At 66.4% G+C, this 50,259-nt stretch carries 50 protein-coding genes (1 of these 50 running past the window's edge); 22 read left to right on the forward strand and 28 right to left on the reverse strand.

Translation table 11 applies throughout. From position 1 onward, the window contains the following. Together AC27VL_RS04780 and AC27VL_RS04785 are read right to left on the reverse strand one after the other, a co-directional pair. Positions 1-195 carry the start of a peptide MFS transporter gene (locus AC27VL_RS04780; RefSeq protein WP_488765678.1) on the reverse strand. Its footprint begins 1,560 nt before the window's first position, so only the first 195 of its 1,755 coding nucleotides appear in the window; it begins with the start codon at positions 193-195; the stop codon falls past the left edge of the window. Positions 196-267: 72 nt separating this feature from the next. Beyond that, positions 268-1,416 (reverse strand): acetyltransferase domain-containing protein, encoded by a 1,149-nt coding sequence (locus tag AC27VL_RS04785; RefSeq protein WP_100551835.1) that lies wholly within the window; start codon positions 1,414-1,416, stop codon positions 268-270. Positions 1,417-1,616: 200 nt separating this feature from the next. Between AC27VL_RS04785 and AC27VL_RS04790 the strand changes: the two genes are divergently transcribed. The 3 genes from AC27VL_RS04790 to AC27VL_RS04800 all read left to right on the forward strand — a co-directional run bounded on the left by AC27VL_RS04790 (position 1,617) and on the right by AC27VL_RS04800 (position 7,280). After that, a complete protein-coding gene (locus AC27VL_RS04790) occupies positions 1,617-3,581 on the forward strand; it encodes an OPT family oligopeptide transporter (RefSeq protein WP_089239520.1) in 1,965 nt (654 codons plus the stop codon). A 234-nt stretch (positions 3,582-3,815) separates the two neighbouring features. Continuing rightward, positions 3,816-5,894: a S9 family peptidase gene (locus AC27VL_RS04795; RefSeq protein ID WP_488765679.1), complete on the forward strand. Its 2,079-nt coding sequence runs from the start codon at positions 3,816-3,818 to the stop codon at positions 5,892-5,894. A gap of 141 nt (positions 5,895-6,035) precedes the next feature. After that, complete coding sequence (locus AC27VL_RS04800; protein WP_488765680.1) at positions 6,036-7,280, forward strand: DUF819 family protein; 1,245 nt, start codon at positions 6,036-6,038, stop codon at positions 7,278-7,280. Positions 7,281-7,374: 94 nt separating this feature from the next. Here the strand turns inward: AC27VL_RS04800 and AC27VL_RS04805 are convergent, their stop codons facing one another. From AC27VL_RS04805 to AC27VL_RS04825, 5 genes are read right to left on the reverse strand one after another with little or no spacing between them, the layout of a single operon-like run. Then, positions 7,375-7,854 (reverse strand): hypothetical protein, encoded by a 480-nt coding sequence (locus tag AC27VL_RS04805; protein WP_032975950.1) that lies wholly within the window; start codon positions 7,852-7,854, stop codon positions 7,375-7,377. A gap of 46 nt (positions 7,855-7,900) precedes the next feature. Then, complete coding sequence (gene minE, locus AC27VL_RS04810; protein WP_005408532.1) at positions 7,901-8,161, reverse strand: cell division topological specificity factor MinE; 261 nt, start codon at positions 8,159-8,161, stop codon at positions 7,901-7,903. A gap of 2 nt (positions 8,162-8,163) precedes the next feature. Further along, positions 8,164-8,973, reverse strand: a complete 810-nt coding sequence (gene minD / locus AC27VL_RS04815; RefSeq protein WP_089239526.1) for a septum site-determining protein MinD — start codon at positions 8,971-8,973, stop codon at positions 8,164-8,166. 36 nt (positions 8,974-9,009) lie between these two features. Beyond that, entirely contained in the window at positions 9,010-9,813 is an 804-nt protein-coding gene (minC, locus tag AC27VL_RS04820) for a septum site-determining protein MinC (RefSeq protein ID WP_488765704.1), read from the reverse strand. 2 nt (positions 9,814-9,815) lie between these two features. Then, positions 9,816-10,412: a GNAT family N-acetyltransferase gene (locus AC27VL_RS04825; protein WP_108265313.1), complete on the reverse strand. Its 597-nt coding sequence runs from the start codon at positions 10,410-10,412 to the stop codon at positions 9,816-9,818. A 150-nt stretch (positions 10,413-10,562) separates the two neighbouring features. Here AC27VL_RS04825 and AC27VL_RS04830 point away from each other — a divergent pair, with 150 nt between their 5' ends. From AC27VL_RS04830 to AC27VL_RS04845, 4 genes are all read left to right on the forward strand, one after another. Beyond that, positions 10,563-11,768 (forward strand): sensor histidine kinase, encoded by a 1,206-nt coding sequence (locus AC27VL_RS04830; protein ID WP_025873874.1) that lies wholly within the window; start codon positions 10,563-10,565, stop codon positions 11,766-11,768. After that, the gene (locus AC27VL_RS04835) at positions 11,768-12,409 is read left to right on the forward strand and encodes a response regulator (protein ID WP_025873873.1); all 642 of its coding nucleotides are present in this window, start codon (positions 11,768-11,770) and stop codon (positions 12,407-12,409) included. Before AC27VL_RS04830 ends, AC27VL_RS04835 begins: the two co-directional genes overlap by 1 nt. 245 nt (positions 12,410-12,654) lie before the next feature. Continuing rightward, positions 12,655-13,728, forward strand: a complete 1,074-nt coding sequence (locus AC27VL_RS04840; RefSeq protein ID WP_488765681.1) for a polyketide cyclase — start codon at positions 12,655-12,657, stop codon at positions 13,726-13,728. Positions 13,729-13,833: 105 nt separating this feature from the next. Then, entirely contained in the window at positions 13,834-14,205 is a 372-nt protein-coding gene (locus AC27VL_RS04845) for a DUF423 domain-containing protein (RefSeq protein ID WP_100551842.1), read from the forward strand. 257 nt (positions 14,206-14,462) lie between these two features. Here the strand turns inward: AC27VL_RS04845 and AC27VL_RS04850 are convergent, their stop codons facing one another. Genes AC27VL_RS04850 through AC27VL_RS04875 form a run of 6 tightly spaced genes read right to left on the reverse strand, consistent with a single transcriptional unit; the run spans position 14,463 to position 18,446 of the window. Next, positions 14,463-15,272, reverse strand: a complete 810-nt coding sequence (locus AC27VL_RS04850) for a M15 family metallopeptidase (protein WP_191077497.1) — start codon at positions 15,270-15,272, stop codon at positions 14,463-14,465. Positions 15,273-15,281: 9 nt separating this feature from the next. After that, positions 15,282-15,875, reverse strand: coding sequence for a PH domain-containing protein (locus AC27VL_RS04855; protein WP_180163931.1), 594 nt, complete (start codon positions 15,873-15,875; stop codon positions 15,282-15,284). Continuing rightward, complete coding sequence (locus AC27VL_RS04860) at positions 15,872-17,161, reverse strand: alpha/beta hydrolase (protein WP_488765682.1); 1,290 nt, start codon at positions 17,159-17,161, stop codon at positions 15,872-15,874. Before AC27VL_RS04860 ends, AC27VL_RS04855 begins: the two co-directional genes overlap by 4 nt. 2 nt (positions 17,162-17,163) lie before the next feature. Next, on the reverse strand, positions 17,164-17,343 hold the full coding sequence (locus AC27VL_RS04865) for a DUF4177 domain-containing protein (protein ID WP_089239544.1): 180 nt from the start codon (positions 17,341-17,343) through the stop codon (positions 17,164-17,166). Then, a complete protein-coding gene (locus tag AC27VL_RS04870) occupies positions 17,340-17,519 on the reverse strand; it encodes a type II toxin-antitoxin system antitoxin (protein WP_205404963.1) in 180 nt (59 codons plus the stop codon). The genes AC27VL_RS04865 and AC27VL_RS04870 overlap by 4 nt, the downstream gene beginning before the upstream one ends. A gap of 45 nt (positions 17,520-17,564) precedes the next feature. Further along, positions 17,565-18,446, reverse strand: coding sequence for an SPFH domain-containing protein (locus AC27VL_RS04875; RefSeq protein ID WP_100551844.1), 882 nt, complete (start codon positions 18,444-18,446; stop codon positions 17,565-17,567). Positions 18,447-18,591: 145 nt separating this feature from the next. Between AC27VL_RS04875 and purT the strand changes: the two genes are divergently transcribed. Continuing rightward, positions 18,592-19,779, forward strand: a complete 1,188-nt coding sequence (gene purT / locus AC27VL_RS04880; protein WP_488765683.1) for a formate-dependent phosphoribosylglycinamide formyltransferase — start codon at positions 18,592-18,594, stop codon at positions 19,777-19,779. 114 nt (positions 19,780-19,893) lie between these two features. Here purT and AC27VL_RS04885 read toward each other — a convergent pair whose 3' ends face one another. Beyond that, positions 19,894-21,102 carry an endonuclease/exonuclease/phosphatase family protein gene (locus AC27VL_RS04885; RefSeq protein ID WP_488765684.1) on the reverse strand — a complete coding sequence of 403 codons (1,209 nt, stop codon included), beginning with the start codon at positions 21,100-21,102 and terminating at the stop codon, positions 19,894-19,896. A 38-nt stretch (positions 21,103-21,140) separates the two neighbouring features. Next, on the reverse strand, positions 21,141-21,896 hold the full coding sequence (locus AC27VL_RS04890) for an arginyltransferase (RefSeq protein ID WP_049467687.1): 756 nt from the start codon (positions 21,894-21,896) through the stop codon (positions 21,141-21,143). Between the two features lie 156 nt (positions 21,897-22,052). Here AC27VL_RS04890 and AC27VL_RS04895 point away from each other — a divergent pair, with 156 nt between their 5' ends. Further along, complete coding sequence (locus tag AC27VL_RS04895) at positions 22,053-22,616, forward strand: EF-hand domain-containing protein (RefSeq protein WP_100551847.1); 564 nt, start codon at positions 22,053-22,055, stop codon at positions 22,614-22,616. A gap of 51 nt (positions 22,617-22,667) precedes the next feature. Here the strand turns inward: AC27VL_RS04895 and AC27VL_RS04900 are convergent, their stop codons facing one another. From AC27VL_RS04900 to AC27VL_RS04915, 4 genes are all read right to left on the reverse strand, one after another. Further along, positions 22,668-23,885, reverse strand: coding sequence for an RNA polymerase sigma factor (locus tag AC27VL_RS04900; RefSeq protein WP_488765685.1), 1,218 nt, complete (start codon positions 23,883-23,885; stop codon positions 22,668-22,670). Between the two features lie 153 nt (positions 23,886-24,038). Beyond that, a complete protein-coding gene (locus tag AC27VL_RS04905; protein ID WP_100551849.1) occupies positions 24,039-24,563 on the reverse strand; it encodes a pathogenicity-like protein in 525 nt (174 codons plus the stop codon). Between the two features lie 4 nt (positions 24,564-24,567). Then, positions 24,568-25,488 (reverse strand): acyl-CoA thioesterase II, encoded by a 921-nt coding sequence (tesB, locus tag AC27VL_RS04910; RefSeq protein WP_406779147.1) that lies wholly within the window; start codon positions 25,486-25,488, stop codon positions 24,568-24,570. A gap of 132 nt (positions 25,489-25,620) precedes the next feature. Continuing rightward, positions 25,621-26,397: an enoyl-CoA hydratase/isomerase family protein gene (locus AC27VL_RS04915; RefSeq protein ID WP_488765686.1), complete on the reverse strand. Its 777-nt coding sequence runs from the start codon at positions 26,395-26,397 to the stop codon at positions 25,621-25,623. A gap of 35 nt (positions 26,398-26,432) precedes the next feature. Between AC27VL_RS04915 and AC27VL_RS04920 the strand changes: the two genes are divergently transcribed. Beyond that, on the forward strand, positions 26,433-26,879 hold the full coding sequence (locus AC27VL_RS04920; RefSeq protein WP_100551851.1) for a copper chaperone PCu(A)C: 447 nt from the start codon (positions 26,433-26,435) through the stop codon (positions 26,877-26,879). Between the two features lie 107 nt (positions 26,880-26,986). On the opposite strand, the gene AC27VL_RS04925 is transcribed toward AC27VL_RS04920, so the two are convergent. Together AC27VL_RS04925 and gstA are read right to left on the reverse strand one after the other, a co-directional pair. Further along, positions 26,987-27,712 carry an enolase gene (locus AC27VL_RS04925; RefSeq protein WP_488765687.1) on the reverse strand — a complete coding sequence of 242 codons (726 nt, stop codon included), beginning with the start codon at positions 27,710-27,712 and terminating at the stop codon, positions 26,987-26,989. 141 nt (positions 27,713-27,853) lie between these two features. Next, positions 27,854-28,456 (reverse strand): glutathione transferase GstA, encoded by a 603-nt coding sequence (gene gstA, locus AC27VL_RS04930; protein ID WP_488765688.1) that lies wholly within the window; start codon positions 28,454-28,456, stop codon positions 27,854-27,856. A gap of 192 nt (positions 28,457-28,648) precedes the next feature. On the opposite strand from gstA, the gene AC27VL_RS04935 reads away from it, so the two are divergent. Then, positions 28,649-28,939: a winged helix-turn-helix transcriptional regulator gene (locus AC27VL_RS04935; RefSeq protein ID WP_229980365.1), complete on the forward strand. Its 291-nt coding sequence runs from the start codon at positions 28,649-28,651 to the stop codon at positions 28,937-28,939. Positions 28,940-29,007: 68 nt separating this feature from the next. On the opposite strand, the gene AC27VL_RS04940 is transcribed toward AC27VL_RS04935, so the two are convergent. Further along, a complete protein-coding gene (locus tag AC27VL_RS04940; RefSeq protein ID WP_089239570.1) occupies positions 29,008-29,415 on the reverse strand; it encodes an acyl-CoA thioesterase in 408 nt (135 codons plus the stop codon). After that, positions 29,415-32,414, reverse strand: coding sequence for an excinuclease ABC subunit UvrA (gene uvrA / locus AC27VL_RS04945; RefSeq protein WP_488765689.1), 3,000 nt, complete (start codon positions 32,412-32,414; stop codon positions 29,415-29,417). The genes AC27VL_RS04940 and uvrA overlap by 1 nt, the downstream gene beginning before the upstream one ends. 343 nt (positions 32,415-32,757) lie before the next feature. Between uvrA and rplU the strand changes: the two genes are divergently transcribed. From rplU to obgE, 4 genes are read left to right on the forward strand one after another with little or no spacing between them, the layout of a single operon-like run. After that, positions 32,758-33,075: a 50S ribosomal protein L21 gene (rplU, locus tag AC27VL_RS04950; RefSeq protein WP_004148331.1), complete on the forward strand. Its 318-nt coding sequence runs from the start codon at positions 32,758-32,760 to the stop codon at positions 33,073-33,075. 11 nt (positions 33,076-33,086) lie between these two features. Next, on the forward strand, positions 33,087-33,350 hold the full coding sequence (rpmA, locus tag AC27VL_RS04955; RefSeq protein WP_089239574.1) for a 50S ribosomal protein L27: 264 nt from the start codon (positions 33,087-33,089) through the stop codon (positions 33,348-33,350). Positions 33,351-33,393: 43 nt separating this feature from the next. Next, positions 33,394-33,531, forward strand: a complete 138-nt coding sequence (locus tag AC27VL_RS04960; protein WP_157804331.1) for a hypothetical protein — start codon at positions 33,394-33,396, stop codon at positions 33,529-33,531. After that, positions 33,528-34,583 carry a GTPase ObgE gene (gene obgE / locus AC27VL_RS04965; protein WP_025873852.1) on the forward strand — a complete coding sequence of 352 codons (1,056 nt, stop codon included), beginning with the start codon at positions 33,528-33,530 and terminating at the stop codon, positions 34,581-34,583. Before AC27VL_RS04960 ends, obgE begins: the two co-directional genes overlap by 4 nt. A 216-nt stretch (positions 34,584-34,799) precedes the next feature. On the opposite strand, the gene rpsT is transcribed toward obgE, so the two are convergent. Further along, complete coding sequence (rpsT, locus tag AC27VL_RS04970; RefSeq protein ID WP_025873851.1) at positions 34,800-35,069, reverse strand: 30S ribosomal protein S20; 270 nt, start codon at positions 35,067-35,069, stop codon at positions 34,800-34,802. Positions 35,070-35,185: 116 nt separating this feature from the next. Between rpsT and murJ the strand changes: the two genes are divergently transcribed. The 7 genes from murJ (at position 35,186) to AC27VL_RS05005 (ending at position 44,949) form a co-directional block, all read left to right on the forward strand. Next, positions 35,186-36,790 carry a murein biosynthesis integral membrane protein MurJ gene (gene murJ / locus AC27VL_RS04975; protein WP_488765705.1) on the forward strand — a complete coding sequence of 535 codons (1,605 nt, stop codon included), beginning with the start codon at positions 35,186-35,188 and terminating at the stop codon, positions 36,788-36,790. Positions 36,791-36,865: 75 nt separating this feature from the next. Then, positions 36,866-37,813, forward strand: a complete 948-nt coding sequence (locus AC27VL_RS04980) for a bifunctional riboflavin kinase/FAD synthetase (protein WP_488765691.1) — start codon at positions 36,866-36,868, stop codon at positions 37,811-37,813. After that, complete coding sequence (gene ileS, locus AC27VL_RS04985; protein ID WP_488765692.1) at positions 37,810-40,641, forward strand: isoleucine--tRNA ligase; 2,832 nt, start codon at positions 37,810-37,812, stop codon at positions 40,639-40,641. The genes AC27VL_RS04980 and ileS overlap by 4 nt, the downstream gene beginning before the upstream one ends. After that, positions 40,641-41,165, forward strand: a complete 525-nt coding sequence (gene lspA, locus AC27VL_RS04990; protein ID WP_100551860.1) for a signal peptidase II — start codon at positions 40,641-40,643, stop codon at positions 41,163-41,165. The genes ileS and lspA overlap by 1 nt, the downstream gene beginning before the upstream one ends. 27 nt (positions 41,166-41,192) lie before the next feature. Beyond that, complete coding sequence (gene ispH, locus AC27VL_RS04995) at positions 41,193-42,143, forward strand: 4-hydroxy-3-methylbut-2-enyl diphosphate reductase (RefSeq protein WP_089239586.1); 951 nt, start codon at positions 41,193-41,195, stop codon at positions 42,141-42,143. A 260-nt stretch (positions 42,144-42,403) separates the two neighbouring features. Then, positions 42,404-44,287, forward strand: coding sequence for a M61 family metallopeptidase (locus tag AC27VL_RS05000; protein ID WP_100551861.1), 1,884 nt, complete (start codon positions 42,404-42,406; stop codon positions 44,285-44,287). Continuing rightward, positions 44,284-44,949: a lysoplasmalogenase gene (locus AC27VL_RS05005; RefSeq protein WP_100551862.1), complete on the forward strand. Its 666-nt coding sequence runs from the start codon at positions 44,284-44,286 to the stop codon at positions 44,947-44,949. Before AC27VL_RS05000 ends, AC27VL_RS05005 begins: the two co-directional genes overlap by 4 nt. Before the next feature lie 80 nt (positions 44,950-45,029). On the opposite strand, the gene AC27VL_RS05010 is transcribed toward AC27VL_RS05005, so the two are convergent. The 4 genes from AC27VL_RS05010 to AC27VL_RS05025 all read right to left on the reverse strand — a co-directional run. Beyond that, a complete protein-coding gene (locus tag AC27VL_RS05010; protein ID WP_100551863.1) occupies positions 45,030-45,734 on the reverse strand; it encodes a hypothetical protein in 705 nt (234 codons plus the stop codon). Next, entirely contained in the window at positions 45,731-46,699 is a 969-nt protein-coding gene (locus tag AC27VL_RS05015; protein WP_100551864.1) for a hypothetical protein, read from the reverse strand. Before AC27VL_RS05015 ends, AC27VL_RS05010 begins: the two co-directional genes overlap by 4 nt. 45 nt (positions 46,700-46,744) lie before the next feature. After that, entirely contained in the window at positions 46,745-49,543 is a 2,799-nt protein-coding gene (locus AC27VL_RS05020) for a TonB-dependent receptor (protein WP_243381686.1), read from the reverse strand. Between the two features lie 11 nt (positions 49,544-49,554). Next, positions 49,555-50,259, reverse strand: a 705-nt coding sequence (locus AC27VL_RS05025) for a FecR family protein (protein ID WP_488765694.1), incomplete at its 5' end; no start/stop codon positions are given.

Genomic DNA, 50,259 nt, shown 5'->3' on the forward strand with positions numbered 1-50,259 from the left:
CACCAGGCCGCCATAGGCACCGAGCAGGTCCAGCCCGGCCTTGTCGCCGAACAGGTGGTATTTGGTGAGGTACAGCAGCAGCAGCGCCTTCATGCCGTAGAAGGAGAAGCGCTCCCACATTTCGGTGAAGAAGCAGACGTAGACGCCCTTGGGATGACCCAGGAAGTCGTCGGAAGCGATAGCAGTGGAATTCATCGCGGAATTATAGGCCCGCGCCCGCTTTCAGTAGATCCACGCCATGCGTGGATGGCCGCCCCGGTACATGGCCTACAGATACCGCAACCAGGCCAGGTCGCGTCGCCGTGCCTTGAACCGCGCGAACGCCCGCGTTGGTGGATACAGCACCACCGCCAGCGCGCAGGCCACCAGCAGCAGGCCGGCCACCGAGTCCAGTGCATACAGGCAACCGTGGGTCGGGCCCCAGGCCTTCAGCGCGGCCAGGTACAGCAGCTTCAGCACGTACAGGTGCAGCAGGTAGAAGAACATCGGCGCTGCACCGATATCGGCCAGCGGCCGCAGCGCACGCGCCAGCGGCGGCCACTCATACAGCCGCAACAGCAGCAGGCCCGCGCCAAGGGTCAGCAGCAGGAACTGCAGCGAGGGCGGGTACTTGGTGATGTTGAACACGCTCATCCACGTGCGCAGCGTGGTCTGCTGGTACTGCCAGGGCGCGTCGCCATAGTCGTTGGCGAAGCGCAGCAGGGCGAAGGCGGCCAGCGCGCCCAGCCCGGCCCACAGCAATCGCTGTCGGCGCTGTTCCGGGTCGCTGCTGGCAGCGAACCACGGCGCCATCAGGTAGCCCAGCGCGATCACCCCGATCCACGGCAGCACCGGGTAGGAGGTACGCAGGCTCAACGGCCCCGCCTCGATCCAGTCACGCTGGTGCAGCACCTTCCACAGCACCGCCAGGGCGCCGTCGCCCTGCACGCGTACGCCATCCAGCAGGTTGTGGCCAACCACCAGCGCCACCGCCAGCATCGCCAGCACCGGCCGCGGCAGCCACAGCAGGCCAGCCAGCGCGATCATGCTCAGGCCGATCGCCCAGATCACCTGCAGGTACACCGTGTCCGGCGGGAACTGGAAGGTCCAGGCGAAGTTGACCAGGGTCAGTTCCAGCACCACGAGGAACAGGCCGCGCTTGAGCAGGAAGGCGGCGATGGCGCGGCGCGGGTCGGCCTGGCGTTGACCATACAGCCACGCCGACAGGCCGGTCAGCAGCACGAACACCGGTGCGCACAGGTGCGCCAGCAGGCGGCAGGCGAACAGGGCAGGGGACACGGTCGCCGCGTCCATCGGGTCGCTCACCTGGTACTGCAGGAAGAACGTCTCGCGGACGTGGTCGAGCAGCATCAGCAGCATCACGGTGCCGCGCAGCTGGTCGATGGAGGCCAGCCGGGGGGAGGCAGAGGAGGGCATGCGGTGGGGGCGTATGGGGCGGCGGAAAGTTATAACATAGCGTTTGCGGCATGCCCACTCGGGCTTTGCCGCATCGGTTCGCTGGCCGTGCCGCTGCGGGTCTGTGTCTGTTCCGTGCTCGGCCCCCATCCTTTGGCACGCTGGACTTGCTGGCCCCTGAACGCTAGCGTGCAAGGGATTTTTTGCCAGCAGGGGCTTTCATGAACCATGACGCTGCGCCCAAGCAGCTCACTTTCCGCGCGGTGGTCCTTGCCATCGTGCTGGCGGTGGTGCTGTCGGCCGCAAACGCCTATCTCGGTCTGTTCGCAGGCCTGACCATCGCCACCGCGATTCCCGCCGCGGTCATTTCCATGGGCGTGCTGCGCCTGCTGGGTGGCGGTTCCATCCTTGAGAACAACATCGTGCAGACCGGCGCTTCGGCCGGTTCGTCGATCGCCGCCGGTGTGATCTTCACCATCCCCGCGCTGGTGATCATGGGCTACTGGCCGGACTTCAAGTACTGGTGGGTGCTGGGCATCGCCGGTCTCGGTGGCCTGCTGGGCGTGCTGTTCTCGGTGCCGCTGCGGCGTTCGATGATCGTCGAAGACCCGCTTCCGTTCCCGGAAGGCAAGGCGGCGGCCGAAGTGCTCAAGGCCGGTGAAAACCCCGGCCCGGGCCTGAAGATCCTCGGCCTGTCGGCAGTGATCGGTGCCTTCGTGAAGCTGGCCGCGGAAAGCGGCATGCGCCTGATCCCCGATGCCTGGGCCACCTCGGCCTATGTCGGCAGTTCCAAGATCACCGCGTTCATCGGTACCAACCTGTCGCCGGCGCTGCTGGGCGTGGGCTACATCGTCGGCCTCAACGTCGGCATCGTGGTGGTGTCCGGCTCGATCCTGACCTGGCACATCGCCATTCCGATCTACCAGGCGTTCTTCATGAACACCGATCCGGCGCTGGCCGCCTCGATCGCCACCGCCTCGTCCACCGAAGCGGCGTTCGCCATCTGGGGCGCGAAGATGCGTTACCTGGGCGTCGGCGCGATGCTGATCGGTGGCATCTGGACCCTGATCTCGCTGCGCAAGTCGCTGCTCAACGGCGTCAAGAGCGGCTTTGCGGCCGCGCGCAAGAGCGGTGGCCCGGTACTGGCGCACACCGAGCGCGACCTGCCGATGAAGTGGATGCTGGTGGCCCTGGTGGTGTTCACCCTGCCGCTGCTGGCGCTGTACCAGGCCATCGTCGGCCAGTGGCACGTATCGATCCCGATGACCCTCATCATGATCGTCGCCGGCTTCCTGTTCGTTTCGGTATCGGCCTACCTGGCCGGTCTGATCGGCTCGTCCAACAATCCGGTCTCGGGCATCACCATCTCCACCATCCTGTTCGCTTCGGCGGTGCTGGTGCTGCTGCTGGGCAAGGATGGCCTGCAGCCGGTCGGTGCCTTCGGTGCGCCGCTGGGCGCGGTGGCCGCGATCATGATCGGCGCGGTGGTGTGCTGTGCCGCCGCCGTGGGTGGCGACAACCTGCAGGACCTCAAGGCCGGCTACATCGTCGGTGCCACCCCGTGGAAGCAGCAGCTGATGCTGGGCATCGGCGCGTTCTCGTGCGCGCTGATCATGGCCCCGGTGCTGAACCTGCTGGCCACCGCCTACGGCATCGGCGTCAAGTCGGAGCTGCATCCGAATGCGCTGGCCGCACCGCAGGCGAACCTGATGGCGTCGGTGGCCAAGGGCCTGTTCGGCGGCGAGCTGCCGTGGACCTTCATCGGCATCGGTGCCGTGGTCGGTGCCGCCATCATCGCGTTCGACAGCTGGCTGAAGTCGCGCAACTCGCGTTTCCGCGTGCCGGTGCTGGCCGCGGCGATCGGCATCTACCTGCCGCTGGAACTGATGGTGCCGATCTTCCTCGGTGGCCTGATCTCCTACCTGGTCGAGCGCTTCCACAAGGTGCGCGCCGATGACGAAGAGGGCCGCGACCGCGTGCACAAGCCGGGCGTGCTGTTCGCTGCCGGCCTGATCACCGGTGAGGCGCTGATGGGTATCGCCATCGCCGTGCCGATCGTGGTCAGCAGCCGCGCCGACGTGCTCGCCGTGCCGTTCCACCTGCCGGCCGCGCAGTGGATCGGCCTTGCCGTGCTGTTCCTGGTCGGCTGGCTGATCTACCGCACCGGCAAGCGCGCCGTGGCATGACGCCCACGGGGTCGGATCCCTTCCCGCAGGGAAGGGCTCTGACCCCATGCTGGCAGCGTTTGGGGTCAGAGCCGATTCCTGCGGAATCGGATCCGACCCCGACCTCCGACAAACCGCGCTTCGGCGCGGTTTGCTTTTTCTGGCGGCAGCTCAGCCCGGGCCATGACCGATGGCCTTGGCAGGCCCGGCCGCGCAGGCCTACCATCGGTTTTTTGCCGTCCTGCGGAGACCCCGATGAAACTGCGTCATGCCCTGCTGCCACTGAGCCTGCTGGCTGCCCTGCCCAGCGTCGCCGCTGCCCGTGGCCTGGAAATCCGCGACATGGTGGCCATGGACCGCGTCTCCGCGCCGGTACTGACCGCTGACGGCGGCACCGTGGTGTTCGCCAAGCGCAGCACCGATGCCAACCTCAAGGCCAGCACCGCCCTGTTCGCGCGTAACCTGCGCACCCGCGATGCGGCACCGCCGAAGCAGATCACCCCGGCCGGCTGGAACGTCAACTCGGCCTCGTTGTCGGCCAATGGCCAGACCGTGTACTTCCTGAGCGCCAAGAACGGCAGCCAGCAGCTGTACTCGCTGCCGATCACTGGCGGTGCTCCGCACCAGCTGACCGATTTCCCGGTGGACGTGGACAGCTACCACGTGTCGCCGCAGGACGACCGCGTGCTGTTCAGCGCCGGCGTGTTCCAGGCCTGTGCCTCGGACCTGGCCTGCACCGAAAAGAAGCTGAAGGACGTGGCCGGCGCCAAGGCCAGCGGCAAGGTCTTCGATTCGCTGTTCGTGCGCCACTGGGATACCTGGAACGACGGCCGTCGCAACACCTTGTTCGTCGCCCCGCTGCCGGCGGCCAAGGCCGGTGCGGTCAAGGGCGCTTCGGCGCTGAGCGCGACCATCGATGGTGACGCTCCGTCCAAGCCGTTCGGTGGCAATGATGATTTCGCGTGGTCGCCGGATGGCAGCAGCGTGGTCGCCAGCATCCGCGTGGCCGGCAAGCAGGAGTCGTGGTCGACCAACTTCGACCTGTACCGCTTCGATGCCGCCGGCAAGCAGGCGCCGGTCAACCTGACCGCCTCCAACCCGGCCTGGGATGCCGGCCCGGTGTTCAGCGCCGACGGCAAGACCCTGTTCTACCGCGCGATGAAGCGCCCGGGCTTCGAGGCCGATCGCTTCGGCCTGATGGCGATGGACCTGGCCAGCGGCAAGACCCGCGAGATCGCTCCGCAGTGGGACCGTTCGGCTGGTGGCATCGCCCTGTCCGCCGACGGCACCAGCATCTACACCACTGCCGATGACCTCGGCGAACACCCGCTGTTCCAGATCGATGTGGCCAGCGGCAAGGCCACCAAGCTGATCGGCGACGGCAGCGTTACCGCTGTCGACGTGGCCGGCAACAGCGTGGCGATCACCCGCAACAGCCTGAAGAGCAACGACCAGCTGCTGGTCGGCCTGCTGCCGGCCGCTGGCGAGCCGATCGGTGCGCTGCGTGCGCTGACCCCCGCCGCTGGCGAGGTGCTGAAGGACGTGTCGTTCGGCGACTACGAGCAGTTCGAGTTCAAGGGCTGGAACAACGACACCGTCCATGGCTATGTGGTCAAGCCGCACAACTACCAGGAAGGCAAGTCCTACCCGGTCGCGTTCCTGATCCATGGCGGCCCGCAGGGCAGCTTCGGCAACGGCTGGAGCTACCGCTGGAACCCGCAGACCTACGCAGGCCAGGGCTACGCGGTGGTGATGATCGACTTCCATGGCTCCACCGGTTACGGCCAGGCCTTCACCGATGCGATCAGCCAGCACTGGGGCGACCGTCCGCTGGAAGACCTGCAGAAGGGCTGGAGCGCGGCGCTGAAGAAGTACGACTTCCTCAACGGTGACAAGGCCTGCGCGCTGGGCGCCAGCTACGGCGGCTTCATGGTCAATTGGATCGCCGGCAACTGGAACAGCCCGTTCAAGTGCCTGGTCAACCATGACGGCGTGTTCGACCAGCGCATGATGGGTTACGCCACCGAAGAACTGTGGTTCACCGAGTGGGAGCAGGGCGGTACCCCGTACCAGAAGGCGGCGAACTATGAGAAGTTCAATCCGGTCAACCACGTGGCTGACTGGAAGAAGCCGATCCTGGTGATCCACGGCCAGCAGGACTTCCGCATTCCGGTCGAGCAGGGCCTGGCCGCGTTCACCGCTGCCCAGCGCCAGGGCATCGAATCGAAGTTCCTGTACTTCCCGGATGAGAACCACTGGGTGCTGAAGCCGAACAACAGCATCCTGTGGCATGACACCGTCAACGCCTGGCTGAAGCAGCACATCGGCGAATAAGCGATACCGGTGCCGCCCTTCGGGGCGGCGCTTTTGTTTCGCCATCTGCTTCACCGGTGGGTGCCGACCGTTGGTCGGCACACCTCCCTGAGCTTCCGCCAACAGCAGCCGAGCACGGCTCGGCTCTACAAGAGCGCCTGCATGCCTTCGACTGCCCTGATCCAGAACGACATCGTCGTCTTCGGTTTGATCGCCGCCACCCTTGGCGCCGTGTTCTGGACCGCTTCGCGCGAGCAGGGCCTGTGGAAGCGCTTCTATACCTTCGTGCCGGCGCTGCTGCTGTGTTACCTGCTGCCGGGCATCTACAACACGTTCGGCCTGATCGACGGGCAGAACACCAAACTGTACAACCCGGTCGCGCGTGACATCCTGCTGCCGGCGGCGCTGATCCTGTTGACCCTGGCGGTGGACATCAAGGGCATCCTGCGGCTGGGGCCGAAACTGGTGCTGATGTACCTGGGTGCCTCGGCCAGCATCATGCTGGGTGCGGTGGTGGCGTTCCTGGTGATGCGTGCGATCCATCCCGATACCGTCGCCGGCGATACCTGGGCCGGCATGGCCGCACTGGCCGGCAGCTGGATCGGCGGTGGTGCCAACATGCTGGCCATGCGCGAAGTGTTCGACGTCAACGCGACCACCTTCGGCCAGTTCGCGGTGGTCGATGTGGGGGTTGGCTACGTGTGGATGGCGGCGCTGATCTTCCTCGCCGGGCGCGCGGCGAAGATCGATGCACGCAGTGGAGCCGACACGTCGGCAATTGATGAGCTGAAAGAGCGCATCACCCGCTTCCAGGCCGAACACGAGCGCATCCCCAGCCTGACCGACCTGATGCTGATCGTGGCCGTGGCCTTCGGTGGCGTCGGCCTGGCCCACGCCATCGGCGCGCCGCTGGCGGCATGGTTCAAGGTCAATGTCAGCTGGGCATCGCAGTTCAGCCTGGATGCGCCGTTCGTGTGGGTAGTGGTGCTGTCGACCACGCTCGGCCTGGGCCTGAGCTTTACCCGGGCTCGCAACCTGGAAGGTGCGGGCGCCTCTCGACTGGGCTCGCTGCTGCTGTACTTCCTGATTGCCTGCATCGGCATGCAGATGGATCTGCTGGCGCTGCTGGATCGCCCGTGGCTGTTCCTGCTCGGCATCATCTGGATCAGCGTGCACATCACGCTGCTGTGGTGCCTGGGCAAGCTGCTGAAGGTGCCGTTCTTCTACTTCGCCATCGGCTCGCAGTCGAACATCGGCGGCCCGGCCTCGGCGCCGGTGGTGGCCGCTGCGTTCCATCCGGCGCTGGCGCCGGTGGGCGTGCTGCTGGGCACGATGGGGTATGCCACCGGCACCTATCTGGCGTATGTGGTCGGCATCACCCTGCGCGCGCTGGCAGGGCAGGGTTGATCATTCAACGGTAGCGCCGGGCCATGCCCGGCGGGGCAATGGGGTCAGATCCCTTTTGCTGTGCAAAAGGGATCTGACCCCGGTTCACGGGGGATCACGCCACCGGCAAACCGCGTTCAATCAGCCACGCTTTCGCGTCTTCCGCATCCTGCTCGAACCACGCCTTCGTCGACCCCAAGCGATACGTGTAGCCCCAGGCATCCATGTCGGCCATCAGCCGTTCGCTGCCGACGCCGGGCAGGTGCCCGGCCAGCACAATCTGCAGGTAGCAGGTGGCGTCTTCTTCGGGTACCGAATCGGTGGCGTCGGTATGCACCTGCGCGCGCCGCTCCGGCGGCAGCACGATCAGGTGGCAGGCCTCGTGCAGCATCGAGTGCACCGGCGTGTCATCGCGCACGTACACGTCGCTGGCGATGATGCCGGCCTCGGGCTCGCCCCAGTAACTGCCCGGGATCGGTTCGCCGGCCGCAACGTGGTGCAGCCGCAGCTCATGTGCAGCGAGCAGGCGCTGGGCATCGGCGAAGGCGATGTCGCCGACGCGGGTAACGTTCGGTTCGGGCGTGGTATCAGTCATGCGGGTCAGGCAGCCCCGCCCATGCAGGCACGGGCGGGGCAGGGGGTCAGGGTTTGTCCGGGCCTTCAGGCAGCGCCACGGAAATGTCCAGCACGTCGTGCTGGCCATCCTTGACCAGATCCACCTTCACTGCATCGACGTCGATGTTGACGTACTTCTTGATCACTTCCAGCAGCTCGCGCTGCAGCAGCGGCAGGTAGTCGGGACCGCCACGGTGGCTGCGCTCCTGCGCGATGATGATCTGCAGGCGGTTCTTGGCGGTTTCGGCGGTGGTCTTCTTCGCTTTGAGGAAATCAAACAGGCCCATGCTTACCCTCCGAACAGCTTGCTGAAGAAGCCCTTCTTCTCGACGTTGGTGAAGCGCATCGGGCGTTCTTCGCCGAGGATGCGTGCGACGGCGTCGTCATAGGCCTGGCCGGCAGCGGATTCGCCATCCAGGATGACCGGTTCGCCCTTGTTGGAGGCATTGAGGACGTCACCCGATTCGGGGATCACGCCGATCGCCTTCAGGCCGAGGACCTCCTCGACGTCGGTGATGCTGAGCATCTCGCCGCTTTCCACGCGCACCGGGGTGTAGCGGGTCAGCAGCAGGAAGGCCGGCACGTCCTGGCCGGATTCGGCCTTGTGGGTCTTCGAATCGAGCAGGCCGATGATGCGGTCCGAGTCGCGTACCGAAGACACTTCCGGGTTCACCACCACCACTGCGCGGTCGGCGAAGTACATCGCCAGGAAGGCGCCTTTCTCGATGCCTGCCGGGGAGTCGCAGATGATGTACTCGAAGCCGTCGGCGGCCAGGTCCTTCAGGACCTTGCCCACGCCTTCCTGGGTCAGCGCATCCTTGTCGCGGGTCTGCGAGGCAGCCAGCACGAACAGGTTGTCGAAGCGCTTGTCCTTGATCAGGGCCTGCTTGAGGGTGGCTTCGCCGTGCACGACATTCACGAAGTCGTACACCACGCGGCGTTCGCAGCCCATGATCAGGTCGAGGTTGCGCAGGCCGACGTCGAAGTCGATCACCGCCACCTTCTTGCCACGCTTTGCCAGGCCGCACGCAAGGCTGGCGCTGGAAGTGGTCTTGCCGACGCCGCCTTTGCCGGAGGTGACTACGATGATTTCAGCCAAAGGACTTCTCCTGATGATTCTGTTTGAGGTGCTGCGTCAGTCCAGCGCAGCGATCTTGATCTGGTCCTGTTCCAGCCACACCTGCACGGCCTTGCCGCGCAGGGTTTCCGGGACATCGTCCAGCACCTTGTAATGGCCTGCAATGGCGACCAGTTCCGCATGGAAATCACGGCAGAAAATGCGTGCCGCGGTGTTGCCCTGGGCCCCTGCCAGCGCACGGCCGCGCAGGGTTCCGTAGATATGGATGCTGCCATCGGCGATGACCTCGGCGCCGGCGCCGACGGTGGCCATCACGGTCAGGTCGCAGTTTTCCGCATACAGCTGCTGGCCCGAGCGCACGTTGCCCAGCTGCATGCGCCCCGGCTGTGGCGCGGCGGCATCGGCCGCCTTGCCCATCGGCGTGGCCGGAGCCGCTGCCGGTGCGGCCTTCGCTTCGGCCCGCGCGGCACGCCGCGGTTCCGGTGCGGGTGCCGGCGGCGGGGCAGACTCTGCTTCGGCGCGCTCGTACTGGGCACGGAACTTGGCCAGCAGTGGCAGGCCGAGCTGCTGCGAGAGCAGGTCGACCGCGCTGGTGCCATAGGCCAGTGCCACCGGCAGTACGCCGGCACCGCGCAGGCCATCCACCAGCGCCTGTGCCGTCGCCACGTCGGGCACCTGGCTGAGGCCGCCGAAGTCCAGGATCACCGCCGCCCGGCCGAACAGCTTCGGCGCGCGACTCACCCGCTCCTGCATTTCCTGCACGAGGCGTTCAACATCGAGGGTGCGGATGCGCAGGTTGGCGATGCCCACCTGGCCGATCTTCAGTTCACCGGCCTGTTCGTAATCGAAATTCACCGCCACGCTCAGGTCCCCGTCGGCCGCTGTGCCTGCGCCGGCAACTGCCGGTCGCGTGCCCACGCCACATCGGGCAGCTTGCCGCCATAGGTTTCGTTCACCCACGGGAAGCTGCACAGTTCCTTGGCCAGCATGCTGGCCCGCACGTCCACCTGCGGCATGGTGTTCTGGCCCAGCTCGCGGAAGCCGAAGCTGCCGTGGAAGAGCAGGGCGGCATCGGCGCCGTGGTCCAGGAACACTTCGCAGGTCATCTGCGGGTAGCGCAGTTCGGCAAAGCTCTGCGCATCGGCGTAGAACGCACGGCCGACGCCACCGCCGCGGCGGCGGCTGGCGACCACGATGCGGTCGATATAGAAGAAGGGGGTGTTCAGCTGCTGCTTGAACCAGGCGAAATTGCTGCTGTCGTGCTGGCTGTCGCTGCCGAAGCCGATCAAAAAACCGGCCAGGTTGCCGTCGCGCTCGGCGACGCGGAAATACTCAGCGGTTGCATAGAACAGGCGCAGGCGCTCGGCATCCAGGGGAAGGATGGCCAGGCCAGCATTGTTGTTCAAAGCCAGGACGGAATCGAGCTCGTGCTCGCGCACGTCGCGGATGACAATCGACATTGTGACTCCGTGGGGTAACGCGGTTGGTCCATTACAAGACCCTGCGCACGATTATTGCATGCCCGGGGTGGGCTGCGGCATGAACAGGGGGATATGCCCAAGCATGACTTTCGGCGCTTGGGAGCAGCCACACACAGGCTACGATGGGTGATGCTGGCCCGACTCAACCACAATGCGATGCTGCGCTACTCCGGGTTGTTCACCTGGGGCACCGTCGGCCTTTGGCTTGCGATCTACCTGATCGACCCGGTGTCGCTGACGCTGGAGAGCCTGGACGGCGAGGCCGGCTTCCGGATCATTCCCTGGGCCTCGGCCTACCTGGCCTTCGGCTTCGTGTACTGGGTGCTGACCCGCTCGCTGGGCGAAAGCCGGCCCGGCTTCTTCGACCATGCCGCGCTGATCCTGCTGACCGCCTGTGCGATCGGCGTGAGCTATTTCTCCGGCACCGCGCTGGGCAGCATCCTGCTGATGGTGGTGGCTGGCCTGCTGCCCTGGCTGCTGGGCCCGCGCATCGGCGTGGTGTGGCTGGTGGCCAGCAACCTGGCCGTGCTGCCGGTCTACATCCAGCCACTGGGCTTCCCGCCGGTCATCGCCGTGCTGCAGGCCGTCGGCTACATGGGCTTCTCCAGCTTCGTGTTCGTGATCGCGCTGGTGGCCCGCCGCCAGGCCGAGGCGCGCGAGGAGCAGCGCCGGCTCAATGCCGAGCTGCGCGCCACCCGTGCGCTGCTGGCCGAAAGCGCGCGGGTGAACGAGCGCACCCGCATTTCGCGCGAACTGCATGACCTGCTGGGTCATCAGCTGACCGCGCTGACCCTGAACCTGGAAGTGGCCGGCCATCTGGCCGAGGGCCAGGCGCTGGAGCACGTGAAGCGCTCACATGCCCTGGCCAAGCTGCTGCTGGGCAACGTGCGCGAGGTGGTCAGCCAGCTGCGCGAGACCGGCGCCATCGACCTGGCCGCTGCCCTGCGTCCGCTGACCGAGCACGTGCCTTCGCTGGACATCCAGCTGGAGATCGAGGAGCCGCTGAACGTGGAAGACCCGCAGCGGGCCCACGTGCTGCTGCGCTGCACCCAGGAGATCATCACCAACACGGTGCGCCATGCCGGCGCCCGCCACCTGTGGCTGCGGGTGTACCGTGAGGTCCCGGACCAGGTCGTAGTGGAAGCCCGCGACGACGGTGTCGGGGCGGAAACGGTCAATGTGGGCAATGGTTTGCGCGGCATGCGCGAACGCCTGCAACAATGTGGAGGCCAGCTGCAGGTGGAGACCCGCCCCGGCGAAGGCTTCCGGCTGCGGGCGACGGTACCGGCAACGGTGCTGGCGGCCCTTACCCAGGTTCCTGAAGGAGTGCGTTGATGATTCGCGTCTGCCTGGTCGACGACCAAACCCTGGTGCGGCAGGGGATCCGCTCGCTGCTGGCGCTCGACGACGGCATCGAAGTGGTGGCCGAGGCCGCCGATGGCCGCCAGGCCGTCGAGCTGATCCCGCAGATCCGTCCGGACGTGGTCCTGATGGACATGCGCATGCCGGTGATGTCCGGGCTGGAGGCGCTGCAGGTGCTGTCACGGCAGGAACAGCTGCCGCCGACCATCATCCTGACCACCTTCGACGATGACCAGCTGGTGCTGGCCGGGCTCAAGGCCGGTGCCAAGGGCTACCTGCTCAAGGATGTGACCCTGGCGCAGCTGGTCGGCGCGATCCGCACGGTGGCCGATGGCGGTTCGCTGGTGCAGCCGGCGGTGACCCAGCGCCTGCTGTCCGGGCTGGAGCACATGCGCAACGACTTCGTCAGTCTGGATCGCCCCGACCCGCTGACCGACCGTGAGACGGAGATCCTGCGGCTGATGGCCAGCGGTTTCTCCAACAAGGAGATCGCCAATTCGCTGGGGGTCGCCGAGGGCACGATCAAGAACCATGTGTCCAACATCCTCTCCAAGCTGGGCGTACGTGACCGTACGCGTGCGGTACTGAAAGCGTTTGAACTCCAGTTGGTGTGAGGAAAATCCTTTAACGACAAAGACTTGGCATGCAGTCCGGGCCCGGATTCAGGGTTGCCCCCTGTTTGCCCCCTACTTGCCGGGTACGCGGATGCGTTACCCTTCGAATTCTTTGTCCATACAAATGCGCAGCCGGCACGGAAACCGGTGCGCCAATCCCGATAACCAATGCCCGCGAAGCCTGCTAGGATTGGCGCTTCGCTTCAATCAACCCGGCCGTGGGATCGGCCCCGGAGACTCTCTGAATGACCCGTATTATCGAGTTCCTGATCGCCTTGGGGATCGTGGCTGGCCTGTTCGTCATCATTGGCGTCTGTCTGCCGGGCGAGCGTCACATCACCGAAAGCATCGAGACCAACCGCAAGATGACGATCGTGTACGACACGGTCAGCAGTCTGCGCCGCTTCAAGGACTGGAACCCGCTGGTACTGCGCGATCCCGCCGTTGAACTGAAGCTGTCCGGCCCGGTCTCCGGCGTCGGTGCCACTCTCGACTTCACTTCCAAGGACCTGGGCACCGGTTCCTGGAAGGTGACCGAAGCCGAAGAGAACAAGCGTGTTGTTATCGCCATCGACGACGCCACCAAGGGTCACGACAAGGTCAGCACCTTCACCCTGGAGCCGACCGGCAAGGGCGGTCGCAACGTCAAGATCACCCAGGACTACTCGGTGAAGTATGGCTTCGACCTGTTCGGCCGCTACGCAGGCCTGTATGTCAGCCGCCAGATCGGCGATGACATCAAGATGGGTCTGTCGCGCATGGCGAACATGCTGGCCACCGTGCCGAATGTCGACTACCGCACTTCCGAAGCTCCGCTGACCGATCTGGGTATCGTCGATGTCCCGGCCGAGGACCTGCTGGTCGTCACCGCCGGCAACGTCGATCGTGGCCAGGACTCCATCAGCAAGTCCATCAAGGACAACCAGGAGTGGATCAAGCGCGTGATCGAGGCCAATGGCCTGGAAGCCGCAGGTCCGCTGCGTATCATCACCACCGATTTCGGTGCTGAGAAGTACGCCTTCGACATCGCCCAGCCGGTGAAGAAGAAGGGTACCGAAGGCGTGCCGGCCGAACAGCTGACCGTCAAGATCGACGGTGGCGCTCCGGTCAAGTACGTCCGCGTTGCTCCGCACCGTTCGGCGCATGCGGCCTACACCGGCCACATGGCAGGTCTGGACGTTGCCCGCAGCGCCCTGCGCGCCTGGGCCGTGACCTCGGGTAACGAAGTCATCGACCGTCCGTACGAAACCTGGAAGGACGGCGTGGACAAGTCGTTCACCCCGGAAGCGACGTACGACATCTACTGGGCCGTCAAGTAAGCCTCGGCTGACCCATGTAGTGTTGGACACGAAAACGCGCCGCTTCCTGCGGCGCGTTTTTTTTTCATCCCGAGCCCGGTGTCGGGCATTGCGCAAGGAGCTGTCATGTTCAATACCGAACGACGCGCGCGTAAACCGTCGTTGCTGGCCTGCCTGGGGGCGCTGCTGGCGGCCGCCTCGATCGGTCTGTCCGCCTATGCCGCGCATGGCGTGTCCGATCCGCTGGCGCAGCAGCACCTGAACATGGCGGCGTTGTACGCGTTTGCCCACGGTGCGGTACTGGCGGCCCTCGGCCCCCGCGCGCAGGGCGCGATCGCGCATCTGGCGTTGTACGTGTTGCTGCTGGGCGTGCTGCTGTTCTCCGGCAGCCTGCTGGGCGGTGCGCTGTGGCAGTTGCCGACGCGGCTGGCGCCGGTAGGCGGCACCACGCTGATGGCAGGATGGGTACTGCTGGCGATCAATGCACTGAGGCGGTGACCGCAGCGTCCAAGCATCGGTAGTGCCGGGCCATGCCCGGCTTCGAGCGCAGCGACCCGCGTCTGCCTTTGCTCTCTTGTTCCATTCCGTGGCGAACGCACGCGGAAACTGTCCGCGGCCGGGAGGGTGGGCGGCGCAGGGGCGTAAGCGCCATGGATGGCGCGCCCGAGCTTACATGGACGTACTTGCAGCGGCCCCTGCGCCGCCCACCCTCCCGGCCAACCCTGGATCGCAGTCAAGCAGCCGCCACGAGGGGCTCAGCCGTTGGCCGGTTTCCAGCACCAGTGCCACGGTTCGTAGACGATCCCATGCGGGTTGTCGCGCGGATAGCTCAGATGGAACCCGTGCGTTCCCGCATTGGCCTGCAGCCACGCAAACGCGGCCGTCGCCTCGAAGGTCTCTTCTGCCGGCGCGTCCCCCGGCGTGCCGATGTCCAGTGCGTGACCACTGTGGTGTTCGCTGAAGCCGGGCGCTGCATTGACCTGCAGAATCTGCGGCACACTCTGCCCGCGCGCCAGCTTCCGTTCGAAAATGCCTAGCTGATACGCATGGCTGCGGAAGCCGGAGATCGCGTCCAGTGCAATGCCATCCCGCGCGGCATGCAGGCGCATCCGTCGCCAACCCTGCGCGGCACCGCGACGCAGCCACAACGGGCGCGCGAAGCGGTCACGTCCGGCGAAGTGCAGCAGGCAGGGCTCGGCCTCCAGCGCCAGCCCACTGTCCTGCGCATAGCGCTGCACATCCAGGCCCAATTGCTGCAAGCGCTGTTGCAGGCCGGCCAGCGGCAGCCACTGCTCTTCCAGTGCAGCGCCAAACGGCCGTGACCACGCGCCATCCAGCAACGCCAGCGCTTCCTCCACACCCGGTTCGCGTGGCAGGCGCGGCACAAGCGAGTGCACGCCGTGTGCCAGTACCGCCGCCAGGTAGCGGCCATCCTGTTTGCGCCGCAATACCCATTGCGCACGCGCCAGCAGGCGGGCGTCGAGATTGCTGCGCGCGCGCAGCAGCGGCGCTGGCCACAGTTCGACGGTCTCGGTGTTGATCAACAGTGGAGTGGTGCGGTGCATCGATCCAGCTTACTGCCGTGGCGCCGTGGCGGCCACCTTGCGCAGCGCTTCCAGCAGCGCCTGCGGGCGCTCCAGGCTGAGCAGCAGGGTGCTGCCGCCGCGCACCGGAATCACCAGCGTGCGCGCGCGGTCGGTGACCAGGGCAAAGCCCTTGCCGCCGCCCTGCAGGCGGAAGTGCCCGGAGTAGAAGCCGGGCATGCTGTAGCCGTTGGTCTTGAAGCGGATGCCGTAGCGGCGATCACGGCCGAGGTCGACCACCTCGGCCTGGTCCAGCAGCAGGTCGGCCACCGGGGTGCGGCGGCGGTACAGCGTCGAACGCACGTCCAGTACGTTGTCTGCCAGCTCTACCCGGCGGCGGAAAAACGCCCAGCCCAGGCCGACGCCCATCAGCACGATCACCGCCAGGCTCCATGCCGCGCTGCCACCCATCAGGAAAAACGGGGGCGACAGCGTGACCTCCATCCAGGGAGCGTCGGTGCGGCTGTCGTGCAGCTGCGACCAGATGCCGACGCCCAGTACCGCCAGCAGTGGCAGCAGCACCCACAGCACCCGCAGCGAGGAGCTTTCGGCGACGTCGAACGGACGTGCATCACTGCCGCTCATCGTTGCGACTCCACCCAACGCGCGACGTCATCGATCAGCTGCCCATCGACGTGGCCCGGCTGCGCGTATTCCTTCAATGAACTGGAGCCGCTGCCGGCGATGCCAATGTGGTTGAGGGCAGGGTAGGCCTTCCATTGCACATCCGTGCGATCGGCCAAGGCTTTTTTCCACAGTGCCCAATCCGTTTCCGGTACCTGGAAGTCGCGGCCGCCGTGCAGCATCAGCAGTGGCTTGTGCAGCGCCACCGCATCGCCACGAGCGTTCACCGCTTCGATGCTTTTCCAGAACGCCTGCGGCACGCCCAGTGGCAGTTCGCTGGCGGGTATGGGCTTGTCGCTGCGGGCCGCGGCGATCTGTGTGGCCAGCTTGTCCAGGAAGGCTTGTTCCGGCGCACTGATCGAGCCGTCCAGCGACAGCAGGTAGCGGTTCTGCTCGGGCAGCAGTTCAAGCAACGTGCGTGCCGGCGCCGACCACAGGATCGCGCCGCGCGCCTGTGGCCAGCGGCTGGCGATGCGCGGGGCCAACATGCCGCCCTGGCTGTGGCCGAGCACGAAGATCCGCTTGCCGTCGATGCGTGGGTCCGCCGCCAACGCGCTCAGCGCGGCGACGGCGTCGTCGGTGGTCTCGTCATCAACGTTGAAGCTGCCGCTCTGGAAATCCTGCGGGCGGGCATGGGTGCGCTTGTCGTAGCGCAGTACTGCGATGCCGTGCGCGGCCAGGCCGCGGGCGATGTCCAGGAACGGGCGGTTGCCACCGATGGTTTCGTCGCGATCCTGCGGGCCGGAGCCGTGCACCAGCACTACGGCCGGGAACGGTCCTTTGCCCTGGGGCAGGGACAGCGTGCCGGGCAGCGCACCGCGCGCCTGCGGCACGCTGAAATCGGCTTCGCTGTAGTTCGCGTCGGCCGGCGGCGGCGGTGCCTTGGCGGCCGTGGCCGGGCGCAGCAGCAGACCTGCTACTTTGTCCTGCTCATTCACCGCCACCTGCGCGATCACCGCACCACTGGCGAACTGCAGCGGTACGTCCACCAGGTGCAGGCCCTGCTGCTCGCTGCTGTGCGCCGGCCCGCGCTGCTTCAGTTCACCCAGCGATTGCCACAGGCCCTGCAGCTTGTCGGCAGGCACGGCCGCGGCCATCTGCGGGGTCAGCATGGCTTCGGCATCGGCGATCCGCCCCGCCTGCAGGTGATCGAGCAGGCGTGCTGCGACCTGCTGCGGTTCACCAGCGGCTGCACTGGCGGACAACAGGGCGAGGGAAACGGCCAGCAACGAACGGCGTGCGCTCATGATCACAGCTCCTTCTTGAAGACCAGCAGGGCCGGACGCATCGGCGCCGGGATGATGATGTTGACCAGTTCCCAGCCGAGCTGGCCTTGGCGGCTGAGTTCGGCCTGGATGTCGTCGGCTTTCTGCAGGCCCATCATGGTGGTCTTGACCTCGACGGTCAGGTAGCTCCAGCGCTTGCTCATTCCTTGTCCTCCGACGATGGCTTGGGTTTCGGCAGGCGTCCTGCCTTGCGCAGTGCGTCGCGCAGCACGTATTCGATCTGCGCGTTGAGGCTGCGCAGTTCATCGTCCGCCCAGCGCTGTGCGGCCGCCAGGACCTCGGCGTTGATGCGCAGCGGATAGGCTTTTTTCTCGCTCATGCAGACTCCTGGCGGGGCGGTGGGGCGCCCCGTTGCGAGGGTGGCTCAGTACAGCGAGCCGGTGTTGACGACCGGCTGCGTGCCGCGGTCCGAGCACAGCACGGTCAACAGGTTGCTGACCATGTGCGCCTTGCGCTCCTCATCCAGCTGCACCACGCCGTTCTTCTGCAGTTCGGCCAGCGCCATCTCGACCATGCCGACCGCACCGGCAACGATACGCGAGCGTGCGGCGATCACCGCGTTTGCCTGTTGACGCTGCAGCATCGCCTGGGCGATCTCGGCGGCGTAGGCGAGGTGGCTGATGCGCGCATCGATCACCTGCACGCCGGCATCGGCCAGGCGCTCGGCCAGTTCGTTCTTCAGGTGCTGGGAGATCTCGCTGGCGTGGCTGCGCAGCGCCAGCTGGCCGTCCTCGTGCTGGTCGTAGGGATAGCTGGTGGCCATCGCGCGCAGCGCCGATTCGGACTGGATGTGCACGAAGCTCTCGTAGTCGTCCACGTTGTAGACCGCTTCGGAGGCATCGACCACCTGCCAGACGATCACCGCGGCGATCTCGATCGGGCTGCCGTCCAGCTCGTTGACCTTCAGCTTGCCGCTCTCGAAGTTGCGCACGCGCTGGCTCACGCGGCGCTTGCTGAAGAAGGGATTGTTCCAGCGCAGGCCGTTGTCCTTGACGGTGCCTACGTACTTGCCGAACAGGCTGACCACCGCCGCCTGGTTGGGCTGCACGGTGTACAGGCCGGCCAGCGCGACCAGGGCCAGCGCGGCGATCAGCAGGCCGGCCAGGATCAGCAGCACGTTGGGCGAGCCGGTGCTGGCCTTCGCCGCAACCCCGGCCACGAACAGGGCGCCGCCGGCGAGGGCCACGACCAGGGACCCGGCGAGCGCGCCGAGGCCGTTGAGGGAGGACAGCGACTTCTCTTTCATGGCGGTACGTCCTTGAGGGTTCGAAATGAAGATATCAAATTGATATCACATTAGGGCTGCCGTTCGTCGGGTGGGCTTGCTCAGGCACTTCGGCCGGACCGGATAGAATGCCCACCCGCCTTCACATTGCTGCTGGAACCCCGCCATGGCCAAGCTTGGAACCCCGCTGTCCCCCTCCGCCACCCGCGTGCTGCTGCTGGGCTCGGGCGAACTTGGCAAGGAGGTGGCCATCGAGCTGCAGCGGTTGGGCGTGGAAGTGATTGCCGCCGACCGTTACGCCGATGCCCCGGCCATGCAGGTGGCACATCGCTCGCACGTGATCGACATGCTGGATGCGATGGCCCTGCGCCAGTTGATCGCGCAGGAGCAGCCGCACCTGGTGGTGCCGGAGATCGAGGCGATCCATACCGAGACCCTGGTGCAGCTGGAACAGGAGCAGGGCCTGCAGGTGATTCCGACTGCGCGTGCCGCGCGCCTGACCATGGACCGTGAGGGCATCCGCCGCCTTGCCGCCGAGACGCTGGGCCTGCCGACCTCGCCGTACCGCTTTGTCGATACCGAGGCCGAGTACCGCGACGCCGTGGCGGCGATCGGCCTGCCGTGCGTGGTCAAGCCGGTGATGTCGTCCTCGGGCAAGGGCCAGAGCACGCTGCGCAGCGTGGCGGACATCGCCCCGGCCTGGGAGTACGCGCAGACCGGCGGCCGTGCCGGTGCCGGGCGCTGCATCGTCGAGGGATTCATCGACTTCGACTACGAGATCACCCTGCTGACCGTGCGCCACGCCGGTGGCACCTCGTTCTGCGCGCCGATCGGCCACCTGCAGAAGGATGGCGACTATCGCGAAAGCTGGCAGCCGCAGCCGATGTCGGACAAGGCGCTGGCGCGTGCCGAGGAGATCTCGCGCGCGATCACCGATGACCTCGGTGGCTGGGGCCTGTTCGGTGTCGAGCTGTTCGTGAAGGGCGACGAGGTCTGGTTCAGCGAAGTATCGCCACGTCCGCATGACACCGGTCTGGTGACGCTGGTATCGCAGGAACTCAGCGAGTTCGCGCTGCATGCGCGGGCCATCCTCGGCCTGCCGATCCCGCTGATCCGCCAGAGTGGCCCATCGGCCTCGTGCGCGCTGCTGGCACATGGCGAAGGCGTGCCGTACTTCAACAACGTGGCCGCCGCACTGCAGGTGCCGGACACCGCCGTGCGCCTGTTCGGCAAGCCCAGCGTGCACGGCCATCGCCGTGTCGGTGTGACCCTGGCGCGTGCGGAAACCATCGACGAGGCGCGTGCCATCGCGCGTGATGCCGCCGAAGCCATCGGCGTCGAACTGCGCTCTTGAAAAAGAAGCGACGACCAACGGTCGTCGCCTACCGAATTTCGGTGGGTACCGACCGTTGGTCGGTATAGATTTCCGGTGGGTACCGACCGTTGGTCGGTACTCCATCAACACCTGTTACGGCTTCACGTCCACCCACACCAGGTGGTGGTCGCTGCCGTCGGCGATCTTCGCTTCGGCACTTTCATTGGCCGGCCAGAACACGCCGCTGCCGATGTACTCGAAACCGGTCGAGGGCAGTACGTAGTCCAGGCGCATGGTGCCTGACTTCGGCCCGAAATCGCCGGTGGCATGGAACGGTGCGCCCTTGCGTTCGATGCCCTTGGCCGCATAGGCCAGGCTGGTCTGCTCGGCGCCGACGCTGCGCGGGGTGGGGTAGCGCAGAACGCGGGCGTTCTCGATCAGTTCGACGATCGCCTCGTGGCGGCCATCGCCATCGACCGGATCGTTGTTGAGGTCGCCAAGGATGACGAAGCGTGCATCCTGGGCCAGGCCGCCGCACTGGCCCTTGTCGTCGCACAACCACGGCTTGTCACCCTTGGACAGGTACTCCTGCCACAGGCGCAGTTCGTCGTGGTTGCGCGCGGCGTTGCGCTTTTCCGGGCCGTCGAACACCGGCGGCGTCGGATGCGAGACCAGCGCATGCACCACGCCGGCCGGAGTCTTCACCGGCACGTCCCAATGCGACTTCGACGACAGCCGCAGCTGCGACCAGACGGTGTCGTTGTAGAAGCTTTTGCCGGTACGCGGATCGATCGGGCGGATCGCGCCCGGCATCGCACTCCACTTCAGCAGCTGGAAGCTGCGAACCTTGGCTTCGTCGATCGGGTAGCGCGACAGCACCAGCATGCCGTACTGGCCCGGGTGCAGGCCGTAGCCCCAGGCGTCGTTGCCACGGCCTCGGCCTTCACCACCGACCACGCCGTTGTTGTCCAGGTCCAGGCCGCTGGGCACGCCGGTGTTCACCGGTGCCAGGTAGCGGTAGGCGAAGTGCAGCGGCTTGCCGCCACCGGGCTGGGCCACTTCCAGGTAGCGCTTCTGGAACAGGTCGGCAGCGCGATGGGCGTCGTCGAAGTCGAATTCGTTCAGCAGCACCAGGTCCGGACGCGCCTGCTGCAGTACCGCAGCGATCTTGCGCGCGTGTTCGCTGTCGCCTTCCAGCTCGGCGATCAGGCCGCCGGCTTCGTCCGAATACAGCGAGGTGTTGTAGGTGGCCAGGCGCAGCGCTGCAGACGGTTTTTCGGTCATCGCGGGGGACGTGGCGAAGGCGGGAGCGGTGGCGCCACAGAGCAGGGCCAGGCCGAGGATCAGGGGTTTGGCGTTCATGGGCCGTATTGTGCACCCGGCCCGGTGTCAGTGGTTTGTCAGCGTCCGTCCAGATCGTCATCGAAATCATGCCAGCGGCGGCCGTCGTAGGCCTCCAGCGGGCGATAGCGCCGCTTGTAGTCCATCTTCTGGTGCTCACGTATCCAGTAGCCCAGGTACAGATGTGGCAGGCCCTCGCGGCGCGCCCACTCCAGCTGCTGCAGGATCGCGAACGTGCCCAGCCCGCGCGCGGCATGGGCGGGGTCGAAGAAGGTATAGACCGCCGACAGCCCGTGCTCGGTCACATCGGTCACCGCCACACCCAGCAGCTGGCTGGGCTGGCCGTCGTGGCCGGGCAGGCGCATTTCCATGAAGCGTGTGTGTGACCAGCTGCCGATCAGGAACTGCTCGAACTCGTGCGGGCCGTGGTCGTCCATGCCGCCCTTGGCATGACGATGCACCAGGTAGCGGTGGTACAGCTCGAACAGATCCTCTCGCGGCATGGCTGCAGTGATGCGCACTTCCAGGTCGGCATTGCGGGCGGCGCAGCGGCGCTGGCTGCGGTCGGGGGCGAAGCGCGCCACCGGGATGCGCACGGCGACGCAGGCGTGGCAGTTCGCACAGTGGGGGCGATAGACCAGATCACCGCTGCGGCGGAAGCCCCAGCTCAGGGCCAGCGGGTACAGCCCGCCGAGGCGACGGTCCTGCGGGTCCAGCACCAGATCGCGCGCGACCCGGTCCGGCCAGTACCCGCAGGGGTGCTCGCCGGTCTGGAACAGTCGCAGTTCGTCGTCTCTGTCGCCGTGTCTCGCCATGGGCACAGCATAGCTCCAGCCTGTCGCAATGGCGGCGACTGTCCGCCGGATGAATGGAACGGGCGGCTGCGTCAACCGAGGTCGTGGTCAGGCGTTGTTGTCCTCCGAGGGTGAGGTGTTCACCCCGATGCCAATCCCATTCCCAGGAGTGACCCCATGATCCGTACCCCCCTGCTGCTGGCCCTGCTGCTCGGCACTTCCGCGACCGGTATCGCCTTGGCCGCCGACACCCCGGCTGCACCGGCACCGCGACCGGCCAAGCTGGATACCAATGGCGATGGCTTCATCGACCGCAGCGAAGCGGCGGCCAACCCACGCCTGGCCGCGAAGTTCGATGAGCTGGACAAGAACAAGGACGGCAAGCTCTCGCGTGATGAGCTGCCGCGCTGGAAGCATGGCCGCCACGGTGGTCGCGGCGGCGAGCGCTGGGCCAAGCTGGACGCGAACAAGGATGGCCGCATCAGCCGTGAGGAAGCCAAGGCCGATCCGCGCCTGGCCGAGCGTTTCGACCAGCTCGACCTCAACAAGGATGGCTACCTGGACAAGGCCGACCGCGAGCTGCGCATGAAGCAGCATCGTGACGCCTGGTTCGCCGCCGCCGATACCAACAAGGACGGCCAGCTGAGCAAGGCCGAGTTCGACGCCGCCAAGGGCCCGATGCACGGTGGCCCGCGCCACGGTGGCCCGCGTGACGGCGCCGCGCCGAAGCCGCAGCGCTGATTTTCACTGCAGTGATCGACGACAACGCCGGCGTGATGCCGGCGTTGTCCGTTACAGGCGGCCGCTGTGCATCAGCGAGTACGCCACCAGGCCGATCACGAACACGTTCGCGCCGATGATGCCGGTGCGGCCATACATGGATTCGAATTTCCAGTTGGTTCCGCTGCGCCCGCGCCGCGCCGAATCGCGCGCGATCATCGGTGCCATCACCCGCTGCAGCGGCACCAGACACTGGTAGTTGACCACGCCCAGGCCCAGTGCCAACGCCAGCAACTGCCCCCATACCGGTGCCTGCAGCAGCACCGCCAGCAGGATCAGCAGGCACCAGACCAGGCCGGTGCCGGTGTTGAGGCGTACAAAACGGCGTACCTGCGTGCGTTCGCTTTCGGTCTCGGTGTACGACATCAGGAAGCGGGCACCGAGATAGCTGCCGATCGCGCCGCCGATGACACCGCCGGCAATCGCACCCCAGCTTTCGGCTGGGAGCACGTGCAGCTGGCCCAGCGTAGCGGTCAACGTGCCCATCGCGGTGCCGCCCGCAGCGCTGACGCCACCCAGGCCGAGCTTGCTGCCACCGATGCCGACACCGGTACCCAGCAGGATCGCTGCGCTTGCCGTGCCGGGCGCAGCGATCATCACCATCGACACCACCGTCGTTGCAAACGCGGCACTGGGCGCGCTGCTGCGGGCGAATTCACCGAAGCGCTGCAGCAGGCCCTCGCGCACCTGCGCACGGGCGCGTGACAGGCGTTTGCGTACCGCCGCGTCGCTCAGCCCGAGCAGGTCAGCGACCTGCTGCGAATGCTGGCCCTCGCGGTAATACAGCAGCAGTACTTCGCGGCTGTCGGCGGGCAGGGTAGAAATGATGTCTTCGGCAGCGACTTCCTCTTCCAGCCGCTGCAGGCGATCCGCCGCACCGGGGGTCGGATCCGCTGCCATGGTCAAGGCCACTTCGGCAGCTTCGCCACTCAGCGGTCGGCCACGTTGCGCGCGCAGCCAGTCACGGGCGAGGTTGCGGGTGATCTGCCGCAGCCAGGGCAGGAAGCTGCTCGCGCTGCGCAGCTGGTGCAGCTGCTGCCAGCCTTTCACGAACGCTTCCTGGGCGATGTCCTCGCTGGCCTGGCGGTCGCCGGTGATGGCCAGGGCGATGGCGGTGACCGTGTTCTGGCAGGCCAGCACGATGCGCCCATAGGCATGCTGGCAGCCGCCGCTGGCGGCGGGCAGTTCGCGGTGCAGTGTGTCGTCGATGCTTGCGGCGAAGGTCGTCATGGCGGCGGGCTCCTGCAGGGATTGTGTCCCATGACGGAGGCGCGTGCGGAATGTGACCACGAAAAAAGGGGACGGAGGGGATTAAGTCGTTTGTGCCACAAACGACTTAATCCCCTCCGTCCCCTTTTTGCGGTTGCCGGCCAGCGGCCGGCACTACTTCGCCGGCTGGATGCGGACCCGCACTTCCTCTTCTTCCGGCGGTGCCGGCGCGGCCGGCTGGGCTTGCTGCGGCTGGGCCTGCGGTGCGGGCACCGGGGTTGCGGGGGCAGGGGTTGCGGGGGCAGGGGCACCGCGATGGCGCAGGCCGATCACCAGCGCCACGCCGGCGATCACCACCAGCAGGGCGATGCGGATGCGCCAGGCCCAGCCACGACCACCAGCACTTTCCTGCACATCATCGCGGAAGGCGAACTCGGCGGTCGGGTGGTCACGGCGGGTGGTGTCGAGCAGGCGGGCGTCGCGCAGGATTTCGCGCGCGCGCGGCTGGTCGTCGGCACGCACGACCCAGACCGCCGGGTAGGCACCGGCATTGCCCAGGTCGGTATAGCTGAACTGGCCCCGGCGGCGCGTCTTGTACGAGCGCCCGTTGGTGACCTTCACCTGGATGTCGTGACTGCGCAGGAGCTCGGCCACGCCTTCCACGGTTTCCACGCGCTGGCTGCTGAAAATCTGACGCATCGGATCAATCCTTGGCCGGCACGGCGGCCGCTGCTGCCTGGTCCGGAACCACGCGGATCAAGCCTTCCTGGGCGGTGCTGGCAACCAGCACGCCATCACGGGTGAAGAACTGGCCGCGGGCCAGGCCGCGCGAATCCTGCGCGCTGGGGCTGTCCAGCGAGTACAGCAGCCAATCGTCGGCGCGGAACGGGCGATGGAACCAGATCGCGTGGTCCAGCGAGGCCATCTGCACGTGCGGATGGTAGTAGCTGATCCCGTGCGGGAAGGTCGCCGTGCCCAGCAGGTGGAAGTCCGACGCGTAGGCCAGCAGCGCCTGGTGCAGCTCGGGAGCATCGCCTACACGCTCGCTCAGGCGCAGCCAGACCTGGTGGTAGGGCGGGCGCTTGGGCGGGTTCAGTTCATCGCGCGGATACACATGGCGGAACTCGAACGGACCACCGCGCGACAGCCAGCGCTGCACCTTGATCGGCAGGCGCTCAAGCACCTCCGCCGGCAGCGGCCTGTTCGGTTCGATGTCTTCCGGCTGCGGCACTTCGGGCATCTTGTGCTGGTGCTCGGCACCGGATTCGGCCTGCTGGAACGAGGCAGCACAGAAGAAGATCACCTTGCCATGCTGGATCGCGGTCACCCGGCGCACCGAGAAACTGCCACCGTCGCGGGTGCGGTCGACGTCGTAGACGATCGGATGGTCGATGTTGCCGGCGCGCAGGAAATAGGCATGCAGCGAATGCACATGGCGACCGTTGTCGACCGTGGCCTGGGCGGCCGCCAAGGCCTGGCCCAGCACCTGCCCGCCGAACACGTACTTGGTGCCGATGTCGCGGCTCTGGCCGCGGAACAGGTTGTCCTCCAGCCGCTCCAGGGTGAGCAGATCGATCAGCTCGGAGACGACGGGTTCGGGCGTGTCGTTCAAGGGGGCGGCCACAACAGGGAAAGAGGGCCTGATTATACCGGTGCAGGCCGGATGCCCGATCTTCGGTAGTGCCGGCCGCTGGCCGGCATCCGCAGGCGTCCCGGAAGGATCGCCAGGCTGCCGGCCAGCGGCCGGCACTACCGTTTACTTGCCGAGGCGGGCGGCAAGCGCCTGCAGCGCGTTCTGCGCATCCGGGGCGAACCAGGCCTCGACGAAGCGGTCGAGCTGGATCAGGTCCGGGTGCAGGGCGTCGTGCAGCTCCGCGCGGGCGATGGCCCGGGTCAGCAGCATCGGCTGCCGCGGCTGCTTCAGCAGGTCCTGCAGCCAAGCCACCGCGCGGACCACCACCAGCTCGCCATCAACCAGTTCATCCACCAGGCCGATCTGCAGGGCCTGTTCGGCGGGTACCAGTGCGCCGGTGCCCAGCAGGACGCTGGAGCGGTGTGCACCCACCGCACGGCGCAACAGGCGCTGGATTCCTTCCGGTGCGATCAGGCCGACCTGCACTTCGTTCAGGCCGATGGCGTACGGGCGCGCCGGATCGGCACTGCGTGCCATCACCCGGTAGTCGCAGCACAGGGCCAGCACGCAGCCGCCGGCCGGTGCATGGCCGGTGATCGCCGCAACCACCGGGATGCGGCTCTCGGCAAGCGTGCGTACCGCGCCGAAGAACGCGTTCCAGGTGTCCAGCAGCTTGTGCTTGTCATCGCCATGCGAGAGCAGGTGCGGCACGTCCATGCCGCCGGTGAAGATGCGCTCGCTGCCGGACAGCACGATCCCGTGCGCGTCCTCGGCCATCGCCAGTTCGATGGCATGGATCAACTGCCGGCACAGCTCGGTGTCCAGTGCATTGACCGGCGGCCGCGCCAGCCGCAGTTCGCGGATGGGGCCATGGTTGATCACCTCGATGAGCGTCGTCATGCTGCGGGTCTCGTTGCGAAGAAGGAACCTGGGCGATGATAACCAAACCATGCGTTGGCGTACTGTTCGCGTTGTGTGCGCTTGCAGCATCAGCGTCGGCGGCCGAACAGCGCTGCGTGACGGTGGAGCAAGGCTGGGCGCGGATGCCGCCGAATCCAGCGATGCCGATGACCGCTGGCTACGGGACAATCCGCAACGGCTGCAGCAAGGCCGTGACCATCACCGGTGCCAGCAGCGTTGCGTTCGGTGATGTGTCATTGCACGAAACCACGGTGGTGGACGGCATCAGCCGGATGCGCGCGATCGAACGCCTGCCGCTGGCGCCGGGCGCGCGTGCCGAGCTTAAACCCGGCGGCCTGCACCTGATGCTGATGGATGGCAAGGGTGCGCTGAAGGAGGGGCAGGCGGTGCCGCTGCGCCTGCAGCTGGAAGGCGGTGGTGAAGCGGGTACGACGCTGACCGTGCGCAAGGTCGCGCCGTAACGCGGCGCTCGTTCCGCCGGGCATGGCCCGGCGCTACCCAGGCATCACGGCCGAATCGACACCGGTAGCGCCGGGCCATGCCCGGCGAGCGCGCAGCGCGGTGGGGCTTACGACCAGTCGTACGAGAACAGCACCGTGCGGCTTTCCGGCTCGTACAGCATCACGATCGCGTCGGCACCGGTGGCGCACCAGTTGTAGCCGGCCACTTCGGCCACGGCGAAGAATTTCCTGCCATTGCGGGTGATGATCGCGCACTCGGCATCGTCCGGCGCATGGCGGTCGTCGGCCGCCTCGGTGAACTCCAGCGCGAAGGCGGCGGGAATCTCCGCAGTTTCAATCCAGTTGCCGGTCGAGATCTGCCCACCCAGCACATCGAGATAGGCCTGCTCGCCGGGCTCGCCATCGCCATAGCGCGAATAGCTGGCCAGGCGTCCATGCTGCTGGAAGTACATGCGTGCCTTGCCGTAGCTCCCGCGCATCTCGGTGATGTGCTCCAGCGCGTCGTTGTCCTGCACCAGGTCGCCGATGAAGTAGCCCTCCTCACCGAGGAAGCGCATGCGATTGTCGCTGGTCAATTCAAAGGCGATCCAGTTGGTGCCGGTGAATGCGTTGTGGTGTTCTTCGGTGCTTTCGCCGATGCAGCCTTCATAGGGCTCGATCGGGCACAGCATCGTGGCCACGCTGCCGGCCAGTTCCGGACGCAGCACGCCGAGGTCGATCTTCAGCAGCGGCAGCAGGTGCTGGCCAAGCCAGGCCTGGTCATCGGGGAACACGTCGGCGGGGAAGGGAACCATGCCGGGCAGCAGGTCGCGCAGTTCAGTCTGGTGGATCATGTCAGTCCTTTGAAGGGTGTCGGTAGTGTCGGCCGCTGGCCGGCAACCGCTGCAACAGAGGCGGAGAGCAAAGGATACGGGACGCACGCCACGCACGCGCGCACTTCCGTCCCGGCTGAGATGCAGTGCCTGGGGCGCGATTCAGATGAGTCCTTCGAACGCCATCGCCTCTTTCGCGGCAGGTCGCTCGCCAATCCGCAGCAGCAGTGCCTGCAGGTGTGGCCATGGCGCGGTATCGATGCCCAGGTGCGCCGTCCAGCCGACAACCACGAACAGATAGAGATCGGCGATGGAAATGGACCCGCCCAGCAGGTAGCGGCGGTTGTCGGACAGCACCGCTTCGACGTAGTCGAGCTTGGTATGCAGCCGGTCCTGGGCTTTCTCCCGCGCCTCGGGCGACTCCGGGTGGAACAAGGGGCCGAACGTCGGATGCAGTTCCGCAGCAATGTAGATCAGCCATTCGTGAAGTCGCGCCGCGCCGATCGCACTTGTCGGTACCGAGAATTCCACGCCGGCGACATCGGCGAGGTAAAGCAGGATCGCGGCGCCTTCGGTGAGGACCTCACCGTTGTCCAGCCGAAGTGCGGCGACATACCCCTTGGGATTGATATGCAGGAAGTCTTCGCCCTGCGCTGTGCGCTTGGTCGAGTGATCGACGCGATCAAGCTCGAAGCGGATTCCCAGTTCCCGCAGCAGGATGTGGGCGGCAAGCGAGCAGGTGCCCGGCGTGTAGTAGAGCTTCATCGTGGTTTCATCGTGGGGGGAGTGCCCGGAAGTATGCTGCGGGGAAACGGTGGTCGGAGCGCTTCGCTGCGACATGACGCGAGAATCGGGTTTCCATCTGGATACCCGTCGAAGGAGCGGAAGAACGTGGGGCTCAAGGTGCGGAAGAACCGGGCAGTAGATCCGGACAGCGTGTGTCCGTTGAGCAAGTGCATGGCGTTGCTTGCCGGCACATGGACGGCGGAGATCATCTGGTCATTGAGTGCGGGGCCACGACGTTTCGGCGAGCTGCGTGTGGATCTGGCGCCGGTGACGGCCAAGACGCTGACGGCGCGCCTTCGGGACATGCAGCAGAAAGGTCTGGTCACACGTCATGAAAGGGATACCTCGCCCCCTTCCATTGAATACGAACTCACCCGCCTGGGCGCACGGTTGTTGCCTGCAATCCATGCAATCGCACAGGTTGGCAATGAACTGAAATTCGGCGGCGAGCCAGCGGGCTGAGCGATCTGCTTCCCGCAACGCAAAGGCCGCCCATGGGGCGGCCTTTGCGGGTGCAGTGATCGGGTCGCTCAGCTGGAAGCGTTGCGGATCGCGTCCGGCAGTGGCGCACTCTTGCCGGTCTGCGTGTCCATCCACACCACCACCACGTTGCCGTCCGAATACAGCCTCGACTCATCCTGCTGGTCGACGATGCGATGACCGATGGTCACGCTGCTGTTGCCCAGGCGTTCGACGAACAGCTCGACCAGGATGTCGTTGGGCCACACGATCGGCAACCGGTAATTGACGTTGGTGGCAGCCACCACCGGTGCGATGCGGTCGGTCATCGACACGCCTTCCACGCCCAGCATCCAGCGCACGCGCGCCTCTTCCAGGTAGGAGATGTACTTGGCGTTGTTGACGTGGCCCATGCTGTCCATGTCACGCCAGCGCACGCTGATCGGAATGCGGGCCAGGATCTTGTGTTCGCTGCTCATCAGGCGTCCTTTTTCTTCTTGGTGCCGCCGGCCGCGGCGGTCTTGCTGGCCTTGCCGGTGCTCTTGGCGGCCGCTGCCTTCTTTGCCGGCTTCTCGGGCTTCACCTTGCGCGGCGGGCGCGCATCGGGCTTGTTGGCCACGGCGGCGGGCTGGTCCGGTCGCGCATTGGTGGAGGGCAGCATCCGGGCGAGGAACTGGCCGGTGTACGAATCCGGGCATGCAGCCACGTCTTCCGGCGTACCGGTCACCAGGATGGTGCCGCCGCGATGACCGCCTTCCGGACCCAGGTCGACGATCCAGTCGGCAGTCTTGATGACGTCCAGGTTGTGCTCGATCACCACCACCGTGTTGCCCTCGTCGCGCAGCTTGTGCAGCACGCCGAGCAGCGCCTCGATGTCGTGGAAGTGCAGGCCGGTGGTCGGCTCGTCGAGGATGTACAGGGTGCGGCCGGTATCGCGGCGCGACAGCTCCTTGGACAGCTTCACGCGCTGTGCTTCACCACCGGACAGCGTGGTCGCGCTCTGCCCCAGCTTGATGTAGCTCAGGCCGACATCGACCAGGGTTTCCAGCTTGCGGGCGATGGACGGCACCGGCTCGAACAGCTTCAACGCATCTTCGACGGTCATTTCCAGCACGTCGTTGATGTTGAAGCCCTTGTACAGGATCTCCAGCGTTTCGCGGTTGTAGCGCTTGCCATGGCAGACGTCGCAGGGCACGTACACGTCCGGCAGGAAGTGCATCTCGACCTTGATCAGGCCATCGCCCTGGCAGGCCTCGCAGCGGCCACCACGCACGTTGAAACTGAAGCGGCCCGGCGAATAGCCGCGCGCACGCGATTCGGGCACCTGTGCGAACAGTTCGCGCAGCGGCGTGAACAGGCCGGTGTAGGTGGCCGGGTTCGAGCGCGGGGTACGGCCGATCGGCGACTGGTCGATGTCCACCACCTTGTCGAACAGGTCCAGGCCATCGATCTCCTTGTAAGGGGCGATCGGGTGCGAGGCGCCGTTGATCTCGTTGGCAGCCAGCGAGAACAGGGTGTCGTTGATCAGGGTCGACTTGCCCGAGCCGGACACGCCGGTGACGCAGGTCAGCAGCCCCGCCGGAATGGCCAGGTCCACGCCTTTCAGGTTGTTGCCGGTGGCGCCACGCAGATGCAGCGTCATCTTCGGGTCCGGCTTGTGCCGGCGCGCCGGGATCTTGATCGCGCGCTTGCCCGACAGGTATTGGCCGGTCAGCGAACGCGGTGCATCCAGGAGGTCCTGCAGGCTGCCCTGGCCGACGATCTCGCCGCCGTGCACGCCCGCGCCCGGACCGATGTCCAGCACGTAGTCGGCCAGCCGGATCGCATCTTCGTCATGCTCGACCACGATCACCGTGTTGCCGAGGTCGCGCAGGCGGGTGAGGGTGCCCAGCAGGCGTTCGTTGTCGCGCTGGTGCAGGCCGATGGACGGCTCATCGAGCACGTACATCACGCCGACCAGACCAGCACCGATCTGGCTGGCCAGACGGATGCGCTGTGCCTCGCCACCGGACAGGGTGTCGGCCTTGCGCTCCAGGGTCAGGTAATCCAGGCCGACGTCGACCAGGAAGCCGAGGCGTTCACCGATCTCCTTGACGATCTTCGCGGCGATCTCGCCGCGCCAGCCCGGCAGGCTCAGTTCGCTGAAGAACTTCAGGGCTTCATCGATCGGCAGCACCACCAGTTCCGGCAGCGGGCGGTCGGCCACGAACACGTTGCGCGCGGCCTTGTTCAGGCGTGCGCCATTGCACTCGGGGCAGGCATGCTCGCTGATGTACTTGCCGAGCTCTTCCTGCACCGCCGCCGATTCGGTTTCCTTGTAGCGGCGTTCAAGGTTGGGAATGATGCCTTCGAAGCGATGCTTGCGCTGGGTGCGGCCACCGGCCTCGGTGAAATAGGTAAAGGTGATCGCTTCCTCGCCGCTGCCGTACAGCACGGCCTGCTGCACCTTTGCCGGCAGCGAGTTCCACGCCGCGTCGGTGTCGAACTTGTAGTGCTTGGCCAGCGAGGCGATCAGCTGGAAGTAATAGGCATTGCGGCGATCCCAGCCGCGCACGGCACCGGCAGCCAGGGAAAGCTCGGGATGCACCACCACGCGCGAGGGATCGAAGAACTCGGCCATGCCCAGCCCGTCGCAGCCGGGGCAGGCACCCATCGGTGCGTTGAACGAGAACAGGCGCGGTTCCAGTTCGGGCAGCGAGTAGTCGCAGACCGGGCAGGAATACTTGGACGAGAACAGGGTAGGGGTCGCGCTGGCGTCGTCCAGCGACTGCACCGACGCCATGCCATCACCCAGTTTCAGGGCCGTTTCAAAGCTCTCGGCCAGGCGCTGCTTGATGTCTTCGCGCGGGCGGAAGCGATCGATCACCGCTTCGATGGTGTGCTTCTGGCGCAGTGCCAGCGGCGGCACCGCATCGATTTCGTACAGTTCGCCATCGACGCGCACACGCACGAAACCCTGCGCGCGCAGCTGGTCGAACACCTGCGCGTGCTCGCCCTTGCGGTCGCGGATCACCGGCGCCAGCAGCATGTAGCGCTGTTCCGGGTCCAGCGTCAGCATGTGGTCGACCATCTGGCTGACCGTCTGCGCTTCCAGCGGATAGCCGTGGTCGGGGCAACGCGGCGTGCCGACACGTGCGTACAGCAGGCGCAGGTAGTCGTAGATCTCGGTGATCGTGCCGACCGTCGAGCGCGGGTTGTGCGAGGTCGACTTCTGCTCGATCGAGATCGCCGGGGACAGGCCTTCGATATGGTCCAGATCCGGCTTTTCCATCACGCTCAGGAATTGCCGCGCATACGCCGACAGGGACTCGACGTAACGCCGCTGGCCCTCGGCATAGATGGTGTCGAACGCCAGCGACGACTTGCCCGAACCGGACAGGCCGGTGATCACGATCAGTTTGTCGCGAGGCAGATCGAGGTCGATGTTCTTGAGGTTGTGCGTCCGCGCGCCGCGGATGCGGATGAAATCCATCGCCATGGGGAATCCGGTTGTGGGGGCGTGGCTGGGCCGCCGGGCCAGCGAAAGGGCGGCAATCGGTCAGCCTACCGAGGTGACCAGATGGGGGCAATGGGCGACAATGCCAACCCGGTGTCTCACCTCGTGAGACCGGCCAGTAGAGCCGAGCCATGCTCGGCTGGCCGGACCCCGAACCGTTCAGCCGAGCATGGCTCGGCTCTACTGAGGGCGGGGGACAGGTCCCCGCAGGCCCCGCCCAGGGGTTGACTTGACCCGTCCCCGGTGGCCCACGTACAATTCCGCTCCTGTCCGCCCTCGACGGCGGCAGTCCATAGACCACAATAACTACAGAGGAAGTCTGGTCATGTACGCAGTACTGGTCACCGGCGGTAAGCAATACCGCGTGGCGCAGGGCGAAAAGCTCCGCATTGAAAAGCTCGAAGTCGAAGTCGGCAGCGAGATCAAGTTCGACAACATCCTGCTGCTCGGCGACAGCGATGGCATCAAGATCGGCGACGCCCTGAGCGGCGCTGCGGTCACTGCCACCGTCCTGTCCCAGGGTCGTGCCGACAAGGTCCGGATCATCAAGTTCCGTCGCCGTAAGCACCACATGAAGCGCCAGGGTCACCGTCAGTACTACACCGAAATCGAGATCACCGGCATTGCCGGTGGCAGCAAGTAAGGAGATAGGTCATGGCACATAAAAAAGGCGTAGGCTCTTCGCGCAACGGTCGCGACTCCAACCCGAAGTACCTCGGCGTCAAGATCTTCGGCGGCCAGGCCATCGAAGCCGGCAACATCATCGTGCGTCAGCGCGGCACCCAGTTCCACCCGGGTTCCGGCGTCGGCCTCGGTCGTGACCACACCCTGTTCGCCCTGACGGACGGCAAGGTGGAGTTCACCGTGAAGGGCCCGAAGAAGCGTCGCACTGTCAGCGTCGTCTCGGTCGAAGCCTGATAAGGCAACGGCCGGCGCCCATGCCCCGGCATGGAGACGCTGCATGAAGAGCCCCGCTTCGGCGGGGCTTTTCGTTGGAATCAATGGTAAAACGGGCATCGCCCGGTTGTCGGCCAGTGGCCGGCACTACATCAAGGTGGCGGCGTGCATGCCGCGCCCATCGCAGGCATCGAAACAATGAAACTGGTAGACGAAGCAGAAATCGAAGTGTTCGCCGGCAACGGCGGCAACGGCTGCATTGGCTTCCGTCGCGAGAAGTTCATTCCGCTCGGCGGCCCGGACGGCGGCGACGGCGGTGCGGGCGGCAGCGTGTGGATCCGCGCCGACGAAAACCTCAACACCCTGGTCGACTTCCGCCATGACCGCATCTTCAAGGCGCAGCGCGGCGAAAACGGCATGGGCCGCCAGGCCTATGGCAAGGGTGGCGAAGACATGGTCATCACCGTGCCGGTCGGCACCGTGATCATCAACGTGGCCACCGATGAAATCATCGGCGACCTGACCCAGCATGGCGACCGCCTGCTGGTGGCCAAGGGTGGCCGCGGCGGCCTCGGCAACATGCATTTCAAGAGCTCCACCAACCGCTCGCCGCGCCAGGCGCTGCCGGGCGAGCCGGGTGAAGAGCGCACGCTGAAGCTGGAGTTGAAGCTGCTGGCCGACGTCGGCCTGCTGGGCTTCCCCAATGCGGGCAAGAGCACCCTGATCCGCGCCGTCTCGGCGGCGACGCCGAAGGTGGCCGATTACCCGTTCACCACGCTGTACCCGAACCTGGGTGTGGTGAAGGTGGAAAACTACCGCAGCTTCGTGATCGCCGACATTCCGGGCCTGATCGAAGGTGCGGCCGACGGTGCCGGCCTGGGCGCGCAGTTCCTGCGCCATCTGCAGCGCACCCGCCTGCTGCTGCACCTCGTCGACATTTCGCCGATGGAAGGTGGTGTGGAAGGCGTTTCCCCGGTCGAGCAGGTGCGTGCCATCGAGCGCGAACTGGAAAAGCACGATCCGGAGCTGCTGGCCAAGCCGCGCTGGCTGGTGCTGAACAAGGCCGACCTGATGTTCGAGGACGAGGCCAAGGCCGCCGCCGAGAAGATCGTGGCCGAGCTGGGCTGGAAGGAGCCGTGGTTCCTGGTGTCCGCACTGGGTCGTGAGGGCACGTTCCCGATCATGAGCCGGATCATGGCGTTCTTCGATCGCCAGAAGGAAGACGAGCTTGAGGCGGCCCGCAACGCGCAGTAATGCCTGTTGCGATTCCCGCGAAAAAACCCGGCTTCGGCCGGGTTTTTTTGTGGGTGCCGCTCCTCTGTAGAGCCGAGCCCATGCTCGGCTGCTGTTCGCGCGGCCAGCCGAGCATGGGCTCGGCTCTACAGAAGCGGAGACTGCAGGCAACAAAAAACCCGGCCGAAGCCGGGCTTTTGCGTGCTGCCGGAGCCGGGGCTCCAGCAACCAACCGGATCAGGCGGCCTGGAGGGCCTTGATGCGGTCGTTCAGGCGGCTCTTGTGGCGAGCAGCCTTGTTCTTGTGGATCAGGCCACGCGCGCTGAAACGATCCAGGATCGGCTGGGCAACGGCGAAGGCGGCTTGAGCGCCGGCGGCATCGTTGGCGTCCAGCGCCTTGATCACTTTCTTGACAGCGGTGCGCAGCATCGAGCGCTGAGCCACGTTGCGCGCGTTGCGCACGACGGTCTGCTTGGCGCGCTTCTTGGCGGACTTGATATTGGCCACGGTGGTGGTTTCCTGAAAAATCGGTGTTATGGGAACAGCAAGCTAGCTAGTATGATGGCGTAAGAAATGTACGTCAAGTCGATTGTCAAGAGGGACGTTGAGTGAGTTCACCCAAGATGTTGCGGGGCCTGCTGTCGTTCAGCAGCATGACCATGGTCTCGCGGGTTCTCGGCCTGGTCCGGGACCAGGTGGTGACCTCGACCTTCGGCACCAACGCCATCACCGATGCTTTCTGGGTCGCCTTCAGGATACCCAATTTCCTGCGCCGGCTGTTCGCCGAGGGCTCCTTTGCCACCGCATTCGTGCCGGTGTTCACCGAGGTGAAGGAAACCCGCAGCCACGCCGAGCTGCGTGAACTGATGGCCCGCACTGCCGGCACCCTGGGCGGCGTGCTGATGCTGGTCACCGCGCTGGCGCTGATCTTCGCGCCGCAGCTGGCGTCGGTCTTCGCCAGTGGCGTCGACACCGACCCTGCCAAGCAGGGCCTGCTGATCGACCTGTTCCGCCTGACCTTCCCGTTCCTGTTGTTCGTCTCGCTGACCGCACTGGCCGGCGGCGCGCTGAACAGTTTCCAGCGCTTCGCGATGCCGGCGCTGACCCCGGTCATCCTCAACCTGTGCATGATCGCCGGCGCGCTGTGGCTGGCGCCGCGGCTGGGTGGCACACCGGAAAAGCAGATCCTCGCCCTCGGCTGGGCCGTGCTGGCCGCCGGCCTGTTGCAGCTGCTGTTCCAGTTGCCTTCGTTGAAGGGTATCGACCTGCTGACCCTGCCGCGCTGGGGCTGGAACCATCCGGGCGTGCGCAAGGTGATGACGCTGATGGTGCCGACCCTGTTCGGCTCGTCAGTGGCGCAGATCAACCTGCTGCTGGATACCGTCATCGCCGCCAAGCTGACCGATGGCTCGCAGTCCTGGCTGTCGCTGGCCGATCGCTTCCTGGAGCTGCCGCTGGGCGTGTTCGGCGTGGCCCTGGGCACGGTGATCCTGCCGGCACTGGCCCGGCACCATGTCAGCACCGACCGCGAAGGCTTCTCGCGCTCGCTGGACTGGGGCCTGCGCATGACCCTGCTGATTTCGGTGCCGGCCATGCTCGGCCTGCTGCTGCTGGCCGAGCCGCTGATCTCCACGATCTTCCAGCACGGCCAGTTCACCGCCTTCGACACCCGCATGACGGCGCTGTCGGTGTACGGCCTGAGCTTCGGCCTGCCAGCCTTCGCGCTGCTGAAAGTGGTGCTTCCGGCCTTCTACGCGCGGCAGGACACCAAAACGCCGGTGCGTGCCGGTGTCGCCGCGCTGGTGGCCAACATGGTGTTCAACTTCGCCCTGCTGGCGGTGCTGTACCAGGTGATGGTGCCCGATGAGCTGAAGGCGCAGGGGGTGATGGCCGCCCTCGGCAAGCAGCCGGGCCTGCACCTGGCATTGGGCATCGCCAGTGCGCTGTCCAGTTACCTGAACCTGGGGCTGCTGTGGTACTGGCTGGGCAAGACCGATGTCTACCAGCGGCGCCCGGGCTGGGGCGGCTACCTGCTGCGGCTGCTGCTGGCGTGTACGGCGATGGTCGGCGTGCTGCTGGCCCTGCTGTACTGGCTGCCTGGCTTCTCGTCGATGGGCGTGTGGGAACGGATCGGTGCCCTCGGCCTGCTGGTCGGCGGTGGCGGGCTGACCTACCTGCTGGCGATGGTGGCGATGGGCTTCCGCCCGCGCGACCTGCGTGGGCATTGATCGTGGCTCCCGGCGGCTATACTTCAGGGTTACACCATTGAAACGGCGGGCTTGGGCCGGCCGGAACGAGAGTTGATGAGCAGGCTGTTCAGAAGCGTCGAGGGCGGGGAGCTGTTCCCCAACGGAAGCGTGGTCTGCATCGGTGCATTCGACGGCCTCCACCTGGGGCATCGTGCGCTGGTGCGGCACGCGGTCGCGCGCGCGCGCGCCTTGGGTGTGGCTGCGGTGGCGGTGGCCTTCGAGCCCCTGCCGCGTGAGTTCTTTGCCCAGGGCACGCCGCCGCCGCGGTTGACCCTGGCCCGCAGCAAGGTCGAGATCCTGCGCGAACTGGGCGTCGATGCGATCGGCCTGCTGCGCTTCGACGCGGCGATGGCGGCAATGCCGGCCGAGACCTTCGTGCGCCAGCTGCTGGCCCAGCGCCTGAACGCCCGTGAGGTCTGGATCGGGCCGGAGTTCTGTTTCGGCAACCGTCGTCGTGGCGATCTGGCCCTGCTGCAGGCGCTGGGCGCCGAGCTCGGTTTCAGCGCCGGCGAAATCGAAGCGGTCGACCTGCATGGTGATCGCATCTCCAGCACCCGTATCCGCCAGCTGCTGCAGGAAGGCGACTTCGCCCGTGTCGGCGATCTGCTGGGTCGTCCCTACTCGATCAGCGGGCGGGTGGTGCGTGGGCGCCAGCTCGGCCGTACGCTGGGCTTCCCCACCGCCAACCTGCGGTTCCCGAAGACCCCGGCGCTGTCGGGCATCTACGCGACCTGGGTGCACGGGGTGTTCGACCAGCCGTGGCCGTCGGTGTCCAGCTTCGGTACCCGGCCGACCGTGGACGGCGTGGAGCCGCTGCTGGAAGCGCACCTGTTCGATTTCCAGGGCGACCTGTACGGGCGCCACATCGAAGTGGAATTCGTCGCCAAGCTGCGTGACGAAGAGAAATTCAACGATCTGGCGGCGCTGACCGACCAGATGCACCGCGACGCCGAACAGGCGCGTGCCATCCTTTCCGAACATAGATTGCGAGCCACTGCGTGAGCCAGGACTACAAGACCACCCTCAACCTGCCGGCCACCGAATTCCCGATGCGCGGCGACCTGCCCAAGCGCGAGCCGGGCATTCTGGCGCGCTGGGAAGAGCAGGGGCTCTACCAGCAGCTGCGCGACAACGCCGCCGGCCGCCCGCTGTTCGTGCTGCATGACGGCCCGCCGTACGCCAACGCGCGCATCCACCTGGGCCATGCGGTCAACAAGATCCTCAAGGACATCATCGTCAAGTCGCGCTACCTGGCCGGCTTCGATGTGCCCTACGTGCCGGGTTGGGACTGCCATGGCCTGCCGATCGAAATCGCGGTGGAAAAGAAGTGGGGCAAGGTCGGGGTGAAGCTCGATGCGGTCGAGTTCCGGCAGAAGTGCCGCGAGTTCGCCGAGGAACAGATCGACATCCAGCGTGCCGACTTCAAGCGCCTGGGCGTCACCGGCGACTGGGACAACCCGTACAAGACCCTGAGCTTCGATTTCGAGGCCAACGAGATCCGCGCGTTGTCCAAGATCGTGGCCAACGGCCATCTGCTGCGCGGCGCCAAGCCGGTGTACTGGTGCTTCGACTGCGGTTCGGCGCTGGCCGAAGCCGAGATCGAGTACCACGAGAAGACCTCGCCGGCGATCGACGTGGCCTACGCCGCGCGTGATGCGCAGGCGGTGGCGCAGGCGTTCGGCGTCAGCCTGCCGGCCGATGTCGAAGTGGCGGTGCCGATCTGGACCACCACCCCGTGGACGCTGCCGGCCTCGCTGGCGGTGTCGCTGGGCGCGGACATCCGCTACGTGCTGGCCGAAGGCCCGGCGCACAACGGCAAGCGCCGTTGGCTGGTGCTGGCTGCTGCGCTGGCCGAGCGCTCGCTGCAGCGCTACGGCGTGGACGCGGTGGTGCTGCATGGTGAAGCTGAAGGCTCGGCGCTGGAAAACCAGCTGCTGGCGCATCCGTTCTACCCGGAGCGCGAGATCCTCGTGCTCAACGGCGAACACGTGTCCGACGAGGACGGTACCGGTGCGGTGCACACTGCGCCCGGCCACGGCCAGGAAGACTACGTGGTCAGCCAGAAGTACGGCTTGCTGGACAAGTACAACGCCGGTCAGATCACCCCGATCGACGGCCGTGGCGTCTACCTGGAATCGACCCCGCCGGCCGGCGACGTGGTGCTGGCGGGCCAGCACCTGTGGAAGGCGCAGGAGGCGATCGTGCAGGTGCTGCGTGACAGCGGCGCACTGCTGGCCTTCGTCGAGATCCGCCACAGCTACCCGCACTGCTGGCGGCACAAGACGCCGGTGGTGTTCCGCGCCACCCCGCAGTGGTTCATCTCGATGGACAAGGCCAACCTGCGCAACGATGCGCTGGCCGCCATCGACACCGTCGGCTGGTTCCCGAGCTGGGGCAAGGCGCGCATCCAGAGCATGGTCGATGGCCGCCCGGACTGGACGATCTCGCGCCAGCGCACCTGGGGCGTGCCGATCGCACTGTTCACGCACCGCCAGACCGGCGAGATCCACCCGCGTTCGGTGGAGCTGATGCAGCAGGTCGCCGACCGCGTTGAAGCCGAAGGCATCGACGTGTGGTACTCGCTGGATGCGGCTGAACTGCTGGGCGCTGAAGCGGCCGACTACGAGAAGGTCACCGACATCCTCGATGTCTGGTTCGATTCCGGCGTGACCCATGAAGCGGTGTTGGCCGCACGTGGCTTCGGCAAGCCGGCCGACCTGTACCTGGAAGGCTCCGACCAGCATCGCGGCTGGTTCCAATCCTCGCTGCTGACCGGCGTGGCCATCGACAAGCACGCGCCGTACAAGCAGTGCCTCACCCACGGTTTCACCGTGGACGAGCACGGCCGCAAGATGTCCAAGTCGCTGGGCAACGGCATCGAGCCGCAGGAAATCATGAACAAGCTGGGCGCGGACATCCTGCGCCTGTGGATCGCCTCGGCCGACTACAGCAACGAGATGTCGCTGTCGCAGGAAATCCTCAAGCGCACCGCCGACGCCTACCGTCGCCTGCGCAACACCGCCCGCTTCCTGCTGGGCAACCTGGACGGTTTCGATCCGGCCCAGCACCTGCGCCCGCTCAACGAGATGGTCGCGCTGGACCGCTGGATCGTGCATCGCGCCTGGGAGCTGCAGGAGAAGATCAAGGCGGCGTATGACAACTACGACATGGCCGAGATCGTGCAGCTGCTGCTGAACTTCTGCAGCGTGGACCTGGGCTCGCTGTACCTGGACGTGACCAAGGACCGCCTGTACACGATGCCGACCGATTCGGATGGTCGTCGTTCGGCGCAGAGCGCGATGTACCACATCGCCGAAGCGTTCACCCGTTGGGTGGCGCCGATCCTGACCTTCACCGCCGACGAGCTGTGGGGCTATCTGCCGGGCGACCGTGCCGGCCACGTGTTGTTCACCACCTGGTACGAGGGCCTGGCACCGCTGCCGGCCGAGGCACAGCTCAGCGCTGCCGACTTCGACCAGCTGCTGGCCGTGCGCGAACAGGTGGCCAAGGTGCTGGAGCCGATGCGCGCCAATGGTGCGATCGGCGCCGCGCTGGAAGCGGAGATCACCATCGCCGCCAGCGAAGACCAGGCCGCACGCTGGCAGCCGCTGGCCGATGAACTGCGTTTCCTGTTCATCAGCGGTGACGTGCAGGTGCGCCCGGCGACCACCGACGAGGTGTTCGTCAGCGCCCAGCCGACGCAGAAGTCCAAGTGCGTGCGCTGCTGGCACCACCGTGCCGACGTTGGCAGCAATGCCGACCACCCGGAACTGTGCGGTCGCTGCGTGACCAACATCGCCGGTGCCGGCGAAGTGCGGAGCTGGTTCTGATGGCCGCCCCGCGCCCGCATCCCAACGCACTGATCTGGCTGCTGCTGTCGGCAGTCATCATCGGCCTGGACCAGTGGTCGAAGGCCTGGGTGCTGTCGAGCCTGCCGGAGTTCCAGCCGGTGGTGGTCATCGACGGCTTCTGGAACTGGTACCGCACCTACAACACGGGTGCAGCGTTCAGCTTCCTGAGCGACGCCGGTGGCTGGCAGAAGCATTTCTTCACCGTTCTGGCGATCGCCATCAGCGGCCTGATGGCCTGGTGGCTGCGTGCTACCGCCCGTGGCAACTGGAAGGCCGCCGTGCCTTATGCACTGATCATCGGCGGTGCGATCGGCAACGTGATCGACCGCCAGGTGCATGGTCATGTGGTGGATTTCATCCAGTGGTACGTCGGCGAGCATGTCTGGCCGTCGTTCAACATCGCCGATTCGGCCATCGTGGTGGGTGCCGTAGGCATCGCCCTGTTCGGCCTGTTCGACGGCAAGTCCGCCAAAAAGGCGGATAATGCCAACCCGAAACCGTAAGCCGGCCGCTGCCGGGAGACTGAACTGATGGATGTGCTGCTCGCCAACCCGCGTGGTTTCTGTGCCGGTGTCGATCGTGCGATCGAGATCGTCAAGCGCGCGATCGAAACGCTCGGCGCGCCCATCTATGTCCGCCATGAAGTGGTGCACAACCGCTTCGTGGTTGATGACCTGAAGCAGCGCGGCGCGATCTTCGTCGAAGAACTCGACGAAGTGCCGGACAACAACACCGTCATCTTCAGCGCCCACGGTGTTTCCCAGGCCGTACGCCTGGAAGCAGAGCGTCGTGGCCTGAAAGTGTTCGACGCCACCTGTCCGCTGGTGACCAAGGTTCATTTCGAAGTCGCCCGTCACTGCCGTGCCGGCCGTGACGTGGTGCTGATCGGCCATGCCGGCCATCCGGAAGTGGAAGGCACGATGGGGCAGTGGAACCGCGAGGCGGGCACCGGCCAGATCTATCTGGTCGAGGACGTGGAGCAGGTGGCCACGCTGCAGATCAACCAGCCGGAAAACTTCGCCTACACCACCCAGACCACGCTGTCGGTGGACGACACGCGCGGCATCATCGAAGCCATGCGCGCGCGCTTCCCGGCGATGCAGGGGCCGAAGAACGACGACATCTGCTACGCCACGCAGAACCGCCAGGACGCCGTGCGCGACCTGGCCAAGCGCTGCGACCTGGTGCTGGTGGTCGGTTCGCCGAACAGCTCCAATTCCAACCGTCTGAGCGAGCTGGCCCGCCGTGAAGGCGTGGAGAGCTACCTGATCGACGGTGCCCACGAGATCGACCCGGCCTGGGTGCTCGGCAAGCAGCATATCGGCGTGACCGCCGGTGCGTCGGCGCCGCAGGTGCTGGTCGATGGCGTGCTGGCGCGTCTGGCCGAGCTGGGGGCTTCCGGCATCGGTGAGCTGGACGGCGAGCCGGAATCGATGGTGTTCGCGCTGCCGAAGGAACTGCGCCTGCGGTTGGTTGACTGACCGATAGCGCTACGGGTGGGTGCGAACCTTGGTTCGCACGGCTTCGGGATGCATGTCATCCACGCATGGCGTGGATCTACCCGCTATTCCTCTGCTTTCCAGTAGATCCACGCCATGCGTGGATGCGGTCCGCCCTCGATGTCGCTGCGGTGAGGCTTTGCTGCATCAGGTCGATGCACTGGCAACCATGACCTTCGGCCATGGGGCTCGGCATCGCACAGGCCTAGCATCGGGAAATCCTTCGCTGCTGGAAGTTGCCGATGAAAACCCGTGCCCTGGTGATGTCCGTGCTGATCGCGCTGGCGGCCACGCCCGCGCTGGCGCAGACCCCGCCACCGGGTGATGCCGCCGCCCCCGGCCTGCTGCGCATCGATGTCGACGCGCGCGACCTGGCCCGGCGCATCTTCAAGGTGACCGCCACCGTGCCGGCCAAGCCCGGCCCGCTGACCCTGCTGTACCCGCAGTGGATTCCCGGCAACCATTCGCCCACCGGCCCCATCGACAAGCTGGCGGGGCTGCGGGTGACCGCCAACGGCAAGCCGTTGGCCTGGCAGCGCGACCAGTTCAACGTGTACGCGTTCAAAGTGGACGTGCCGGCGGGTGTGAGTGAGATCGTCGCCCACTTCGATTTCCTGTCTTCGCAGGGTGGAAGCCAGGGCCGGGTGGTGATGACCCCGGAAATGCTCAACCTGCAGTGGAACGCCAACTCGCTGTATCCGGCCGGCGTGGACGCGCGCAATCTGCAGGCGCAGGCGAGCGTGACCCTGCCCAAGGGCTGGGCCTATGCCACCGCGCTGGAAACCGCACGCCGCGATGGCGACACCGTGGTGTTCAAGCCGATTTCGTACGACCACCTGGTCGACTCGCCGTTGTTTGCCGGTGAGCATCACCAGCGCATCGACCTCGACCCGGGCGCGAAGGCGCCGGTGCATCTGAACGTGTTCGCCGACGATGCCAAATCGCTGAAGCCAACCGATGCGCAGTTGAAGGTGCATCGTGCGCTGGTGCAGCAGGCCGACAAGCTGTACGGCGCGCGTCACTACGATCACTACGAATTCCTGCTTGCGCTGACCGATCGTCTCGGCGGCATCGGGCTGGAGCACCATCGCTCCAGCGAGAACAGTGCCGACCCGGGCTACTTCACCGAGTGGGACAGCAATGCCTGGATGCGCGACCTGCTGCCGCATGAGTACACCCACTCGTGGAACGGCAAGTACCGTCGCGGTGCCGACCTGGCCACGGCCAATTTCAATACGCCGATGGGCGACAGCCTGTTGTGGGTGTATGAAGGCCAGACCCAGTTCTGGGGCCAGGTGCTGGCCGCGCGTTCGGGCCTTTGGACCACTGAGCAGGCGCGCGACATGCTGGCGAACGTGGCGGCAACCTATGACCGCGGCCGCCCGGGACTTGCGTGGCGCCCGCTGCAGGACACCACCAACGACCCGACCATCGCCCAGCGCCGCACGTTGCCGTACCGCAATTACCAGATGAGCGAAGACTACTACTCCGGTGGGCAGATGCTGTGGCTGGAGGTGGAGGGCAAGCTGCGTGGGCTGACCGGCAACCGCCGCAGCCTGGATGACTTCGCGCGTGCGTTCTTCGGCGTCGGCAACGGCGATTGGGACGTCAATCCGTACACCTTCGATGACGTGGTGGCGACCTTGAACGGCATCGCGCCGTACGACTGGGCGGGCTTCCTTCGGCAGCGCCTGGACGGGCACGGATCGCTGACCGGCGGCCTGGAACTGGCGGGCTGGAAGCTGGTCTACCGCGATGCGCCGAACGAGGCCTACAAGGCACAGGAAAAGCGCGCGAAGGCAGCGCTGCTGGCCTACTCGCTGGGCGCGACGGTGCTCGACAGCGGCGTTGTCGGCGATGTGGTCTGGGACAGCCCGGCGTTCAATGCCGGCCTGGCGCCGGGCATGAAGGTGATCGCCGTTGGCGGTCGCGAATACAGCAGCCAGCGCTTGAAGGATGCGGTGGCTGCAGCGGCCACTGACAAGGCGCCGATCACGCTGCTGGTCAAACAGTTCGACCGCATCGATACGATGAAGATCGACTATCACGGTGGCCTGCAGTATCCGGTGCTGGAACGCATCACCGGCCGCCCGGACCGCCTTGCAGAGCTGTGGAAGGCACGATGAAGCTGCGCACGCGTGATGGGGTGATCCTGGTGGTGGCCGTGCTGGCCATCGTCGGCGCCTACCTGGACGACGATGGGCGCTGGCTGCACTGGTTGGCCAAGCCAGCGACCACGTTGCTGATCGCCGCCATCGCCTGGCAGGCGCGGCCGGTGGTGGATGCGTTCTACCGGCGCGCGGTGCTGGCCGGCATGCTGCTGTCCTGCGTGGGCGATATCGCGCTGATGCTGCCGGTCGACGCGTTCGTGCCGGGGCTGGTTGCCTTCCTGCTTGCGCATCTCTGCTACATCGCCGCATTCCGCGCCGGCCTGCGTGCGGGCCGCGGATTGCTCGCTGCCTTCGTGCTGCTTGCCGCATTCGCTTCGATCAACGTGGCCGGCCTGTGGCCACATCTGCCGCTGCCGATGCGCATTCCGGTGTTGGCCTACGTCGTGGTGCTTGCCGCCATGGCGGTGCTGGCATTGGCCCGTTACTGGAAGCGGCCGCACGCCGATGCGTTGGAAGCGGGCAGCGCGCGTTGGGCCGCCGGTGGCGCATTGCTGTTCGTGGCCAGCGATTCATTGCTGGCGTGGGATCGCTTCGGCGGTGGCCTGCCGCTGGCCAGCCTCCTGGTGCTGTCCACCTATTACGCCGCGCAGTACGCCATCGCCCGCTCGGTGAGATAGCAGAAAAGGGGACGGAGGGGATTAAGTCGCTTTGGCCATCGTCGCGCCACTTGCGACCTAATCCCCCCCGTCCCCTTTTTCTACTGCAGGTTGCCCTTGGTGTCGTAGCGCAGGCGCACGGTCTGGCGGTCGCCGGCTACTTCATCCGGCAGCCACACCAGCTTGCCGCCCTTGCGGATGACCACATACACATGGCCGACCTGGGCCGGCGTACGCATCAGTGCATTGCGCTGTTGCTGCAGGGCCTGCGTCACCCGTGGCACGGCATCGAAATCGATGTTGGCCAGTGCGGTGCTGCTGCGGCGCAGGCTGATGGTCGGCGCGAACTGTTGCGGGTTCACCGCATCGCCCTTGCGCCACTGCCCGCGTTGGTAGTGGTAACCATCCACGTGGCCCGGCTGCTGTGGATCGACCAGGTCGATGTCGATGCGGCCGTCGTCATGGAAGTGGATGCTGTGGAAGACGACCAGGCGTTCGCCGGCCAGTCCGGGCATCGCTTCCAGCGCCTGCCGTGCAGCCTGCAGGCGCTCGGCGTCGAGCAGCAGGTTCGGCCGCGTGCGCCCGGGTACCTGCATCGGTTCGGGTGCCGCCCGTGGCGTGGCGATGGCCGTGGTGCGCAACGGTTGTTCCCAAGGATGTTGCTGCGTTGCATCCGCAGGCGCGATCGATGCGGCGCCACGCAGGGTCGCGTTGACGGTCTGCAGTGCCCCGCCCGCCGTGGCGACACCGGCCAGGGCCAGCACCACGCCAGCGAACACCAGCGGTGTGGACACGGGCCGCTTCACGCGCGCTCCATGCGCACGCTGCGGCGATCATCCGGGTCGTACAGGATGTCGACCTGCCCGCGTGGAATGTTGGCCAGGTCGAGCAGCGCAACGAAGCGGCGCACGCTGGCCTGCTGTACGTTGCCCTCGCGGTCGAGATATTCCAGCTGGAATTCCACCTGCGGTTGTTCGTTGACGTAGGTGCCGGTCTGGCGCACGTCGAGCACCCGCGCTTCGGCAGCGACGCCGCGGTACTTGAGGGCTTCAGCGCGCGCGTCGATCTGCAGTGTGCCGGCAAGCAGTCGCGCCAGCAGGCGCAGGGCGATCAGGTAGCTGCACAGCACCAGCGGGCAGATCAGCAGTGGATGACCGAAACCCAGGAACGTCCAGCCCATGCCATCGCTTTGCAGCCGGTAGGCCATGACGTACGCAGCAGCGACCCCGACGATGCCGATCAGGCCGCCGATCGCGCGGCGCCACAGGCTGGCGCTGTCCAGTTCCGGTTGCGCTCCTTCCAGCATTACGTTGGGCGAAGGCCCTGGCGTGCGGCTGAGCAGCACGCCCAACTGCTTGCCCACGGCAAAACGCTGCAGCTGTGGCTTGCTGTCGACCACGACCAGCGTTTCGGTGATCGGCGTGCCGGACAGATTGTCGAAGGCCAGTTGCAGCCGCCACTGCGCGAAGCCACGCACCTGCACACCGGTCTGTTCGGCCTGCTCGATGCGCGCGCTGCGTGGCTCGCCGTCGGCGAGGATGCTGCGCACGCGTTGCAATGCGCGCGGTGGCGCCAGCAGCAGGTAATGCAGGAAGGCGTACAGCAGCACCAGCCACAGTGCCAGCGACGCCGCCAGCAGGCCCAGTGCCAGCCCTGGCGCGCTGCGGTCGCCCACGTCCAGCGGCCAACCGGTGCCGAAGTAGATCAGGCAGGGGAAGGGCAGCGCGAAGAACAACATGAGCGCGCCCAGGAACCAGAGGTAGGCTTTCATGACTCGCCTTCGACGCCGTGGAACAGGCGGCGTAGGGTACTACGCTCAGCGGAATTGCAGGGTCAGCAGGAAGTAGCGCCCCAGGGGATCGTCCAGCCCGGGCATCTGCCCGCCGCTGCCGACAAGGTAGTTCACCGGCCGCGTATCGAGCAGGTTGTGCACGTCCAGAGCGGCAATCACGCGCGGGCTCAGCCGGCGCGCCAGATGCAGGTTCCAGCGCAGCTGCGCAGGGTTCATGCAGCGGCGCTGGTCATGCTGCTCCTGCGTGCAGGCTTCACCGGCCAGCCATGCGCGGGTGCGGCCGACGCGGTTGCCACGCAGGGCGATGTCCCAGGATGGGTTCTGCCACTGCACGTTGAGGATGCCTGCGTTCGCCGGTGTGGCATGCCCGCGCAGGTCCACCGATTCGCCATGGCTGCGATCACGTCGCAGTTCCTGCTGTTTCAATGCATCCAGCGAGAACAGCCATTGCCCGTTGCGGCCGGCATCCACCCGGTACTCGCCACGCAGTACCCAGTTGCGCGAGGTGGTGCGGCCGATGTTGTCGAATGACAGTCGAAGATCCCGCAGGCGGCCCTGCTCATCCAGCTCCCAGGTGCCGGGATTCCACAGTGCGTCGCTGGGTTGCAGGGCGAGGATCTCGTTGCGCAGTTCGACGATGTTGTGGGTCAGCGACAGCGAGAACGCATCATTCGGAGTCCAGCTGGCAGCCAGCGAGTGGCTGCGCGAGGTCTCGGCTTTCAGCGCATCGTTCTCGACCACCTCTACTTCCACCGCGCAGCCGCCACCGCGCAGCGGGCGCGCGCACGGCGGCAGGGAAGCCGATGCGGGCAGGGGATACAGGCCGAAGTAGCCCGGCGGTCGCCGCCGCTCGAAGATGCTGGGCGCGCGGTAGCCGCGGCCACTGGCCAGCAGGAACGACCAGTGCGGGCTCGGGCTCCAGCGCAGGCCGGCACGCGGCGAGAACGCGGTGTCACCGCCATCGCGGTCCAGCCGCGCGGCCACGTCCAGGCGCAGCGTCGGCGCCAACGGCAGGCCCAGTTCGGCGTAGGCGGCGTTGCTCTGCCGCGACAGACGGCGTTGCTCCAGCGGCAGGCTCAGCGCCAGCTCGCCCTTGCCCAGCAGCGGATCAGGAAGCGATGTCCAGCGCTCGCGGCGCAGGTCGATACCGGTGGCCAGTTGTGCGGCACCGCCGGGCAGTGTCATCAGGGTTCGCTGCATGCCCCACCAGCCCTGCCACTGTTCGGTGTGTCCGCGGTTGTGGATGGCCGGAAACAGCTCCTCTGCCAGCCCCGGTGGCAGAGTGGAAAAGCCGGGCAGGAAATCCAGCGTTCGCGCGGCCTCCAGCAGGCGTTCGCTGCGCACGGTACCTTCGGTGCGCAGGTCCACCTGGCTGCGCTGCGCGCTGAGGCCGGCATCCCAGCTGCGGCCCGCGCGCTCACGGCCCATGCCAAAACTGATGTCGCCCTCGGTGGCATGCACGCGCGGGCGCACTTCGCCGCCTTCCTGCAGGACCACATTGAGGATCGCGCCACGGTTGAATTCGAGTGCGACGGCGGTCGGGCCCAGTTCAAAACGCTGGCGGTTGTGACTGGCGCGTGCTTCCACATAGGCGTAGCGTCCGTCACCGCGTTCGTGGCGATAGCGCAGGTAGCCGGACAGCGTCTCCGATGCCGGTTGCAGCGAACGCGGACGTGCGCTGTCGAGCCAGCAGCCGTCGTCTTCGCGCTGCAACGGCGGATGGCACTGCGTGGCAGGGAGGTAAACACCGTTGGGTATGATCAGCCCGATCGGGTACAGCGAGGTTTCTGCATGCCAGTCGCGCTGGTCACCGGCTACATGCTGGAGGCGATGCAGGTCGATGCCGGCAAACCAGCGGTCGCCACCTTCGCGCACGCCACCGGTGGCTGCCTGCACACGGTACTGATCGCCATCACCACGGCTGCTGACCCCCGATTGCAGGGTGGCCTCCGGCCCCTCGGCCTGGTCGCGCAGGATGATGTTGACCACGCCGGACATTGCATCGGCGCCGTAGATGGCCGAAGCACCGCCGCGCACCAGTTCGATGCGCTCGACGAAGCTGAGCGGAATGCCACCCAGATCGGTCAGCCCGCCTTCTTCCAGTGAGACCATCGGATAGCGCGGCAGGCGCCGGCCATTGACCAGGAACAGGGTCGCGCGCGGGCCCATGCCGTCCAGGCTGGTGGTGGCTGCTGCGCCGACCGGCAGGTACAGCGAATCACCACTGCGCGAGGTGCTCAGCGGCGGGTGGCCGTTCATGCCGGGCAGGTGGCGCAACAGGTCGAACAGCGTGCCGTAGCCGCTGCGCAGGATGTCTTCGCGGTCGATCACCGTTACCGGCAGCGTGGTCTGCACGGAGGTGCGCGGCAACCGGCTGCCGGTGACATGGATCGGAGCCATTTCCACCTGCACCGGCTTCGGTGGCGCTGGCGGCGGTGGCCGCCGTACCGGCTGCGCGACCACATCGGGTGGCGCAGCATGCCGGCGCACTACGAATCCGCCGCTGGGTGTCTGCAGGATGTTCACCGGCATGCCAGCGACGAGTCGCTTCAGTGCGGCGGCCGGCGCCAGCGAGCCGGCGACGCCGCTGGTGCGCAGGTCTGCCAATTCACGTGCGTCGAACACCAGGGCGATGCCGCTCTGGCGCGCCCATTGCTGCAGTGCCGGCGACAGGGCGCCGGGAGCGATCCGGTAATCGACCTGGGTGACTGCCTCGGCAGCGCCTGTCGTGGCCGCCACACCGGGCACCAGCACAACGCACAGCAGGGCCTGCAGCAGGCCCCAGCGCAGCATGTCCCAACGAAGCACACCCGGCGCCGGCATCGGCCGCCGCCTCAGTAGGTGCGGCGCAGTTCCAGCGCGCCATCCGAGCGCGGCTGGCCAGCAATGGACCACCCCAGTTCCAGGGCGGAAAGCAGTTCGTGCGCGTCGCCTGCACGGAAGGTGCCGCTGACCGCGAGGTCGGCGATATCCGGGTCGGCGACCACCAGTGGCGTGCTGCCATAGCGGTTCATGCGTTCGACCACGGTGGCCAGGGGCGTGCCGTCGAACACCAGCTTGCCCTGCGGCCAGGCCTCGGCGGCGGCAGTTGAGGACAGCTGCGGGCCCGGTTGGATCTTCCCGGAGGCCAGGACCTGCAGCTGCTGGCCCGGCGAGAGGGTGTGCTGCGCGCTGCCACTGGTGACTTCCACTACGCCTTCCAGCAGCGCGACCTCGACCCGGCCGTCAGCCAGGCGCTCAACCTGGAAGGTAGTGCCGATATCGCGGATCGAACTGCCACCGGCCTGCACCCGCAGCGAGCGCGATGACGGTTCGACCTGCAGCTGGATGCGGCCCTGTTCCAGTGCCAGTTCGCGTTTGCGCCAGCCGAAGCGTGCGGTGAGCGTAGTGCCGGCGTCGAGCATGGCGATGCTGCCATCGGCCAGCGTGCGCTGCTGCGGCAGCAGGCTGGCGTTGGCATAGGTCAGGGGTGTGGGATTGCCATCGGTGTACAGCATCCAGCCCAGGCCAACGGCCAGGCACACGCCGGCAGCGGCGGC

This window comes from Stenotrophomonas sp. 14P6.2.3 (assembly GCF_057799055.1).

Bases quoted from the DNA above. Each gene is read 5' to 3' on its own strand.
- AC27VL_RS05005 (WP_100551862.1), top strand. From the start codon at position 44,284: ATGAAGCTGCGCACGCGTGATGGGGTGATCCTGGTGGTGGCCGTGCTG.
- AC27VL_RS04915 (WP_488765686.1), bottom strand. From the start codon at position 26,397: ATGACGACGCTCATCGAGGTGATCAACCATGGCCCCATCCGCGAACTG.
- purT (WP_488765683.1), top strand. From the start codon at position 18,592: ATGGCCAAGCTTGGAACCCCGCTGTCCCCCTCCGCCACCCGCGTGCTG.
- AC27VL_RS04960 (WP_157804331.1), top strand. From the start codon at position 33,394: ATGAAGAGCCCCGCTTCGGCGGGGCTTTTCGTTGGAATCAATGGTAAA.
- gstA (WP_488765688.1), bottom strand. From the start codon at position 28,456: ATGAAGCTCTACTACACGCCGGGCACCTGCTCGCTTGCCGCCCACATC.
- AC27VL_RS04805 (WP_032975950.1), bottom strand. From the start codon at position 7,854: ATGACTGATACCACGCCCGAACCGAACGTTACCCGCGTCGGCGACATC.
- AC27VL_RS04935 (WP_229980365.1), top strand. From the start codon at position 28,649: ATGGCGTTGCTTGCCGGCACATGGACGGCGGAGATCATCTGGTCATTG.
- AC27VL_RS04900 (WP_488765685.1), bottom strand. From the start codon at position 23,885: ATGACGACCTTCGCCGCAAGCATCGACGACACACTGCACCGCGAACTG.
- minE (WP_005408532.1), bottom strand. From the start codon at position 8,161: ATGGGCCTGTTTGATTTCCTCAAAGCGAAGAAGACCACCGCCGAAACC.
- AC27VL_RS04845 (WP_100551842.1), top strand. From the start codon at position 13,834: ATGTTCAATACCGAACGACGCGCGCGTAAACCGTCGTTGCTGGCCTGC.
- AC27VL_RS04865 (WP_089239544.1), bottom strand. From the start codon at position 17,343: ATGAGCAAGCGCTGGAGCTACCTGACCGTCGAGGTCAAGACCACCATG.
- AC27VL_RS04870 (WP_205404963.1), bottom strand. From the start codon at position 17,519: ATGAGCGAGAAAAAAGCCTATCCGCTGCGCATCAACGCCGAGGTCCTG.
- AC27VL_RS04835 (WP_025873873.1), top strand. From the start codon at position 11,768: ATGATTCGCGTCTGCCTGGTCGACGACCAAACCCTGGTGCGGCAGGGG.
- AC27VL_RS04895 (WP_100551847.1), top strand. From the start codon at position 22,053: ATGATCCGTACCCCCCTGCTGCTGGCCCTGCTGCTCGGCACTTCCGCG.
- AC27VL_RS04850 (WP_191077497.1), bottom strand. From the start codon at position 15,272: ATGCACCGCACCACTCCACTGTTGATCAACACCGAGACCGTCGAACTG.
- AC27VL_RS05020 (WP_243381686.1), bottom strand. From the start codon at position 49,543: ATGCCGGCGCCGGGTGTGCTTCGTTGGGACATGCTGCGCTGGGGCCTG.
- murJ (WP_488765705.1), top strand. From the start codon at position 35,186: ATGTTGCGGGGCCTGCTGTCGTTCAGCAGCATGACCATGGTCTCGCGG.
- AC27VL_RS04860 (WP_488765682.1), bottom strand. From the start codon at position 17,161: ATGAGCGCACGCCGTTCGTTGCTGGCCGTTTCCCTCGCCCTGTTGTCC.
- AC27VL_RS04855 (WP_180163931.1), bottom strand. From the start codon at position 15,875: ATGAGCGGCAGTGATGCACGTCCGTTCGACGTCGCCGAAAGCTCCTCG.
- AC27VL_RS04875 (WP_100551844.1), bottom strand. From the start codon at position 18,446: ATGAAAGAGAAGTCGCTGTCCTCCCTCAACGGCCTCGGCGCGCTCGCC.
- AC27VL_RS04925 (WP_488765687.1), bottom strand. From the start codon at position 27,712: ATGATCCACCAGACTGAACTGCGCGACCTGCTGCCCGGCATGGTTCCC.
- AC27VL_RS05015 (WP_100551864.1), bottom strand. From the start codon at position 46,699: ATGAAAGCCTACCTCTGGTTCCTGGGCGCGCTCATGTTGTTCTTCGCG.
- obgE (WP_025873852.1), top strand. From the start codon at position 33,528: ATGAAACTGGTAGACGAAGCAGAAATCGAAGTGTTCGCCGGCAACGGC.
- rpmA (WP_089239574.1), top strand. From the start codon at position 33,087: ATGGCACATAAAAAAGGCGTAGGCTCTTCGCGCAACGGTCGCGACTCC.
- AC27VL_RS05000 (WP_100551861.1), top strand. From the start codon at position 42,404: ATGAAAACCCGTGCCCTGGTGATGTCCGTGCTGATCGCGCTGGCGGCC.
- AC27VL_RS04785 (WP_100551835.1), bottom strand. From the start codon at position 1,416: ATGCCCTCCTCTGCCTCCCCCCGGCTGGCCTCCATCGACCAGCTGCGC.
- rplU (WP_004148331.1), top strand. From the start codon at position 32,758: ATGTACGCAGTACTGGTCACCGGCGGTAAGCAATACCGCGTGGCGCAG.
- AC27VL_RS04890 (WP_049467687.1), bottom strand. From the start codon at position 21,896: ATGGCGAGACACGGCGACAGAGACGACGAACTGCGACTGTTCCAGACC.
- ispH (WP_089239586.1), top strand. From the start codon at position 41,193: ATGGATGTGCTGCTCGCCAACCCGCGTGGTTTCTGTGCCGGTGTCGAT.
- AC27VL_RS04940 (WP_089239570.1), bottom strand. From the start codon at position 29,415: ATGAGCAGCGAACACAAGATCCTGGCCCGCATTCCGATCAGCGTGCGC.
- lspA (WP_100551860.1), top strand. From the start codon at position 40,641: ATGGCCGCCCCGCGCCCGCATCCCAACGCACTGATCTGGCTGCTGCTG.
- AC27VL_RS04840 (WP_488765681.1), top strand. From the start codon at position 12,655: ATGACCCGTATTATCGAGTTCCTGATCGCCTTGGGGATCGTGGCTGGC.
- AC27VL_RS04825 (WP_108265313.1), bottom strand. From the start codon at position 10,412: ATGTCGATTGTCATCCGCGACGTGCGCGAGCACGAGCTCGATTCCGTC.
- AC27VL_RS04885 (WP_488765684.1), bottom strand. From the start codon at position 21,102: ATGAACGCCAAACCCCTGATCCTCGGCCTGGCCCTGCTCTGTGGCGCC.
- AC27VL_RS04830 (WP_025873874.1), top strand. From the start codon at position 10,563: ATGCTGGCCCGACTCAACCACAATGCGATGCTGCGCTACTCCGGGTTG.
- AC27VL_RS04920 (WP_100551851.1), top strand. From the start codon at position 26,433: ATGATAACCAAACCATGCGTTGGCGTACTGTTCGCGTTGTGTGCGCTT.
- uvrA (WP_488765689.1), bottom strand. From the start codon at position 32,414: ATGGCGATGGATTTCATCCGCATCCGCGGCGCGCGGACGCACAACCTC.
- AC27VL_RS04980 (WP_488765691.1), top strand. From the start codon at position 36,866: ATGAGCAGGCTGTTCAGAAGCGTCGAGGGCGGGGAGCTGTTCCCCAAC.
- AC27VL_RS04795 (WP_488765679.1), top strand. From the start codon at position 3,816: ATGAAACTGCGTCATGCCCTGCTGCCACTGAGCCTGCTGGCTGCCCTG.
- AC27VL_RS04800 (WP_488765680.1), top strand. From the start codon at position 6,036: ATGCCTTCGACTGCCCTGATCCAGAACGACATCGTCGTCTTCGGTTTG.
- AC27VL_RS04790 (WP_089239520.1), top strand. From the start codon at position 1,617: ATGAACCATGACGCTGCGCCCAAGCAGCTCACTTTCCGCGCGGTGGTC.
- AC27VL_RS04905 (WP_100551849.1), bottom strand. From the start codon at position 24,563: ATGCGTCAGATTTTCAGCAGCCAGCGCGTGGAAACCGTGGAAGGCGTG.